Consider the following 47863-nt stretch of genomic DNA (forward strand, 5'->3'; position numbering starts at 1 on the left):
GGCGATGCGCCGGCAGTGGTCGGCGACGAGGTGGTGGTCGTCGTTGGCTTCGGCGCTGCCGCCCTGGCTGAGGTTGGCGAGGTAGCCGCCGGGGCGGGGACTGCGGGTCAGCGAGGTGACGATTGCTGGATGCCTGTGCTTGCGCTCCCCTAGACGCCGCACGTGATCATGCCCTACGGGCGGGCCGGTTGCCGACTCCTACGGACTCGGATCCTCACCCGCACGTAGCCTCCGGCCGCTCACGGAATCCAAGCGGCCGCCACCCGCTCGGCCACCGAGAAGTCGGTCCCGCAGTCCGGACACGTGGCTCGCCCGAACAGGTAACGGAGACCATGAGCCAGGCCCGCTTGGCCATCCGCCGAGGCCCTCGTGAACAGCCTCCGCGACAGCCCTTTCAGCTCCTGCACCCGCGCCGGCAGGAGGGGCGACTTCTCCACTTCTTGCAGCGCGTAGTCGTCGGTGCAGCAGAAGGAGTCGTCCTGCCCGATCACCACGAAAATGTTGACGTCGCAGTAGGGACAGTCGACCTCGTACTCGCCGCTCTGCAGGCCGTCCAGGGAACGGTCCCAGATCTCGACACCCTCAAAGGAGAGCAGGGCCTGCAGCAGGTTCACGTATTCCTCGACCTCGGCCGCCTGGCTCAGGCAACGATCGGTGAGGTGGTGCAGAACCGCAATGGGAGCGGAGAAGTCCGCCAGAGGGCTGTCGGGCTCGGACAGGCCGGGCGAACAGGAAGCGATCGCTCCCGCCGCCAGCAGCACCCAGCTTCGGGCCTCCGGGCTGCTCGCGGTTGCGATCTCAGCCAAGCGCGGAAGCGCCGCGAAGCTGGCAGCGAAGGCGGTGTCCAACTGCGGGCACAGGTGGTCCATCAGCTCGGCCCACACACCGCTCGGATCGGCCTCGAATCGGTCCAGGAGGCCAGGCACGTGTTCCGCGGAACCGCACGCGTCGGTGAGTGTCGACCAATCCGTCATGCGGTCATCCAACCAGGCGGCTCTGGACGGGCTGCACTGGGTCAAGCGACTCCAAGGTCATTCACGGACAGGACCGCTGATGGCTTCCTTGCGGAATGACATTCGCGTGATCCTCCGCCACCTCGTGGCGGTCAGCTTCGGTCATGGCCTTACCGGTCAACTTCCGTCCGTCGAGCGTCACTCGGCGTCGTCGAAGGGCGGAGGCTTCAGGGCCGGGCCTGATGGAGGAATCGCTGGAAGCGGCCTGGGAGTTCGGGCTGGGAGTTCGGGCTGGACAGTCGGCCTCCTCCGGGCCGCGCCACCTGGGCGCCCGGCGGGGAGCGCCAGGGGGCGGTGGCGGGGCCGGCCGGGTGCTTGCCGAGGCGGACCGGCGGCTTCTGCGACGGGGCCGGGCCCTGCTGGCCAGCCTGACGACGCGTGCCTGGACGCCCCGGCCCGGCGTGCGGGCAGGGGCGTTCAGGGGCCGTTCAGCACTGGGGGCGGCGGCCGTGGTTGGCTCCGCGGCGGGCGCGGGCCTTCTTCTTGCGGCGGCGCTTGGACGACATGGCCACTCCTTCCGCTTCCGGGGGACGCGCGAGGGATGCGAAACCCTTGCGACCTCCACCGTTCCACACCCGGGCCCCCGCCGCGCCCCGGGCCGGCGGGCGTCACTATTCGTCTGCGACCGGCCCACTCGCTGTGATCTACTGCGACGCGTTCACCGTTCACGCGCAAGTCCGTTCCGGGAGTGGGAAGTTCGTTGAGTGTCAGCTGCCCCCTGTGTGCCGCGCCGCTCGACGTCCGTACCCGCGCGCTGCTCGCCCCACCGCCCGACGAGGCCGTCGCGACCAGCGCGGCGGCGACCACGCTGTTCGTCCTCAGTGCGGCATTCTGCCCGCTCGGCGTCGTCAGTGCGCTGAACGACCACGCGGACGCCGGCGGCTCCACGGCCTACCAACTGGGCTACCGGATAGGCCACTTCGTCCTCCCGGCGATCCTGCTCGCGGCCGGCCTGACCGTCCGCGCCGCCGCGCGCCGCCGCCGGGAGCGGGCCATGGGCACGAACCGTGAGGAACGCCGGGCCCACCGGCAGTGGCAGCTGCACGTGTGGCAGGCGGCCTGGCTGTGCCGACGCTGCCGGGTCGCGTTCATCCCCGCCGGCGCCCTGCGCCCCGGCTGCCCAGCCTCGCCCGCGGTGGGCCTGGAGCACTTCCCCCAGTGGATCAAGGCCACCGCCGAGCACCCCTTCGCCTCGATCAGCGCTCCCGAGACCCCACCCCGCTGACCCCCCGCGGCCCGTCAAGGCGGGCCGCCCGGCCTCACCCGTTCGGGTGGCCGGTGTGCGCGAGAGGCCCGGTGGGCCGTAGCGTCGGGGCGACACACGGGGACGGCGCGCGAGGCGCGACGAGGGACGCGACGAGCGACGCGCAGAGTGACGGGCGGTGCACGAAGGTGGCAGGGGCGGGCAAGCGGCGGTGGGGACGGGCCGCGAGGGCCCTGGCGGTGGCAGCGGCGGTACTGGCGGCGTCCGCGTGCACCGCCGCCCCCACCCCGAACGGCGACGGCACCGGGGCCCGCCCCGCGGCGGTCTCCGCCGGCGCCGACGCGGCGGACGGCACACCGCCCGCCGCCGGCCGGCCGCTGGCGCTGGTCTACCGCGGGCCGGCCGCCTGCGACGGCTGCGCGGAGGCCGCCCGGCAGATGCTGGAGCGCGAGGGCTACGGCGTGCGCTACATCGGGGCGCGCGAACAGCTGCACTTCGGCGCCGACGCCTTCGCCGGGGCGGCCCTGTACGTGCAGCCGGGCGGCACCAACGGCCAGGAGGTGAGCACCGCCTGGCGCCTGCTGCAGCACGAGACCGGCTTCTCCCCCGACCTGGTCCGCGACTTCGTACGCGCCGGCGGCCACTACCTCGGCCTGTGCATGGGCGGCTACCTCGCGGGCGACCCCGGCTACGACCTGCTGCCCGGCGACTCCGGGCAGTACATCCACTCCCCCGGCGCGAGCATCACCGACGAACACGACCACCTCGTCGACGTCGCCTGGCGGGGACAGAACCGGCGCATGTACTTCCAGGACGGCCCCTACTTCGACGTCCACGGCCCCGGCGTGGACGTGCTCGCCCGCTACAGCAACAACCGGGCCGCCGCCGTCGTCGCCCCCTACGGCGCGGGCCGCGTCGCGGTCAGCGGACCGCACCCGGAAGCCCCGTCCGACTGGTACGACGACTACGACCTGACCGACGAGTCCACCACCGGCCGCGTCCTGGGCGCGGACCTGCTCCACACCCTCACCCCCACCGCACCGCCGTCCGCCCCCTGACGGCCGACGGGAGCGTCAGGCGGTGCCGCCGCAGGAGTCGCACACCCCGGTCGCCGGCAGCTCGATGAAGCACCTCGGACACACGGCCTGCACCCGCACCGCAGCCGCGGCCGCAGCCCCGGAGGCTCCGGACGCTCCGGAGCGTCCGGACCCCGCGGCCGGGGCCTTCGCGGAGGCCTTGCGCAGCAGCGCGGCCCGCAGCTTGGGCGCCAGCGCCGGGGTGCCCCCGTCCTCCGGCAGCTCGGCGCCGAAGTGCCGGTAGCAGGCCAGTCGGGCCGCCGCCGCGTGCTCCTCCCGGTCCATCTCCCCCGCCAGCGGCGCGAAGCCAGCCACCGCCAGCACCTCCTGGTAGCCGGCGCCGACCTTGCCGTCCGCCGCGTGCACCACCAGGGACGTCAGCGGCGGGTCCCCGCGCCGGTGGGCCTCCCGGATCACCAGCCCCAGCACCTTGCCGATCCAGTAGCGCTGCTCCACCCGGGTACGGACCCCGGAGGCCTCCTGCACCGCCTCCGCCAGCTCCGCGTACGTGATCACGGCGTGGTAGCGCCCCGCCACCTCCACCAGCGCGGGATACGCCGCCCTGGTCCACACCATCTGCGCCTGCACCGGACTCACCGGCGCACCGTCGGCCACCCGCCAGTACCCGTGCTGCTGTTCCGCCACCGCACCCACCCCACCGCATCCGGGCCCACGCGCCCATCCGTCCCTGCGCACACGAGGCTACCGCCCCACCGGGAGAGCACAGCAGGCGCCACCGCACCCCGCGCCGCCGACGCACCAACGGCGTGCCAACACCAGGCGAAGAGGAACGGAGGAACAAGGAAAAAGCGGTGCGGTCACGGCTGGAGGAGCCGTGACCGCACCGCGGGCGCGTCACGCGGCGGCAGTGCGCCGGCGACCGCGGCCGGCCCGGTGGCCGGCGGGTGGGGTGGGGTCGGCGTTCCAGGCGGCGACGGGGTTGCCGAGCCAGCGGGTGGCGCCGGGCACGTTCTCCCCGCGCATCACGAGGGAGGCCGGGCCGACCGTCGTGTTGTCGCCGAGGGAGGTGTTGAGCAGGACGATCGAGTGCGGGCCGGTGGTGGAGCCCGCGCCCAGGTGCACCGGGCCCAGCCGCATGACGCGGTCGTGGAACAGGTGGGTCTGCAGCACGGTGCCGCGGTTGACGCTCGCCCCCGCCTCCACCGTCACCAGGTCGCTCTCCGGCAGCCAGTGGGTCTCGCACCACACGCCGCGCCCGATCTTCGCGCCCAAGGAGCGCAGCCACACGTTCAGGTACGGGGTGCCGGTGATCGCGCCGCCGCCGAACGGCATGGCGAGCTCCTCCACGAAGGTGTCGTAGAGCTCGTTGCGCCAGACGAAGGACGACCAGAGCGGGTGCTCCGCGACCCGGAACCGGCCCACCAGGAGCCACTTGGCGGCGGTGGTGACGGCGCAGGCGACCACGGCCGCGGCGACCAGGACGAGCCCGGCGGCCCCGACCGCGATGCCGAGCCCGTAGTCGTCGCGCAGCGCCTGCAGGGCGGCGAACACCAGGTCGCCGAGCAGGGCCGCGACTATCACCGGCAGCAGCCGGCAGAGCTCGACGCCGGCGCGCGCCCACATCAGGCGCTTCGGCGGGTCGTAGGTGCGGCCCTCGCCGCCGGTGTCGGCCACGCGCGGCAGCGCGAAGGCGGGCCGGCCCAGCCAGGAGGAGCCCTCGGGGGCGTGGGCGGGGGTGTCGGACAGCACGCCGACCAGGGAGTTGTCCGGCAGGCTGCGGCCGGGGCCGACGATGCCGGAGTTCCCGACGAAGGAACGGCGGCCGACGTGCGAGCGGCCGACGTGCAGCCAGCCGCCGCGCAGCTCGTACGGCGCCACCAGCGTGTCGTCGGCGAGGAACGCGCCGTCGTCCACCCGCATCAGCGAGGGCAGCGACAGCACCGTCGAGGCCTCGACCCGCCGGCCGACCTTCGCGCCCAGCACGCGCAGCCACACCGGGGTGAGCAGCGAGGCGTAGAACGGGAACAGGGTGCGCCGCGCGGTGTCGCTCAGGCGCGAGACGGCCCACGCGCAGAACGCGACCCGGCCGACCGCCGGGTGGAAGCCCGGGCGCAGCGGCAGCGAGAAGGTCCGCACCAGCAGGGCTATCAGCGCGGCGTGGCAGAAGACGGTCAGCACCGCGAGCGGGACGGTCAGCGGCAGCAGCTGGAGCAGGGCGGCCACCAGGGTGCGGTCGGTGTCGATCGTCGGGTAGATGATCAGCAGCGCCGGCAGGGCGGCGATGATCGGCACCAGGCCGAAGAGGGCGAAGCCGACGCCGTAGGCGAGGTTCCAGATCCGCGAGCGGCGGGCCGGGTGGGCGGGCCAGGGGGTGCGGGCCTCGGTGGAGGGGCGGGCCGGCGAGCCGTGCCAGTGCTCGTCGGCCGGGACGGCTCCGGTGACGCAGGAGCCGGGCGCGATCTCGGCGCCGGCGCCGACGCGGGCGCCGGGCATCAGGGTGGCGCGGTGGCCGACGCTCGCCCCCTCGCCGACCTCGATGTGGCCGAGCTGCAGGACGTCGCCGTCGAGCCACCAGCCGGCGATGTCGACCTCGGGTTCGATGCTGGCGCCGGCGCCCAGGCGGGCCAGGCCGGTGACCGGGGGCAGGGTGTGCAGCTGGACGCCCTTGCCGACGCGGCAGCCGAGCCAGCGGGCGTAGCGGGCGGCCCAGGGGGTGCCGGCCAGCGCGCCGGTGCCGAACATCGCGGTGTAGCGTTCGGCGGCCCACAGCCGCAGGTGGACGTGGCCGCCGCGCGGGTGGCTGCCGGGGCGGACCCCGGCGGTGATCACGCGGGCGCCGGCGGCGGCGAGCAGGGTGCGGCCGGGGGCGCTGTAGAAGAGGATCAGGCCCCCTATCACCGGCCACCACGAGCTGTGCGGCGCCCAGGCCAGGTGGTTGCCCATGAGGTTGTCGAGGGCGATCAGGACGACCACCCAGCGCAGTCCGGCGAGGCCGAACATGCCGAGCAGGATGAGCGTCTGCCACAGGCCCGCGCTGCGCGGGGTGCGGCGCACCGGCCGTACGGGGGCGGCGGGGCCGGTTTCCCGGGCGGCGGCCGCACCGGGGGCCGGGGCGAGGCCGTCGAGGAAGCCGGCGAGGTCGCCGAGCACCGGGTGGGCGTACAGGTCGGCGACGGAGACGCCGCTGTGCCGGGTGCGGAGCTCGGAGACCAGGCGGGCGGCGGTGAGGCTGGAGCCGCCGAGGGCGAAGAAGTCGTCGTCGGCGCCGGGGGCCATGCCGAGCAGCTTCTCCCAGTGCCCGGCGAGCCAGCCGGCCGTCCCGTCCAGGGTGGCGGCGGGGGCGGCGGTGCCGGTGGTGGCGAGCGGCCAGGGCAGGGCGTTGCGGTCGACCTTGCCGGAGGTCTTGGTGGGCAGGGAGTCGACCAGGGCGAGCACGGGCACCAGCGGCGCGGGCAGGCGCTCAAGCAGCTGCTGGCGGGCGGCGGCCAGGTCGGGGGCGGCGCCGGGCCGGGCGACGAGGTAGCCGACCAGCAGGTCGGCGCCGGCCGGGGTCTTGCGCACGGCCGCGGCGGCGGCGCGGATGCCGGGCAGGGCCTGCAGGGCGGCGTCGATCTCGCCGAGCTCGATGCGGCGGCCGCCGAGTTTGATCTGGTCGTCGGCGCGGCCGACGAAGACCAGGCCCTCGGGTTCGTTGCGGACCAGGTCGCCGCTGCGGTAGACCCGCGGGGAGGCGAAGAGGGGGTGCGGGCTGTACTTCTCGGCGTCCTTGGCGGGGTCGAGGTAGCGGGCGGTGCCGACGCCGCTGATCAGCAGTTCGCCGGTCTCGTACCAGGGCACGGGGTGGCCGGCCTGGTCGACGACGGCGATCTCCCAGCCGTCCAGCGGCGCGCCGATGCGCACCGGCTCGCCGGGCAGCATCCGGGCCGCGGTGGCCACCACGGTGGTCTCGGTGGGGCCGTAGGTGTTCCAGAACTCGCGGCCGCCGACGGCCAGGCGTTCGACGAGTTCGGCGGGGCAGGACTCGCCGCCGACGATGATCAGGCGGACCTGGTCGAGGCACTCCTGCGGCCACAGGGCGAGCAGGGTGGGGACGGTGGAGATGGCGGTGATGCGCCGCTCGACCAGCCAGGGGCCGAGGTCGGTGCCGGCCTTGACCAGGGAGCGGGGGGCGGGCACCAGGCAGGCGCCGTGGCGCCAGGCCAGCCACATCTCCTCGCAGGAGGCGTCGAAGGCGACGGACAGCCCCGCGAGGACCCGGTCGCCGGGGCCGAGCGGGCGGTTCGGCAGGAAGATGCGGGCCTCGGCGTCGACGAAGGCGGCGGCGCTGCGGTGGCTGACGGCCACGCCCTTGGGGCGGCCGGTGGTGCCGGAGGTGAAGATGATCCACGCGTCGTCGGCGGGCGAGGGCCAGGCGGGGCGGCCGGAGGGCCGGGCGGCGGGCCCGGCGTACAGCTGGCGGCCGGCGCCGAGGACGGCGCAGACCTGGGCGTCCTGCCAGATCATCTCGGCGCGCTCGTCGGGGTCGTCGGCGTCCACCGGCACGTAGGCGGCGCCGCAGCGCAGCACGGCGAGGATCGCGACGTACAGGTCGGCGGTGCCGGACGGGATGCGCACGCCGACGCGGTCGCCGCAGCCGATGCCGTGGCCGGCGAGCACGCCGGCGAGGCCGTCGACCTCCTGCATCAGGGTGCGGTAGTCGAGGACGGCGTCGCCGGTGTCGAGCGCGGGCGCGTGGGGGTGGGCGGCGGCGGTCGCGGCGATGATGTCGAGCAGACTGCGCGGGTGGGCGGGTTGGGCCACCGGCCAGCCCGCCGCGGGCCCGTGGTGGGGGCGGTGCAGCGTGCCTGGGCCGGCCGTGTCGTGGCGTGGGTCCATGGGGTTGGGTTCCTCGGCTCCGGTTTCCTGAGGGCGCGCGGACGGGCTACAAGCGTCTGACGTGGGTGTCAGCGGGTGGGGCGCGCCCACTCACCATGACTCCGTGCGGAGTCGGCTGGATGCAGCGAAGGTGCGGTCAAAGGAAATTCTCATCATCGATGCCGTGCGGGGTGGTGCCGGATCGAATCGAATGTCGTTTTGGTGCTTTCAGGTCATATTCGCTGGTGGAGCGTAATCGGCGAAAACGGGAGACGCGTGACGGCAGGGGGAAGAGTGATGAACACCATGACGTCCGGCACGGTACAGGTAGTGAGGGGTCCACTACCGAATCGGGGGGTTCCGGTCGGATCATCGACTCATTCACGGCGTTCGCCCGTTCGTGTGGGATCCTGCGCGGCCCGTCCACCGTGGGGAGGTTTTCGGCAGCTTCGGTGAGCGGGAACGACGGCGGGAACGACCGCGGGAACGACGGCAGGGCCGGCGCACGAGGCGCCGGCCCTGCGGGGGTCCCGGGTGTTGGACGGACGTCACGTCCGGACGGTGGCGCTCCGGGTGCGGCGGGAGACGGAGTCGAGCACGACGGCGGCGAGCAGGACGGCGCCGGTGATCATGTACTGGATGGCCTGGGCGGCGTGGACCATGTCGAGCCCGGTGGTGATGCTCTGGATGACGAGGATGCCGAGCAGCGCGGACCAGGTCTTGCCGCGTCCGCCGAAGAGGCTGGTGCCGCCGATCACGGCGGCGGCGATGGCGCTCATGAGGACGTTGCCGCCGCCGAGCTCCTTGTCGGCCGAGCCCTGCTGGGAGGCGTAGAAGAGGCCGCCGAGGCCGGCCAGGAAGGCGGAGAGCACGAAGACGGAGATCCGGACGCGGGCGACGTCGATGCCCGCCCGGCGGGCCGCCTCCACGCCGCCGCCGACCGCGAAGACCTGCCGGCCGTAGCGGGTGCGGCGCAGCACGAAGTCGGTCGCGAGGACGACGGCGAGCAGCACGACGAGGGAGAGCGGCAGGCCGCGGTCCTGGTTGAGGACCCAGGCGGCGGCGAGGCACAGGACGGCCAGCACGGCGGCGCGCAGGGCGCTGTCGGCGGTGCCGCGGGCGGTGAGGCCGGCGGCGGTGCGGCGGCGGGCGGTGCGCAGTTGGGCGGCGAGGTAGAGGGCGGGGGCGAGGACGGCGAGGGCCCAGGCGTAGGCGATGTCGCCGTCGCCGAGGTAGGTGGAGTCGAGGCCCGCGACGATGCCGTCGTGGCGGTTGTTGACGGTGCCGGTGTCGAGGACGTACTGCTGCAGGCCGCTCCAGGCGAGCATGCCGGCGAGGGTGACGACGAAGGCGGGGACGCCGACCCGGGCGAACATCAGGCCGTGCAGCAGGCCCATGGCGCAGGCGGTGGCCAGGGCGGTGAGGATGGCGAGCCATTCGGGCAGGTCGTGCCGGGTGGCGAGGACGGCGGTGATCGCGGCGGTGGCGCCGGCGACGGAGCCGAGGGAGAGGTCGATCTCGCCGAGGATGAGGACGTGGACGACGCCGACCGCGATCAGGCCGGGGCCGGCGATGAAGCGGGTGATGTTGGTGAGGTTGTCGGCCTGGAGGAAGTGGTGCGTGACGCTCTGGAAGACGATCGCGATGATCACCAGCCCGACGACGACCGGGAGGGCGCCGAGTTCGCCGCCGGCCAGCCGCCTCCTGGTGGCGTCGAGCCGGCCGGTCCAGCCGGTGAGCGGGGCGGGGGTGTCGGGGCTGGTCATGCGGCCTCCTCCTCGCCGCTCCCGGCCCGGCGGGCGCGGCGGCGGGTGTGGGCGTTGTCCGTGGCGCCGGTGATGGCGGCGACGATCTGCTCCTGGGTGGTGCCCTCGACGGGGAAGACCCCGTTGTTGCGGCCCAGGCGCAGGACGGCGACGGTGTCGGCGACGGCGGTGACGTCGGCCATGTTGTGGCTGACGATGACGACCGCGAGTCCGCGCTCGCGCAGCCGCTCGACGAGGTCGAGCACCTGGGCGGTCTGTTCGACGCCGAGGGCGGCGGTGGGTTCGTCGAGGATGACGAGGGAGGGCTCGCCGAGCATCGCCCGGGCGATGGCGACGACCTGGCGCTGGCCGCCGGACAGCGCCCCGACCGGGGCCCGCAGGTCGGGGATGCGGATGGCGAGGGTGTCGAGCAGCCGCCGGGCGTGCTGTTCCATGGCGACGTCGTCGAGCAGGGCGTGGCGCAGCCGTTCGCGGCCGAGGTGGAGGTTGGCGACGACGTCGAGGTTGTCGCAGAGGGCGAGGTCCTGGTAGACGGTGGCGATGCCGAGGGCGGTGGCGTCCTGCGGGCGGGTGAGCCGCACGGGTCGGCCGTGCCAGTGGATGGTGCCGGTGTCGACGGGGTGGACGCCGGCGATGGTCTTGACGAGGGTGGACTTGCCGGCGCCGTTGTCGCCGACGAGGGCGAGGACCTCGCCGGCGTGGACGGTCAGGTCCACCTGGTCCAGGGCCTGGACGGCGCCGAAGCGCCGGCAGACCGATCGCAGTTCGAGAACGGGTGAGCCTGTCACGCGAACCCTCCTGGGATCGTGGCTACTTGAGGCCGGCGGCCGCGCAGGCGGCGGCGTAGTCGGCGGTGCAGATGTCGGAGGCCTTGTAGAGGCCGTCGGCGACGACGGTCTGGGCGATGTTCGCCTTGGTGACGACCTTGGCCTGGAGGAGCTTGGCGGGGATGTTCTTGTCGGTGGGGCTGTCCGCGGTGGCGTCGGCGACGGTCTTGACGTCCTTGCCCTGCAGCAGGTCGACGGCGAGTTCGGCGGCGGCGTCGGCGAGCGGCCGGTACGCCTTGTAGACGGTGTAGGTCTGGTCGCCCGCGACGATGCGCTGGATCGCGTCGAGGCCGGCGTCCTGACCGCCGACCGGGACGGTGATGCCGGCGCCCTTGAGCTGGGTGATGATGGCGGCGGCCATGCCGTCGTTGGCGGAGTAGACGGCCTGGAAGCCGTTCTTGCCGTACTGGGTGACGGCGGCGGAGACCTTCTGGCCGGCGATGGTGGGGTTCCACTGGCCGGACTGCTCGTAGACGACCTTGCGGATCTTCCCGTCGAGGACCTTGTGCGCGCCGGCCTTGAACTGGGCGGCGTTCGGGTCGGCCTCGTCGCCGTTGATCATCACGATGTCGGATTCGGCGGCCTTGCCGCCGAGCGCGTCCAGCAGGGCCTGGCCCTGGAGTTCGCCGACCTTCTCGTTGTCGAAGGAGACGTAGGCGGAGACCGGGCCGGTGGCCAGCCGGTCGTACGCGACGACCTTGACGCCCTTGTCGGCGGCCTCCTTCACCCAGCCCGCGGTGGCGGCGGCGTCGAAGGCGTCCAGGATGATCACCTTGACGCCCTGGGTGAGCAGGGTGTCGAACTGCTGCTTCTGCTTGGCGGCGCTGCCCTCGGCGTTGTTGTAGAGGACCTTGCAGTCCGCGCACAGGGCCTTGACCTTGGCCTCGATGAAGGGGCGGTCGAAGGACTCGTAGCGGGTGGAGGAGGCGTTCTCGGGCAGCAGCAGGCCGATCGAGGCGGGGCCCTTGTCGGCGGTGGCGCTGTCCTTCTTGGCCCCGCCGGCCTTGCCGCAGGCGGCGCCGGTCAGGGCCAGTGCGGCGGCGGTGACGGTGGAGACGACGGTGCGACGCAGTGCGGCGTTCATACAACAGGTGCCTCTCCCTGAGTTCGCCGCGGCGGCTTCGCGGCGAGGTGCAGGGAGTCAACCTGATCGTGCACATGACGTCAATAAGTAAAACCAGACACCGGCGAACACACCCCAACCCGTTACCTTCGTGAACATCGGAAGCACCGGCGCACACGGCCGGTGAAGGGAGTTGACGGCGCGTCAGGCCGTGGCGGCCGCCCGGTAGCGGCCCGGGGTGGTGCCGAACTGCCGGGCGAAGGCGTGCGAGAGCGCGTACGGGCTGCCGTAGCCGACCTCGCGGGCCACCGTCTCCAGCGGGTCGGCGCCCCGGCGCAGCAGGGTGGCGGCGCGGGTCATCCGCCACCAGGTCAGGTAGGCCATCGGCGGCCGGCCGGTGCGGGCGGTGAAGCGGCGCACCAGGGTCGCCCGGGACACCCCCGCCCGCTCGGCCAGCGAGCCGACCGTCCAGGGGTGGGCCGGGTCCTCGTGGACGGCGGCCAGCACGGCCGCCACCACCGGGTCCGCCAGCGCCGCGCCCCAGCCGACCGCGCCGCGCCGGGTCGTCCAGGCCCGGACCAGGTAGACCAGCAGCAGGTCGACCAGCGCGGGCACGGCGAGTTCGCCGCCGGGCCGCACCGAGGCCACCTCGGCGCCCAACAGCTCGACGGCCGCTCGCAGTTCGGGGTGCTCGCCGGAGAGCGTGGAGAGCCGGACGACCTCGGGCAGCTCGCGCATCAGCGGGTGGGTGAGGCCGTGGTCGAGCCGGTACTTCCCGCACAGCAGCTCGACGACCTTGCCGCCGTCGCCGGGCTCGGCGAGCGCGAGCCCGGCGGCGAGCGGGACGTCCAGTTCGGGCAGCCGGAGGGCCTGGCCGTGCGTCAGCTCCCGGTCGGACAGGGCGTGTCCGCCGCCGTGCGGGAGCAGCACCACGTCCCCGCGTTCCAGGCGCACGGGCTCGCCGCCCTCCGGCAGCAGCCAGCAGCCGCCGGCCAGCACCACGTGGAAACCGGCGCCGGCGAAGCGGGGCAGGCGCGCGGCCCAACGGCCGCCCACGCGCAGCCGGTTGGAGGAGGGCCGGCCGGTGCGCACGGCCGCGATCGCATCACTGACGACGTCCATCCGGCCATCGTAGCCCCGACCGATGAGCCGTTCGCGTATCGGAGGGAGCCGCTCGCGCATTGAGCGGCTCACCGGGGGTGCCTAGGCTCGACGGCGTAGGAACGAACGCGGCAGGACGAGAACGAGAGCGGGAGGCGACCGTGCAGCGGTTGGTGCTGGGGGATGTCGAGATCGTGCGACTGGTGGAGTACCAGGGCCCGTTCGGGCCGGCCGGGGCCATCGTGCCCGACCTGGCCGAGCGGGTCTGGCGGGCGGAGGGCGCCGGCCTGGCGCCGGACCACTACGAGGCGGCCTCCGGCTCCTTCGTGGGGGCGTTGCAGACCTTCGTGCTGCGCAGCGGCGGGCGGACCGTCCTGGTGGACACCGGCGTCGGCGACGGGCGTGAGCGGCCGGGCACGCCGCTGTTCCACCGCCGCGAGGGCGGCCGGTTCATGGCGCTGCTGGCGCGGGCGGGGGTGCGCCCGGAGGACGTGGACGTGGTGGTGAACACCCATCTGCACGCCGACCACGTGGGCTGGAACACCCGGGAGCGGGACGGCGCCTGGGTGCCGGCGTTCCCCAACGCCGACTACTACCTGCCCGCGGCCGACCTGGCGTTCTTCGACCCGGCGGCGGCGCACCCGGCCCGGGCGGCGGGCGGCCCGGGGCCCGAGCTGTGGGAGGACTGGGACCGGGTGTTCGCGGACAGCGTGGCGCCGGTCCTGGCGGCCGGTCAGGCGGTGCCGTGGTCCGGGCAGGTGCGGCTGGACGGGGCGCTGGTGCTGGCGGAGGCGCCGGGGCACACCCCCGGCTCCTCGGTCCTGCGGCTGGACTCCGGCGGCGAGCGGGCCGTCTTCGTCGGCGACCTGCTCCACTCGCCGGTGCAGCTCGCGCACCCCTCGTGCTCCAGCTGCTTCTGCCTGGACCCGGTCCTCGCGGCGCGCAGCCGGCAGCAGGTGCTGGCCCGTGCGGCGGACGAGAAGGCGCTGGTGGTGCCGGCCCACTTCGCGGGGGCGGGGGCGGCGCGGGTGCGCGGCGAGGGCGCGGGCTTCGCCGCGGACTGGGCCGACTGGACGCCGGTGGAGTAGCCGGCGGGCTCCCGGCCCCGCGAAACACCGCGGGGCCGGGGGCCGGTGAGGGGCTCAGAGCTTCGCGGCCGAGAAGGTGTCGCACTGGGTGAGGTCCCCGGTGCGGTAGCCGGTGGTGAACCAGGCCTTGCGCTGGTCGGAGGAGCCGTGCGTCCACGCCTCCGGGTTGATCCTGCCGGTGGCCTGCTTCTGGATGCGGTCGTCGCCCACCGCGGCGGCCGCGTCCAGGCCCTGGGCGATGTCCTGGTCGGTGAGGGACTTGATCAGCGGGCGGCCGGTGGAGGGCTGCGGCGTGGTGGTGGCGTGGTGCGCCCACACCCCGGCGTAGCAGTCGGCCTGCAGCTCCAGCCGTACCGAGGCGCTGGTGGCGCCCTGCCGGTCGTTGCCGACCTTCTGCATCTGGCCGGTGAGCGTCTGGATGTGGTGGCCGAACTCGTGGGCGACGACGTAGGACTCGGCGAACGGGCCGCCCTTGGCGCCGAAGCGGGTGGACAGCTCGTCGAAGAAGCCGAGGTCGAAGTAGGCCTTCTGGTCGCCGGGGCAGTAGAACGGGCCCACCGCGGAGGTGGCCGCGCCGCACGCCGTGGACACCCGGTTGGTGAACAGCACCGTCTCGGCGGGCTTGTAGGCCGTCTTGGCGCGCTTGGGCAGCTCGCCGCCCCAGAAGTCCTGCAGGCTGTTGGTGACCGCGACGATCCGGCAGTCCTGGCGGCTGTTGGCGTCCGCCCCGGTCTTGCAGGCCTGCTGCACCTCACCGGCGCTGCGCGAGCTGGACGAGCCGTTGCCGCCGCCGGAGGACAGGCCGAGCAGCTTGGGGTCGACGCCGAGCAGCACCGCGAACAGCACGGCGACCAGGCCCACCGCCCCGCCGCCGATGGCCACCTTGCCGCCGGGGATGCCCCGCCGGTCGTCCACCTGCGAGGTGTCGAGATCTCCCTGGTCGTCGAACTGCATACCCTTGCCCTCGATCAGCCGCTGCCCACGAAAAACCGGGGCCCACACCGGGCCTCGGTCGGACCCACCCTACGGCCACCCGGGGCCGGGGCCCGGCAACGCCCCCGCAGGTCGGGCCGGGAAGGGCGCGGCCGCGGACCGAGCCGCTGCGCCAACCCGCGGGGCCCGGGCGGCCGTTCAGTGCCGCCAGGGGGCGGCGACGGCGATCGCGGTGAGCTGCTCGGTGGTCAGCGCCGGGGTGCCGGGCCGCGCGTTCGGCTCGTCGGTGCCGTTCCACTCGGCGACCGTCACCTCGGTGTCGTCCGGGTGCAGCGCCGTCACGATCCAGCGCAGCACGGGCCCGTCGCCGGACTTCGACGCGTGCAGCTGACGGACCTGGACGAGCGTGCCGTCCGGGGTGCGGACGGCGGCCGGGTCGACGCCGTCGCCGTGCTCGTAGGCCTGGCGGACGCGGGCGGCCGAGGCGGCGTCGGCCCGGCGCGGGTCGGCGCGGACGGACAGCATGCTGGTGCGCCCGTCCAGGGTGACGGAGAGGTGGGCGCGGCCGGTGGTGTGCTGGGTGGCGCCCGGGTCGGCGAGGGTGCCGGGCGGCAGCAGGGCGCGGGCGGTGGCGATGATCCGGTCGGCGGACGGGCCGGACGGCTCGGGCGAGTTGCCCGGTGCCGGGGTGGTGGCGGCGCCGGGGGCGAACAGCGGGTCCCAGGCGTTGCTGGTGACGGCGGCGGTGAGCTGCCGGGGGGTCAGCGGCGGGTTGGGGCGGCTCAGCGGCGGGCCGTAGCTGGTCGCGTTGACCTCCCAGATCTGCAGCCGGCGGCCGTCCGGGCCGGTGTAGGTGGCCTGCCACTTGCGGACCTTCATCGGCTCGACCGGGGCGAGCCGGTCGACCACCACGATGCCGCCGTCCGGCAGGACGGTGCGCTCGCACCCCTCGGTGGGCGACTCGACCGGGTCGGCGCACTGGGTGCCGGCGGTGGTCTCGCTGATCGGCAGGGCGACGCGGTCGACGCTCAGGGTGACCATGCCGGCCCCCTGGCCGTCGTCGTACAGCAGGTGCGCGGACGGCGGCAGGCCGGGCACGGCGCCGTCGTTGGTGCCGTAGCCGCCGGCCGCGGTGATCTGCCCGGGGGGCAGCAGCGAGACGAGGGTGTCGGTCATGAACGTGCCGGTGATCCCCTCGGGCCACCCGCCGGAGGGGGCGAGCCTCGTGCTGCCCGGGCCGGGGTCGGCGCCGGGCAGCAGCCGCGTGCCGAGGGCGGTGAGGGCGACGACGGCGGTGGCGGCCGCGACCACCGCGGTGCGCCGGCGGCGGGCGCGCAGGTGGCGGCGGCGGGCCGACGCGGCGAGCTCGGCGGCGGGCGGGTCGGGGGCGAGCTCGGCGGCGTCGTGCAGCAGGGCGGCGAAACGGTCGTCCAGGGGCATGCCGGTCCTCCGTGGTCGAGTGGTCGAGCGTGGGGCGGGGCGGGCGGCGGGGGCGCGCACGCGGGGCGGGCGCGCGGGGCTCAGGAGCGGGCGAGGTCGTCGAGCTCGCTGCCCAGCAGGGCGCGCAGCCGGGTCAGCGCCCGGGAGCTGCGGGAGCGCACCGCGCTCTCGCCCAGGCGCAGGATGTGGGCGGTCTCCTCGACGCTGCGGTCCTCCCAGAACCGCAGCACCAGCACCGCGCGGTCCTGGGCGGGGAGTTCGGCGAGGGCGCGCAGCAGCGTCAGCCGCAGCGACGGGTCCGGGTCGGTGACCGGGGTCTCGGCGAAGACGTCCGTGACGTGCTCGCCGGCGGCGCGGCGGCGCCGGTGCGAGAGGAAGGTGTTGACCAGGACGGTCTGCGCGTAGCCGGCCGGGTTGTCCATCCGTGCGACCTTGTGCCACTTCCCGTAGAGCTTGCCGAGGGCCTCCTGGGCGAGGTCCTCCGCCAGGTGCGCGTCGCCGCCGGTCAGCAGGAAGGCGGTCCTCACCAGGTGGCGGCCGCGGGTCGCGGCGAACTCCCCGAAGTCCTGCGTGCTCGTTCGCTCCATGACCTTCTAACGCGGTGGGCACCGGTTCGCGTCGCACCCTGGCAGCACATCCGTTCGCGCAGCCGTTCGCGCGCGTCCCCGGGCGGCTCAGGCGGTCAGGGCGCGCGCCAGGCCGTCGAGCGAGTGCAGCACCCGGATGCCCTCCCCCACCGGGGCGCCGGAGGCCGTCCGGTCGAGCCAGAAGGCGTGCAGGCCGGCGTCCCGGGCGCCCTCGGCGTCGAGGGCGTAGTTGTCGCCGACGTAGGCGACTTCGTGCGGGGCCAGGCCCAGCCCGGCGCAGCCCGCGTGGAAGATGCTCGGGGCGGGCTTGGGCTCGCCGTGCTGGTCGGAGCAGACCAGGACGGCGCCGACCCGGTCCAGCAGGCCGATCGCGCGCAGCTTGTCGCGCTGGTGGTCGGCGGAGGAGTTGGAGACGACGCCGAGCCGCAGGTGCGGCGGGAGTCCGGCCAGGGCGGGGGCGGCGTCGGGGAAGGCGGCCCGGGCGGCGTCGCGGTGGGCCGCGTAGCCGGCGAACCAGGCGGCGGCCGCCTCGTCCGACAGCCGCTCGGCGCCGGGCTCGCCGAGGCGGGCGAGGAACTGCCGGGTGCGCTCGCCCTGCTGGCCGCGGAAGGTCAGCTCGCCGGCGAGGAAGCGGGCGTACTGGGCCTCCATGACGGTGCGCCACAGGTCGACCGCCGCCTGCGGGCCGGGGAGGCGGGCGAGCAGGCCGAGTTCGTCGAGGTGGGCGAGGATGCCCGCCTCCTCCGAGCCGGAGTAGTCGAAGAGCGTGTCGTCGACGTCGAAGAGCACGCCTCTGATCGGCAGGTGCGGCATGCGGCGGAGCTCCCCGTGGTGTCGTCCGGTGACGTGCGGGAGGCGGCCCCGGGCGGGGCCGCCTCCGGTTCGGCGTCAGGCGCCGAGGACCTCGCCGACGAGGGTCCGGGCCTCGGCCTGGACCTTCGCGAGGTGGTCGGTGCCGAGGAAGGACTCGGCGTAGATCTTGTACACGTCCTCGGTGCCGGAGGGGCGGGCCGCGAACCAGGCGTTGTCGGTGCAGACCTTGAGGCCGCCGATGGCCGCGCCGTTGCCGGGGGCGTGCGAGAGCACCGCGGTGATCTTCTCGCCCGCGAGTTCGCCGGCGGTGACCTGCTCCAGGGAGAGGCGGGCCAGGCGGGCCTTCTGCTCGCGGTCGGCGGGGGCGTCCACCCGGGCGTAGGCGGGGTCGCCGTGGCGCGCGGTCAGCTCGCGGTAGTACGCGCTGGGGGTGGAGCCGGTGACGGCGGTGATCTCGGCGGCGAGCAGGGCCAGCAGGATGCCGTCCTTGTCGGTGGTCCACACCCCGCCGTCGCGGCGCAGGAAGGACGCGCCGGCGGACTCCTCGCCGCCGAAGCCGATCGAGCCCTCCAGCAGGCCGTCGACGAACCACTTGAAGCCGACCGGGACCTCCACCAGCGGCCGGCCGAGGTCGGCCGCGACCCGGTCGAGCATGGAGGAGGAGACCAGCGTCTTGCCCACGCCCGCGTCGGCCGGCCAGTGCGCCCGGTGGCGGTACAGGTAGTCGACGGCCACCGCGAGGTAGTGGTTGGGGTTCATCAGCCCGCCGTCCGGCGTGACGATGCCGTGCCGGTCGGCGTCGGCGTCGTTCCCGGTGGCGACGGCGTACTCGTCCTTGCGGCGGATCAGCGAGGCCATCGCGGACGGCGAGGAGCAGTCCATCCGGATCTTGCCGTCCCAGTCCAGGGTCATGAACCGCCAGGTCGGGTCGACGTCCGGGTTGACGACGGTCAGGTCGAGCCGGTGGGTCTCGGCGATCCGCGCCCAGTACGCCACGGAGGCCCCGCCCAGCGGGTCGGCGCCGATCCGCAGGCCGGAGGCGCGCACCGCGTCCAGGTCCAGGACGGACGGCAGGTCGTCGACGTACGCGTTCAGGAAGTCGTACCGGCCCGTGGTCGCGGCGGCCAGCGCCCGCGCGTACGGGACGCGCTTGACGCCGCGCAGGCCTTCGCGGATGAGCTCGTTGGCGCGGTCCTGGATCCACCCGGTGGCCTCGGAGCCGGCCGGCCCGCCGCTCGGCGGGTTGTACTTGAACCCGCCGTCGCGCGGCGGGTTGTGCGAGGGCGTCACCACGATGCCGTCCGCCAGCGCCTGCGGGCTGCGCCGGTTGTGGGCGAGGATCGCGTGCGAGACGGCCGGGGTCGGGGTGTAGCCGTCGGCGGAGTCGAGCAGCACCCGCACGCCGTTGCCCGCGAGCACTTCGAGTGCCGTCACCCGGGCCGGCTCGGACAGCGCGTGCGTGTCCGCGCCGAGGAACAGCGGCCCGCCGACGCCCTGGGCCGCGCGGTACTCGCAGATCGCCTGCGTGGTCGCCGCGATGTGGTCCTCGTTGAACGCCACGTCGAGCGAGGACCCGCGGTGCCCGGAGGTCCCGAACACCACCCGCTGCGCGGGCTCCCGCACGTCGGGCTTGAGCGCGTAGTACGCCGTCACCAGCCGCGCCACGTCCACCAGGTCACCGGAACCGGCCGGCTGCCCGGCCCGTACATCCACCATTCGCCAACTCCCACCAGACAAAAAAGCCGAAACCCACCGAAGGCCCCCGCCCACCGATCGTAGCCACCGCGCGGCGTCCCGGAGGACACGGGACACCGGGGCGGGGCCGGTGGGGCGGACGGGTTCAGCTGGGCAGCTGCTCCCGGTGGCCGTCCAGCGCGGGGGCGGTGGTGGTCGCGACGAACTCGGTGATCCGGTACTCGGTCAGGCCCTCGCGCACGAACGGGTCGGTGGCGACCAGGGCTTCGATCCCGGCCCGGTCGGGGCCCGCCGCCAGGATCACGCCGCCCTCGCGCGGCACCTTGCGGCCGGAGGCGAGGAAGGTGCCGGCCTCGTAGTGGGCGGTCAGCCACGCCACGTGCTGCGGCAGCACCGCGTCGATGCGCTCCAGCGGGGCGGTGTACGTCAGCTCAAGTACGAACATACGACCAAGGCTAGCCGGGCCCCGCACCCGCTCGGCCGCCGGGGTGGGGCCGCCGCCGAAGGAGTCCCCCCGCAGCGTGTCGACCCCAATCCTGCCAGCTCGGAGGGGGTTTCGGTAGGACTCAGCACACCCTCGCCGAACCTTGCCGCGGACCCCGGGCACGCCGCAGACTCGTCCGCAATCCCACCCCTCCCCCGCGGCCGACGCGCCGCCGTGCCCGTACGCCCTCCGGCGGCGGGCCCGAACGGGGGCGGCGGGCGGGCGGAAGGCGACGAAGGGGGACGTGAAGATGCGGGTGCACGAGGACCTGGTGCTGCGGGCGCGGGTGCGGCTGCTGAGCCACAACGACCGGATCCTGTACGGGGAGGAGGGACTTCAGGTGTACCGGGTGCTGTTCGCGGCCAACCCTCGGGTGTACGCCTACAAGCTGGCGGTCGTCCTGCGGATGGCGAGCGAGTCCCACCGCGTGGCGGGCCTGCCGGAGGCCCGGCAGGCGCTGGTGGCGGAGGCGCGGGCGGTCTCCGCGCACATCCCGGCCGACGCCCCGGCGTACCAGCGGCGGCTCTGGGACAGCACGGTGGCCGAGTTGGTGCTGCGGGACGGCCGGCCCGATTCCGGGACGCGGTGACGGCTTGCCCGGTGCGGCCAGGCCCGGCGCGGCGGTGCCGGGCCCGGCCTCGCCGGGTGTGACCGCTACGGCTCGCCCAGGGTGGCGTCCAGGAAGTCGCGCCAAGCGGCGTGCACGCGCCGGATGTTGTCCTCGTCCTCGGCGGCGAGCAGGTCCAGCAGGAGCCCGCGGAGGACGGCGAGCACCACGGTGGCGTTCGCCCGGGTGCCGTCGAGCACCCGGGTCAGCGGCGGCAGCCACTCGTCCAGGGAGGCGGTGCCGAAGTCCCGCCAGGGCTCGCAGCGGCCGAAGGCGCGGACGTAACCCTCGAAGAACAGCCGCAGCGCGCCCCGGCGTTCGGGGGCCGTCAGCCACTCCCAGAGCAGCTCGAGGGTTTCCCGGGGGCTGCCGCCCTCGGCCTCGGAGCGCTCCAGCAGGGCCAGTTGCTCGCTCCGGCCGACCGCGAGCACCTCGCGGACCAGGTCCTCCTTCGACCCGAAGAGGTAGAGCAGCACGCGCGGGCTGGTGCCGATCCCGGCCGCCAGCGGGCGCAGCGAGAGGTCGGAGACGTTGTGTTCGGCGACGTAGCGGACTGTCGCGGCGAGGAGGTCCTCGCGGCGCACGGACGGGCGGCGCGGCGCGGGGCGGGAAGGTGCGTCGGCTGGGGTGGGCACGTGGTCTATCGTTCCACTGAAACGAGTGTTTCAGTGGAAGGGGATGCCGCCATGGCCACCACCGCACCCGGATACGCGACCGTCCGCGAGGCCGACCGGCCCGGCGACCTGGGCGCCGTCGCCGCCCTGCACGGCGTCCTCTACACCCGCGAGTACGGCATGGACGCCACCATGGAGGCCTATGTCGCGGCCGGCATGGCCGAGTTGGTCCTGGCCCGGGCCGCCGAGGGCGGCGCGGCACCCGGCCGGTTGTGGGTCGCCGAGCTCGACGGCCGGGTGGTCGGCGCCACCGGCCTGGTCCGGGCCGAGGAGCGCCCGGGCTGGGGGCAGCTGCGCTGGGTGCTGCTCGACCCGGCCGCCCGGGGCCGCGGCCTGGGCCGGCGGATGCTGGAGACCGCCCTGGACGAGGCCCGCGCCCGCTCGTACGACGGCGTGCTGCTCTGGACGATCACCGGCCTCGACGCCGCCCACCACCTGTACGCCGAGGCCGGGTTCGAGCTGACCGTCTCCCGCCCGGTCCGCAAGTTCGGGCTCGACACCGTCGAGCAGCGGATGGACCTGCGGTTCTGAGCGTGCCCTTCCAGTCCTTCCCGGCGGGTCGGCCGTTCCCGGCGGGTCAGCCGTTGCCGGTGGCCGCCGTCTCGAGGTCCGCCGACTTCCGGTAGGTGTCCGGGGTGTGGCCGGTCCAGCGCTGGAAGGCCCGGCGCAGCGCCCGCGAGTCGGCGTAGCCGAGGCGGGCGGCGATCGACTGGACCGGGAGCCGGGTGTCCCGGAGCAGGTGGGCGGCCTGTTCGTGGCGGACGGCGTCGATCTCCTCGCGCCAGGTCGTGCCGTGGTCGCTGAGCCGGCGCTGCAGGGTCCGCGGGCTGACGGCGAGCCGGCAGGCGACGCGTTCCAGCGAGAGCAGGTCGTCGGCCAGCGCCTCGGCCAGGGCGGCGCGGAAGGTGTCGCGCCAGCCCGGGGCCGGCCGGGCCGCGGCCAGGCCCATCTCCACGTAGCGCCGCATGATGCGGGCCAGTTCCGGGTCCGCGGAGGGCGCTTGCCGCCCGGCGTCGAGCAGGACGATCGAGTTGGTGGGCTGGTCGAAATCGATGCGGGCGGTGCCGAAGCCGTCGATCAGGTGGCGGTGTCGTGGCGGGGCCGGGTGGGCGAACGCGACCCTGACCGGGCCGGCCGAGCCGGCTCCGGCGACCCGCATCCGCTGCAGGAGCGTGGCCAGGGCGAACACGCTGATCTCCCGGTCGACACCGTCCCGGAACGGCAGCCCGTTGTAGTTCAGGGTGAGCCGCCGGCCCTCCTCCACCACGTCGAGCGAGACGGCCGGGTCGGTCAGCGCGGTGATCAGGCGCGCCCCCTCGCGCAGGCCCTCGGCGACCGTGGGGGCGCTGGTGACCAGGTAGTCCCAGGCGTGCAGGCTGCCCAGCGGGACGTTCCCGGCGACCAGGAGGCCGATCCCCTCCCCGCCGTGAACGACGATCAGCTCCCAGATCCGGTTGATCGCGGCGGTGGGGACGCGTGCCAGGTCGTCGGCGAGTGCGGCCGGTTCCAGCCCCGTGGCCAGCGCGATCTCCTGCGGGGCTATCCCCAGCCGGAGCGCGCTGTCGCGGACGAGCCGCACCAGGTAGGCGGGAACCGTGTCTCTGTGCACAGCGCGCGATTCTAATCGCACGCCAGAAATCAAGGCCGGGGCACCCATCGGTCGGGAACCGTCCCCCTCCTGGCGCGAACGGTCCCCCCTGGCGCCGATCGTCCCCCCGGTGGCGTGTACGGCCTCCCGCGCCCCCGCCGCGGCGCGCCTACGGTCGAGGCCGGGGCCGGTAGGCGGCCCTCCGCTTCTGAGAAAGGGACCGGTCATGACCGACCTGAAGATCCTCGCCATCTCCGGCAGCCTGCGCGCGAACTCGCACAACACCGCGCTGCTGCACGCCGCCCGGAAGTTCAACCCCGGCGGCCTGGACATCGAGGTCTACGACCGCCTGCGGGAGATCCCGCCCTACGACTTCGACCTGGACACCGCCGAGGCCCGGCCCGCCGTCGTGCAGGAGCTGCGCGACCGCATCACCGCGGCCGACGGACTGCTGATCGCCACGCCGGAGTTCAACTACTCCGTCCCCGGCGTGCTGAAGAACGCGATCGACTGGGTCAGCACCGACTGGAGCAAGTCGGAGGGCCTGCCGCTGCAGCGGAAGCCGACCGCGATCCTGGGCGCCGCCCCGACCAACTTCGGCTCGGTCCGGGCGCAGCTCGCGCTGCGGCAGGTGTTCGTCTGGACGCACACCGATGTCGTGGTCAAGCCGGAGGTCATGGTCTTCCGCTCGCACGAGCGGTTCGACGACGAGGGCAACCTGGTCGACGAGGGCACCATCGCGCTCCTGCAGAGCCTCCTCGGGGCGCTCAAGGAGAAGATCACCGGCGCCCTCGCGCAGGCCTGACCCGCCCGTCCCGGTCGGTCCGGGTCACCTCGCGCGTGACCCGGACCGGCCTCGCGGCAGGCCCGGCACGGACGGGCGAGCCCCCGGTGACCAGGGGCGGGCGCCGTCGTTGACCGGGCATGACCGCCACCACACGCCTCACCGCCCTGGCCGTGCTCGCCGCCGCCGCGCTCTCCCTGGGCGCCGCCGCGGCCTCCGCCAGCGCGCACACCCGCCACCTCGAGCCGCCCATCACCGTCCAGCAGTGCAAGGACGACGACGGCTGGGTGGCCACCGACATCGTCGAGCAGCGGGAGATCTGCGCCAGCGAGGGGGAGCTCGACGACCACTACATCGTCCGGTAACGCCCGCCCCGGCACCCGCGCCCGCATACCGCAGGGCCGCCCGCCGAGTGGCGGGCGGCCCTCCCCCGTCCGGGGCGGTCAGACCAGACGGTGCATGCCGATCGAGTGCGGGGCGGTGGGCACGAAGCCGAAGCGGGAGTAGAGGCGGTGCGCCGGGCCGTCCGCGATCAGGGAGACGTACGCCCCGGGCACGGCGCGCTGCTCCAGGGCGCCGGTCAGCTCGGCCATGATCCGGGCGCCGAGGCCGCGGCCCTGGTGCTCGGGGAGCACGCAGACGTCCGCGATCTGGTAGACCGTCCCGCCGTCGCCGACCACCCGGCCCATGCCCACGATGCCGGCCTCCGGGTGGTGGACGGTGACGCCGTGCCAGGTGTTGGCCAGGCCGGCCGCCACCGCCTCGGCGGGGCGGTCCGTCATCCCGGCACCGGTGCGCAGGCCGCGGAAGGTCGCCACGTCCGGAACGCCCGCGCGCAGCTCGTAAGGGTCTATCGTATCATCCATGCCTTACACGATAGAGGATCGAACGACCGCGGTCAGCGCGGCCCCCGGATGCTGTCGATGATGCGCGTCCAGTTCTCGGTGCCGTGTCCGTTCTCGATCGCCCGCCGGTAGTGGGACTGGACGGCCAGCGGGAGCGCGAGGTCGAGGCCGATCGAGGTGCTGGTCTCGACGATGTGGTCGGTGGTCGCGCCCATCATGGTGACCGTGCTGAGGTCGCCGGGGTGCTCTCCGGCGTCGATCGCGGTGCCGGGGTTCCCGTCCGCCCCGGCGCCGGCCCGCAGGATGGCGCCGATCGAGTCGGCGGAGGCGAGCAGTTCCGGCAGCGCCTCCCCGGCCTTCATCCCCGCGGTGCCCAGCATCGCGGTGGCGTGCATCAGGGCCGACAAGGTGGTGAGGAACACCGCGAGTTGGGCCTGGTACATCATCTGGGCGAGGCCCGGGTCCGTCCCGAGGTACTTCGGCGCCCCCAGCAGCGCCAGCGCCGACCGGTGCTCCTCCATCACCTGCTCCCGGCCGCTGTAGTAAACGTAGGACGCCTGGGTGCCCACCATCGGCGCGGGGACCATGACCCCTCCGGTGAGGAAGTCGGCGCCGTGGCCCGCCGCCCAGGCGGCCGCCTCGCGCGAGCGCTCGGGGGTGTCGGAGCTCAGGTTGACCAGCGTGCGGCCGGCGAGCGACGCGGTGGCGTCGTCGAGGATGTCGTGCATCGCCCGGTAGTCGGTGAGGCTGAGGAGGACGAGGCCGCTCGCCTCGACCGCCTCACGGGGGGTCGCCGCGAGCGTCGCGCCGGCGGCGACGACGCCCTCGGCCCGGGCGGCGGTGCGGTTCCAGACGGTCACCGGGTGGCCGGCGTTCAGGAGGGATCGGGTCATGGCCTGTCCCATCGGGCCGAGCCCGATCACGGTGACGGCGCTGTTCTGCTGGTTCGTGTGGTTCTGTCGTTCGTTCACCCCTCCATCCTCGGAGAGCGTCGCCGCTCCCGGAAGTACCTACTATTTACTGGGATACTCACCTTTTGGTAAGGGGGAATTGAGCGATGGCCAAGGCACCGAGGAGCGGGCCCTACATCTGCGGCATCGATGCCGCGCTCGACGTGGTGAGCGGCAAGTGGAAGGGGCTGATCCTCTGGGAGCTGCACGCCCACGGCGTGCGCCGCTTCGCCGAACTCCGCCGCGGCATGCCGGGCGTGAGCGAGAAGATGCTGACGCAGCACCTGCGCGAGATGGAGGAGGACGGCCTCGTGCGCCGCGAGGTCTACGCCGAGGTGCCGCCGCGGGTCGAGTACTCGCTGACCGAGCACGGGATCACCCTCAACCGGGCCCTCGGCCCGCTCGGCGACTGGGGCGCCGAACGGGTGCGCCGCGAGGGCTTCGACTCGGTCGCCGTGGCCGAGGCCGCGCACCGGTAGACGGCCCCCGGCGACCCCCGCCGGCCGTGTAGCGTCGGGCATGAACGCGCGCGCTCGGCGCGGTTCCTACGATGCGGACGGGACGGGGGTCGACAGGTGGGAAGGGGTGGCAGGTGTGGGACGAGCACGCGTCGTGGCGCGGATGATCGAACACCCTGGTGTGGAGGACGTCAGCGTCCAGCAGGTACTTGAGGCCCTCGCCGATCCGGCGCGGCGCAAGGTGGTGCACACGCTCGCGCACGCGGCCAGCCCGCTCAGCTGCGGCTCCTTCGACCTGCCGGTCGGCCGCTCGACCTCCAGCCACCACTTCACCGTGCTGCGGCAGGCCGGGCTGGTGCGCCAGTACTACATCGGCACCACCAAGATGAACGCGCTGCGTTCGGAGGAGCTCGAGCGCCGCTTCCCCGGCCTGCTGAGCGCCGTCGTCGCCGCGGCCGACGCCGAGGCCCACCAGGGCGGCGGCGCCGCGCGCGGCACCTGACGCGAGGGCTTCGAGGGGTGGCCGGCGCGCGCCGGTCACCCCGGCCAGCGCTGCTCCACGCCCTCCGGGGAGCGGCGGCGCAGCGGCGCCAGTTCGCGTTCGAGCGTCCGGACGTCCCGGGCGATCCGGGCCGCGATCTCGCCGGGGCCGGTGCCCACCGGCAGCAGGCGCGACCAGGAGCGCGGCTTGGCCGCGCCCGCGTGCACCATGTGGAAGTTGAGCCGCACCACGCCGGCGACGTCGACCAGGCCCACCAGCACCCGGGTGTCCGGGAGGTCGATCGTCACCTCGTTCCCGATGCACGAGCAGGCGACCAGTCCGGCGATCTCCTCCTCGGCCAGGTACCTCGCCAGCGGGACGGCCCTGCCCCGAACCAGAATCGGACGCTCCACGGGATCCACCGGCCCCGCCTCCTCCGCCACCGACCACTGCCCGCCCGGCCGCGGCGCGGGGCGCACCACGACAGACCGGGCACGCCCATGCTCCACCACAGCCCGGCCGGGCGCCAAGTCCGTGTCTCACCAAGTGACTTGGGCGAACGCACCGACCCGGCGCACCGGCGCACGCCGGGGCGCACCGAGCGCTCCCCCACCGGTCGGCCGTACGGACACGATCTGAGTACGGATGCTCAGGCGCCGAGGCCCGGGCGCTGCCAGGCTGTCCCCCGTGAACGGATCGAAGCCGAACGGATCGAAGCGCACCGCCCCTGCCTCCGCCCCTGCCTCCACCCCTGCCTCCGCCTTCCGCCGACTGCGGCGGCCCAGGCCCTCGCGCGCCGCGGACATCACCGCCGGGGTGCTGTTCCTGGTCGTCCTGGCGCTGGTGTACGTCGGCCGGATGTTCGGCTACGGCATGGACCTGTGGGCGGCCTCGGGCGAGCAGGGCGCCGCCGACCGGGTCGCCCGCGGCCAACTCTCGTTCACCTGGGGCCTGCTGGGCGCGGCCCTCGGCGCCGCCGGGCTCGCCGCCCTGCTGCGCGCCCGCTGGACGGCGGGGCTCCAGCTGTTCGGCGCGGCCGTGCTGTTCGTCTTCGCCGTCCAGCTCGGCCACGCGTACAACCGCAGCCACCCCGCGCCGCCGCCACCGCCCAAGCCCGGGTACACGCCGTGCTACAGCGGCAGCGGGCGCTGCGACTGACGGCCCCCGGACTTGCCTCCGGAGGGCCGTCCGGCCTAGTTTTGAACGGATTCAAAACGATGCCGAGGGGGCGCGTGATGACGCGACGCGCGTGGACCTATTTCCGGGCCGGGCGACGGGCCCGGCTGGTCGCCGCACTGGCCGGGGCCAGCTGGCTGCCTTTCGCGGCGGCCGTGCTGCCCGCGGCGACGTCCGGATTCTGGCACGGGGTGGGCCTGTTCGCCCTGGTCATCGCGCTCACCCTGTTGCCCCTGATCGCGCCGAGCCGCGCCCTGTTCCGCCGCTGGTGCCTGATCATCGGCTGGGTGCTGCTGGTCCTCCAGGCGGCGCTCTCCTTCCCGTTCGCCTTCATCCCGCTGCCGCTCGTGGTTCTCTACCTGCCCGCCGGCGTCCTGCTGCTGCTCGCGGCCCGGCGCACCGCGGGCGTCGCGGTGACGGTGGTGGCCTCCGTGCTCACTGGCGTCCCGTACCTCGCCGACCTCGCGTGGGCGATGGACTGGCCGACCAACCTCTGGGCCTGACGGCGGTGCGCCGGCCCCCCGCACGGGGGCCGGCGCACTGATCGATGCTCGGTCTCTGCGGAAGCTCAGCGCAGGACGCCGTGGACGGCCTCCGGGTCGCCGGGCGCGAGCCGCGCCGCGTCGGCGTCGGCGGTGAGCGCCTTGGCGGTGGCCGGCGGCGGAGTCACGAACACCGGGGCCGGGTCCGCCTCGGGCGCACAGGTCTTGGCGATCCGCCCCTTGCCCTCGGGCAGGCTGCCGTCGCGCAGGTAGGCGGTGAAGGTGTCGTCGAGGCAGGGGTTGTCGTGGAACAGGATCTCGTGGAAGCTGCCGCCGTTCTGGACGACCAGCTTGGAGCCGGGCAGCGCGTCGTGCATGGCGAGGCCGCCCTCGTACGGCGTGGCGGCGTCCTCGGTGGCCTGGAAGAGCAGCACCGGGGGCAGCCCCTTGCCGGTGATCTTCAGCCGGCCGGCCTGGTTGCCCTGGTAGGGCCAGAACATGCAGGCGGCGTTGTACCACATGTTGTTGTACGTGTAGAAGGGCGCGGTCGCGTTGACCTTGGCCTGGTCCTTCTTCCAGACCTCCCAGTCGCGCGGCCAGGCGTTCTCGGTGCACTGGGCCGCGTTGTACGCGGGGAAGGTGCCGTCGTCGCTGCCCGGGGCGGCGTACTTGTTGTACGCGATGTTCAGCGGCCGGGTGTCGTGCTGGGTGAGGTAGGCGGAGAGCACGGTGGCCATCCGGGGCCAGCGCAGGAAGTTGTAGCCGCCGCCGTAGAAGGTGTCCTCGAACTCGGCGGGGCCGATCTTCCCGGGGGCGGGGGCGGCGTCGACGGGCTCCTTGCGCAGCGCGTCCTCGACCTGGGCGTAGGCCTTCTGGACGGCGGCGGCGTCGGTGCCGAGGTGGTAGACGCCGTCGGCCTTGGCGGCCCAGGCCGCGAAGGCATCGAAGCGGCGCTGGTGTTCCTTGTCCTGCAGGATGTTGTGGTCGTACCAGCTGATGGTCGGGCCGACGATGCTGTCGAGCACCATCCGTCGAACGTGCGAGGGGAACAGCTGGCCGTAGGTGGAGCCCAGGGAGGTGCCCCAGGAGCCGCCGTAGAAGTTGATCTTCGGCACGCCGAGCGCGCGGCGGATGCTGTCCATGTCGCGGGCGTTGTCGACGGTGGTCATGTGCGGCATCAGCCAGGACCAGTCGGCCGCGCAGTCGGCGGCGTAGCCGGCCGCCTTCTTCAGCCAGGCCTTCGAAGTCCCCTGGCTCACCTGGTAGTCGGGGCGCTCGGCATCGAAGTAGTGGGCGTCGCAGACGACATGGGGGTCGCTGCCGTTGGTGCCGCGCGGGTCGAAGCCGATCCAGTCGTAGGTCGAGGCGACGTCCGCGGGCACCTTCCCGGAGATGTACGCCGGCATCCAGAGCCCGGAGTCGCCTGGGCCGCCGGGGTTGAGCAGGATCGGGCCCTGCTGCTTGTCCTTGGGGGCGGTGGCCGGCAGCCGGTTCAGCTTGATCTTGATCTTCCGGCCGTGCGGCGCGGCGTAGTCGACGGGCACCTCCAGCATCGCGCACTGCAGCGCGGGGGTGTTGGCGTCCTGACAGGAGGTCCAGGCGAGACTGCCCTGGCCGCTGTCCTCCAGGGTGAGGGTGTCGGGGTCGGCGGCGGAGGCCGATCCGACGCCGAGGGCGGCGACGGCGGCCGCGGACGCGAGGAGGGCGATGGCTTTTCTCATGGGGAGCATGATGTGACATGTGCAATGGCACATCCAGAGGGCCGACCGGACTTTACCAAGGCTTGACCGCCCGCGGCGTCGTGCGCCCGGTGGCATGACGTCCCGGACGCGGACACATCGTCAGACGTACCGGGTGGAACCGAGGTGGGACACGACCTCCCCGTTCGGTGAGGCGATCGGTTCCCAGGGAGAACGCATGTCGACGGAGCAGAGCACACCCACGATGGCCCAAGTGGCCATGACGCTGGCCGCGATCGCGGCGACCGGCGCCACCCCGCGGCCGTCCGGAGAGACGACGGCGGAGCAGCAGGCCCGGATCTCCCGGGGCGTCCTCCAGCAGTTGGCCGAGCCCTCGCTCGCCACCCGGAACGACTGGCGGCTGCAGTGGCTGGCGCTGAGCCCGGACAACGCGAACATGGCGTACCTGGCCGTGAACACCACCGCCAACGCCTACGCCGTGGTGCTCCGCGGCACCGTCGGCAACGTCACCGACCTCCTGGAGGACCTCGACGTGGGCACGATGGTGCCGTTCACCGCGATCGGCTCGTCCTCCGCTCCGGTGGCCGTCTCCAAGGGCGCGATGGAGGCGTTCACCCAGGTCGTCACGATGACCTCCTCGGGCATCACCCTGCTGAAGGCCCTCGACGGCGCCCTCACCTGGGCCCGGCCGAACCCGACCGTCCACGTGATCGGTCACAGCCTGGGTGGCTGCCTCGCCACCATGGTCGCGCCCTACCTCCAGGCGCAGACCTGGTCGGCCCCCGTCCCGCGGTTCAGCCTCTACACCTTCGCCGCCCCCACCGCCGGGGGCCGGGACTTCGCGGCCTACGTGGACTCCCTCCACTGGGTCGCCAACGAACGCCACTTCAACGAATGGGACGTGGTACCGCGCGCCTGGACCAGTCTCGACGACGTGAAGAAGTGGTACCCCCACCCCGGCCCGGCGGCGACCGAGGACGTCGACGCCGTCATCACGGCGCTCGCCGGCCTGCCCGGCCCCCACCAGTACGCCCAGCCGGGCGTGGCCAAGCCGCTGCACCGGGACTACCGGACCGACTACGACCCGGTCATGATCAGGAAGTCGCTCCCGGACTTCCTGGGCCAAGTCGCCTACCAGCACGCCAACTCCACCTACCTGGGGCTGCTCCGCACCCCGGACGTGCTGCCCGGCCCGGTGGTGCGGGCCATCAGCAGCAACGCCGGCAAGGACGGCAGCGCGATCCTCGTCGCCGGCAGCGGCTTCGGCGCGGGCACGGCGGTCGACTTCGGGACGGTCCCGTGCGAGGACCCGGACGTCAGCGGTGACGGTCAGGGGATCGGCGTCTACGCGCCGCCCGGCGTCGGCGTCGTCGCCGTCCGGGTCACCACCGACCTGGGCACCTCGCCCGCCGTCCCCTTCGGTCAGTTCGCCTACGGCGGACCCGAACCCGTGATGGTCACCGGCATCACCCCGGACAAGGGCAGGAAGGGCGAATCCGTCACCATCACCGGCGTCAACTTCTGCTCCGACGCCCAGGTCTACTTCGGCGACAACCCCTCGCCCTCGGTCCAGGTCAAGCGCACCGGCGCCCCCGGCGAGATCGTCGCCACCGCGCCCGACCCGAGCACCGGCCCCGGCAAGCCCGACACCATCGACGTCACCGTGCAGTCGAACGGCTACTCCTCACCGGGCGGCCCGCAGGCCGAGTTCGAGTACCAGAAGCTGTGACGCGGACCCGCCGGAGGAGCGCCGGGCGGGGTGGTGGTCGTCCGGCCCGGGCGGCGCCGCGGTCGGCACTGCCCGGGCCGGGGCCGGGGCGGTGTCCTCAGAGCAGGCAGCCGACGTGGGCCAGCGCCCGCTTCAGCAGCGCGCCCTGCCCGCCGGGCATGTCCTGCTGCACCAGCGCCGAGGCGGCCTCCTCGGGGCTGAACCAGACCAGGTCCAGCGCGTCCTGCCGGGGCCGGCAGTCCCCCGCCACCGGGACGACGTAGGCCAGCGACACCGCGTGCTGGCGCGGGTCGTGGAACTCCGTCACCCCGAGCGTCGGGAAGTACTCGGCGACCGTGAACGGCTGCAGCGAGGCCGGGATCCGCGGCAACGCGACCGGCCCCAGGTCCTTCTCCAGGTGCCGCAGCAGCGCGTCCCGGATCCGCTCGTGGTGCAGCACCCGGCCCGACACCAGGGTGCGGCTGACCGTGCCGTCCGGGCCGATCCGCAGCAGCAGGCCGATCTGCGTGACCTCCCCGGACTCGTCGACGCGGACCGGCACGGCCTCGACGTAAAGGATCGGCATCTTGGCCCGCGTGGTCTCCAGCTCCTCGGGGGCCAGCCAACCGGGCGTGGTTTCCGTCAAGTCAGACATTCGCCGATCGTACGGGCCCGAGCCCCTGTCGCGCGCCGCCTGTCCGTCGAGTCGCCCCCCGCCGTGCCGGAACACCGTCTTGTTCGCCGGGCCGTTACGCTCCGGGCATGGCCCGTTTCCTTCTGACCCGGCGTTCGCCGCTGCCGCCGGCCGAGTGCTGGCGGCGCCTCACCGACTGGCCCCGGCACGGGGAACGGGTGCCGTTCACCCGGGTCCGCGTCGTCCCGGGCGGCGGTGACGTCCGCGACGCCCGTGACGTCCACGGCCTGCCGGGCGATCTGGTCGTGGCCCGGACCCGCCTCGGGCCGCTGCGCTTCGACGACCCGATGGAGATCGTCGAACTGACCGCCCCCGCCCCCGGCCAGGACGGGCACTGCCGGCTCGCGAAGCGCGGGCGCGCGGTCCGCGGCGGCGCCGAGCTGCGGGTACGGGCGGTGGACGGCGGCGGCAGCGAGGCGAGTTGGGCGGAGGAGCTGCGGATCGCCGGCCTGCCGGCGCTGTTCGACCCGGTGGTGGCGGGCGTCGGCCGCGTCGTCTTCGGCCGGCTGCTCGACCACCTGCTGGATGCGCCGGCTCAGGGCGCCAGCGCGGAGTGACGTCGGGACTCACCCGGCGGGCTCGACGCCCTCGCCGTCCAGGAGTTCGCTGATGCGCGCCGTGAAGCGGCTCAGGATGTCGAACGGGAGAGACCGGTCCGCGGCGAAGGTGACGAACGGGAGCTTCTCCTCGTCCTCGTCCTCCTCCTTGCGCATGGCGACGACCGTGACGGCGGCGGGCCCCGGCATGAAGTCGCCGCCGCCGGATCCGGTCGTCCAGCCGGCCGGCGCGGCGCGGGCCTCACTCAGTTCGAAGTACCGTGAGCCGTCCACCAGTTCGGTCGACTGCAGGCAGTAGTGTTCGCCGGCGAACTCCCAGACCTCCAAAGCCATGCCGGGATCTTGTCACACGGACGCCCCGCCGTGGGCCGACTTTCGCCTCCGGGGGGGGCCGCCGCCTGCTCGACGTGCGACAACCAGCAGCCGGCAACCTACGCCTCTTCACCCTGGTCGAGGTCGTGGAACGTCTCGCCGAACCGTTCCAGCGCCTCGGCCGGCCCGCAGCCGAAGGCGCGGCCGATGTACTCCCAGGTCATCATGCTGCTCCGGGCCCTGCGGCCCGCCAGCAGCGCCGTCGAACCGGCGGCGCGCTCGAAGCGGGCGGCCGCACGGGCCGCGGCGTACGGCCGACCGTCCGTCAGGTCGCAGATCCGGTCCACCAGCGCCGCGATCAGCTCCTCGACCTCGTGCGGCACCACGCCCTCGGCCAGGTCGACGTGCTCCTCCCAGTCCGCGAACGGCCCGGTGGCCTCGCCCACCGCCTCGGTCGCCACGTCGTCACCGAAGTCCAGCACGTGCACCCGCTCACCCCGCCAGCCGCAGTCGCAACCGGCGCGCACCGCAGTGGCCCGAGGGCCGTCCGCACCGTTGTAGAGCCACCAGGTGGTGCGCCCGTCCGGCAACGGCGCCGGCTCGGTGCCGTCCGCCAACACCGCCGCCGGGAAACCCCGGTGGCGCCCGCTCTCGTCAACCCATGGCATGCCGTGTCCCTCACGTCCCTGGAGTACGGCACCAGGGTTCTCGCCTCGTGACGCAGTGTCAAGGCTTCGCGACAATCGGTGCGACCCGCGGGCCGTCCGGCACACCCGCCGGTTCAGTCCGGGAGGGCGGCGAGCCAGGCGGTCAGCAGGCGGTTGACCTCCTCGGGACGCTCCTGCTGGATCCAGTGCCCGCAGCCGTCCAGGATGTGGGAGGAGACCAGGCCGGGGAGGGTGGCCGGGAAGGCGTCGATCGCCTCGGCCATCCAGGTCGTGGAGGCGTCCAGGGCGCCGCCGAGGAAGAGGGACGGCTGCTCGATCGGGGCTCCTGCGTACCGGGCGAGGTCCTCCCAGTCGCGTTCCATGGCGCGGTAGCGGTTGAGGGCCCCGGTCATGCCGGTGCGCTCGAACTCCCCGGCGTAGACGTCGAGGTCGTGCTCGGTCAGCCAGCCGGGCAGCCTGCCGCCGGGGAAGCGGTCGCGCAGCCGGCCGCCGGCGCGGGCCACGAAGTGCGGGTCGGGCTCGCCCGGGGCGGGCATGGTGTCGGCGGACATGGCCGCGTAGAAGCCCGCGAGCCAGCCCCGGAGGTCTGGCTCCATCTCCGCTTCGGCCCGTCCGGGCTCCTGGAAGTACGAGACGTAGAACTCCTCGTCGCCGCCCATCCGCGCGAAGACCTCGGAGGGGCGGGCGCCGCCGGGCGGCGAGTAGGGGACGCTCAGCAGTCCGACGGCGCGGAAGACCTCGGGGTGGAGCAGGGCGGAGGCCGCCGCGATGCCGGAACCCCAGTCGTGCCCGACGACCACCGCCCTCTCCTCCCCCAGGGCGCGCACCAGGGCGACGTTGTCCGCCACCAGGTCGAGCATCCGGTAGGCGTCCGTCCTGGCCGGCTTGGAGGAGCGGCCGTAGCCGCGCACATCGAGCGCCACGGCCCGGTACCCCGCCGCCGCGAGGGCCGGGAGCTGGCGGCGCCAGGAGTACCAGGACTCGGGGAAGCCGTGGACGAGCAGGACGAGCGGTCCGCTGCCCTGCTCGACCAGGTGCAGGCGCCCGGCGGGTGCCTCGATGGTGCGGTGGCGCAGATCGGCGGACGGCGCGGGCTGGTGCATCGCTTCTCCTCGGTTCACGGGCGGTCGCGGTTACCCACCGATCATGCGGCGCGGCGGCCGCGCAACGCGAACACCCTTGCCATTCTGGCAAACTGGCAGGACAGGGCCGTGGAGGCGGCACGATGGGAGGGAGCGGAGCGACGGTGACCGACGACACACTGGGGGCCATGGGCCCCCGGCTGCGTGCGGCACGCGAGCAGCACGGCGCCACCCTCACCGGCGTCAGCCGCGCGACCGGCATCTCGCCGAGCACGCTCTCGCGGATCGAGACCGGCCGGCGCAAGCCCACCCTGGAGGTGCTGCTGCAACTCGCGAAGGCGTACGGCGCCTCCCTGGACGAACTGGCCGGCACCGCACCCACGGTGGCGCCGCGGCGTTCCGGCAACGACAAGACGGTGCTACCACTGACCCGGTACGTCGGGGGCCTGCACGCCCACAAGCACGTCCTCCCCGCCGTCGACGCACCGCCGGCCCGGCCGCGGCAGGCCTCCCACGACGGCTACGAATGGCTGTGCGTCCTCTACGGCCGACTGTGGCTGGCCCTCGGCACGCAGGACCTCGTGCTGAACGCCGGGGACGTGGCCGAATTCGAGACCCGCACCCCCCACGGACTCGCCAACGCCGGCCCGGGCGGCCCGGTCGAGTACCTGATCATGTTCGGCCCCCAGGGCGAGCGTCTACGACCACGCACCCCGGCCGCCGGCTGGTGGGCCCGGTAGCGCGCCGCACCGCGTTCCGCGCCGGCGCGACGGTATCTACGGTTCACGCCTCTCCGAGGCTGAGCACAGACGGCGGACGGCATCACCGGCCGCGACTCGCTGAGTTGCAAACCCTCCAGGGCTGATCACGACGCGCAGACCCCGCCCCCCGTGCTCGGTACCCGGGTGCCCGTTGCAAGCCCTCCAGGGCTAATCACGACTGGCCTGCCGCTGGTCGACGTCGTCGACCTCGAACGGTTGCAAGCCCTCCAGGACTGAGCACCCCTTCGCCTTCCGGCGCCGCATGCGACTGATCCCCTTGTTGCAAGCCCTCCAGGGCTGATCACGACGTCGTTCATGATCTTGAGGACGGGCACGATCCAGATGTTGCAAGCCCTCCAGGGCTGAGCACGACCGGCATGGGTGCGGTCGCTGACGTAGGCCGTCACCGGTTGCAAGCCCTCCAGGGCTGAACACGACGGGGCATGCCGTTGTGGGCCCAGATGGTGAGGCCGTGTTGCAAGCCCTCCAGGGCTGATCACGACAGGCCGCCGGGGTCCCTACTCGCTAACCGTCCCAACGTTGCAAGCCCTCCAGGGCTGATCACGACCCGAGGGTAAAGCCCCAGGTCAGAGCACCTGGGAGCGCCGCTGTGGGTCGTGGTGGTGCAGCGACCTGCTGGTACTGCAGCGGTGCTGGTCACAGGATGTCGCCCGGCCCGCCGAGGGTGGCGCCGATGGTTGTGGCGGCGATCATGTCCGGGGAGCGGGCCGTGTAGGTGACGATGCTGTCGTGGGTGGGGTCGATCACGGCGTTGAGGGCGTAGGTAAGAGCCCGGTACTGGGCTGCGGTGAGTTCGCCCTGGAAGACGCTGCGTTGGGTCCAGTGGAGGTACTTGCGGCAGGTCTTCAGAACCTTGGGGTTGCGTTCGGCGGCGGTGTCGTAGACCAGGATGACGAACATCTGCGGCTACCACCAGGGCCGGAAAGGCTTGTACGGGGTGCCCTCCAGGCACAGCCGGACGAGCTTGAGCGCTTCGAGGTGAATGAGCTCCTCGTAGCTGACGTTCCGTTTGAGCCCTCGGTGGAACACCGTCGTCGCGAGTTCGTCCCGCACGAGGGCGGCGATCTTCTTCCGACCGTCCGTGCTGAGCGCCGCTCGGCCGACCTCCGTCTCGAAGTCGCTCGGCTTGAGCTGTTTCTGGCTCGCGGCCCGCCGCAGCAGCCGTTCGGCGAAGAGCGGTTTGAAGGGTTCGGCGAGGTCGAGGGCGAGGGTGTTGCGGCGGCGGTCGGTGTCACTGTGCAGGAAGCCGATCGCGGGGTGGAGCGGGGTGCTGCGCAGGGCGGTGAGGACGCGGGCGTAGACGAGGGCGTTGAGGTAGCTGATGAAGGCGTTGCCGGCGTTGGTGGGTGGCCGGCGGGTGCGGCCGTTGAGGCGCAGCCAGGCGGGGAGGCGGGTGTCGAGGACGGCCCAGGCGGTGCGGCGGAAGTTGCCTTCCTGGCCCATGAGTTCATCGGTGTCACGGCAGTCCGGCAGTGCGGCACGCAGGGTGGCGAGTGCCGGGTCGAGGAGGTCGGATTCCAGGACCCGGCTCAGGTTCTCGGCGGTGGCGAGGAGCAGTGCGCGGGCGATGGGGAGGCGTTGTTCGGGGTCGCCCGTGATCTCGACCTGTCGGCGGATGACGGTGGCGGAGGACATGGTTTCGGCGGGTGCGAAGTGTCCGGCGTGGTTGCCGTAGTGGTCGAGGACGTGGACGGTGACGCCGTACCGGCTGAGGAGGGACATGACGGAGGTGTTGAGGTCGACGTGGTCGAAGGCGACGAGGTCGCGGATGTCGGTGATGGGGATGTGGACGGGGCTGGTGTCAGCGCGTTCGATGCGGATGCTGTCGTCCTGGCGGCGGATGCGGCAGGGTTCGGTGAGCCAGTAGGTGCGGCCGGCGGCGGGCATCAGGTTCCCCAGCAGTAGTCGAGGTAGGAGCAGCCGCGGCAGGCGGCGCGGGGTTGGCGGTCGGGGGGTGCGGTGGCGGCGATGACGGCCCGGGCTTCGTCCTCGGCGCTCTCGGCCTGTTCGCGCGCCTCGTCGTTCCAGGGGACGTCGGTGGTGCGGCGGATGAGCGGGTAGTGGACGGTGCCGCCGCGCACGTTGACGCCTCGGCGTTCGAGGAGCAGGCAGTAGTGGCGGACCTGGGCGTCGTGGGCGGGCGAGGGGGTGCGGGAGGACTTGGTCTCGTGGACGACGGCCCCGGTGGTGACCCAGTCGATGCGGGCTTCGCCGAGGTCGACGTCCCGGCGGCGGGCGAAGGTGGTGTCGCTGACGACTTCACCGAAGGCGACGAGGTCACTGCCGGCCTCGGGCCGGTAGCCGCGGGTGTAGAGCCAGAGTTGGCGCGGGCAGTGGCGGAGGTACTTGATGTGGACGCCGCCGAGGCCCTGGGCGTCGTGGACGGGGTCGGAGGGGGTGGGTTTCACAGGATGGTCTCCGGCTCGGCGGGTGGGCGTAGCCCGAGGACGGGGTCGTACTGGCCGTCGATCAGGTGGATGCCGAGCGCGCGGTCGAAGGTGGCGTTGTACTGCTTCAACTGGCCGTGGCGCAGGGGGATGAGGAGCCCTGCGGCGAGCAGGGGGTCTGCCTTCTTGCCGAGGGCGAGCAGTCGGTACTCCTCGGCGTCGTCGCGCAGGAGGACTTCGACGGTGTCGAAGCGTTCACCGAGGGACCTCGCGTGTTCGCTGCGGTCGTGAAACGGGTCGGTGAAGGTCAGGAACTCTGCGGTGAACCCGTCGCGGGCCTCTCGTGCCCTGGTCGCCCACGTGTGGCCCCAGTCCGTGTCGTAGGCGAGGGCGAGGAGGCGGTCGATGTCCTCCTCGCTCAGCGTGGCGCCTCCCTCCTCCACCACCGTGGTCAGCGCCGACCAGGCGGCGTCCACGGCGCCCTGGTCGTACGGGCGGTGGCTCTCGGTGCGGTGGACGCGGAACTCGACCGGCCCGTCCGGGTGCAGGCCTCGGCGGTTGACCCGCCCGGCCCGCTGGGCGACGGCCTCGATGGGGGCGTTCTCCACCGCGCCCCGGTCGAAGTCGAGTTGCAGTGACACTTCGACCGTCTGAGTGGCGACGACGATGCCTCCGCTCCTCCTGGGCATCTCTGACCGCTCCGGGTGACGCGCCAGCAGTCGCCGTTCGATCGCGTCGCGGTCCTCGTTCTTGAAGCGCGAGTGGAGCAGGAGCGCGACGTCCGGGTCGTCGGGGTGCTGCTGCCGGGCGTGGTCGGCGAGGGCGGTGAAGAGTGCCTGCGCGGTGGCGACGGTGTTGACGACGACGAGGACGTTGTGGCCTTGGTCGAGCCAGTCCTCCAGGCGGGCGATGCTGTCGGGGTGCATCAGCGGGAGGTCGTCGATGACCAGGCGGTGCCGCACCGGTGCCGTGCCGGGCTCGGCCCGATGGCAGGTGACGGGCTGGTGGAGGCTCTCGTCGACGATGGCCAGCAGGGGCGGGGCGAGGGTGGCGGACAGGACGGCGATCCTGCTGCCGAGTTGCTCCCACAGCCGCATCGCCGCGCACAGGCGGCCGAAGGTCTCCGGGTCGTAGGCGTGGAGTTCGTCCAGGACGAAGAGGGAGTTGGCCTGTTCGAGGAGGACGGAGGAGTGGGTGGGCCCGGCGATGGCGGCGGCCAGGAGTTGGTGGGGTGTGGCGACGCGCAGGCGTTGGGTGAACAGGCGCATGGCGTTGGCGCGGGCGCGGGCTTTGCGGGCGTCGTCCTTGGTGGGGGAACAGCAGTCGTCCTCCAGCGCCTCCGTGAGGAGGGTGCGGGCGAGGGCGCCGTGGAGGAGGCCGATGTCGGGCCGGCTCTCGCCGGCGGCCGGGTGGAGGGTGTCCTGGAAGCGACGCCTGGCGGCGTTCAGCGAGGCCCGGTAGGGCAGGGTCCACACGAGTCGCGGCAGTCCCGGCATCGTCGCCAACTGCCGCGCTGCCCAGGCGAGTCCGGCCTCCGTCTTGCCGCTTCCGGTGGGTGAGACGAGGACGAGGTGCCCCACGGTCCCACCGGCGTCCCGCTGGTGCGGGTGCGGGGTGTACGGGAGCCGGGCGAGGTAGTCGGGTGGCAGCGGCATGTGGGTCTGGAGGTCCACGTGGGCGGAGCCGGCGTGGTCGGCCAGGGTGAGCGCGCCCTGCCCCAGGGCGGCGAGCAGGCCCCGGTGTGCCTTCACCGGCAGTTGCCAGGCGGCGAGGACTTCCTGGAGGAGCAGGCGGGCCCGGTCGGCGAGCACGGGGTCGTTCGGGCCGGGCGGTGTCGGTTCGGTGCCGAGGTAGCCGGCCAGCCAGGCCAGGAACTCCTGATGCAGGCCGCGCGGGACCTGCGGCTGCCTTCCGCCCGGCCCGGGCAGGTGGCCGAAGGCTTCCTCCCAGCGGGTCCGTTCGTTGTACTGCCGGGCCAGCGCGGGTTTGCCGCCCCCGAGGGAGGAGGCTGAGTGGAGCGGCCGGTGGTGGCCGGCGACGAGCGTGGCGATCAGCAGGCGCTCCTCGCCGCTCCAGCCGGCCGCCGTGGCCAGGAGGTCGACGTAGGCGAGGGAGAGCACTTCGTGCCGCTCGCCCCAGGGCAGTCCCTGGGGTTCGAGCTGCCGCTGGAACAGCTCGGCGATCTTGCCCGCGTCGTGCAGCAGGGCGGCGGCGCGGACGCGGGTCCAGAACTGCGGTTCGGTGGCGACGATGCCAGCGGCTCCGATGCGCGCTTCCAGCTGGGCGACCGTGTCGTGCACGGTGCGCAGGTGGGCGGTGAGCCGTTCGGGGTCGTCACGGGGGAGGGATTTGGCCCGCAGGTCGGTGAGGGCGCGCCGTCGCGGCGGGGTGGTCAGGGGGTCAGGAGCCATACGGCTTGGGTGTCCTCGTTGTTCGTGGGTGCTTCGCGGTGGGCACCGCGGACCGGGGCCGGTCCTGCGGGGTCGTCGCACCACAGGTACTGCGACCAGCTGGTGGTGAGGCGGTCGGTGGAGACGGTGTCGGCGAGGCGGTGGGTGTGGGCGTAGGGCACGTCGTGGCCGCCCGCGGGGGCGAGCGCGTGGCCCACGACAGCCCGCTCGGCGGGTTCGAGGACGACGTGCGCGAGTTCGGTGAGGTGGAGGAGGTCCTGCGACCGGCCCAGGCGCAGGCCGTGGCGCGGCCGGCGCAGCGCCCGGGCGAACCGGTCGGCGTCCGGTCCGGGGAGCCAGACGGTGAGGTGGACGCCCGCGAGGAAGGGCCGGTCCTTGGCCGTCGTGCCGCCCTTGACGGCCCTGACCCTGCCGCCGGCGGCGGGGTTGCCGCCGTCCGCGGCGATCGGGTGGTACGTCTCGGTGTCGATGCCGTGGCCTTCCGACCAGGCCGCCATGCCGAAGACGAAGGGTTCGGTGTACGCGCCGGTGGCGGCGGCGAGCAGCCCGCGGACGGTGGAGGGCGGCGGCACCGGGAGGATGCGGGTGATGCCGGGGAACAGCGGGTCCCTGAACGAGGCGACCGGGGCGTAGAACCTTGCCCGGAGAGCCCGCAGGGCCCGGAGATCCCGCACGGCCCGGAGGGCTCGGGCAGCCCCACCGGGCGGCACTCGACTCATCGCGGGTCCGGGTCGTCGAACCAGTCGTCGAGCTTGCCCTCGCGCAGGTCGGCCGCCAGCCGGAGCAGGACGGTGCGCGGGTGCTCGATGACGATGAGGCCCTCGGCCAGCTCGCGCGCGCACTGCTTCTCGAAGTCCTCGCGCGCCTGGTCGCGGAAGCCGGGCCGCCAGCCGATGCGTACGGGCGCCTCCCACTCCCCCGCCCACGCCTCGAGCTCCTTGACGAGGACGTCGCCGCGCACCCGCACCCCCGTGTCGGGGTCGCTGTCGATCACGTTGCCCAGCGGGTTGACGCCTCCCTTGAAGGGGACCAGGACCATCAGGGCGGGCACCCGGTCGCCGTAGTGCAGGGCCTGCTTCGCGCCGCCGCTGAGGTGGGCGATCGCCTCGGGCAGCAGTGCGGCGCGGCGGCGGCGTTCCTCCAGCGGCAGCCGTACGGCGGGCTGGTCGCGGAAGACCTCGGTGGTGGCGCCGAGCGCGGCGGCCTCCGCCACCTGCAGGGCCTGCTCCTGGGTGAGGTAGTTGGGCCGGCCGACCCCGTCCGCCCCCGGCAGGGTGAACGTGCCGATCCTCGGCAGGTCGATCAGGAAGGGCGCGGCGAGGTCGGCGGTGTAGAACTCGTGGCCGTGCAGGACGGGTTCGGTCACGCCCCGGGACATGACGCCGAAGTCCTCGGTCGGGTGGACGGGTTCGACGGACATCAGGGTGCCGAGCATGAACGGGCTGTCGCGCAGGGTGGTGGCAGCGTCGTCCTTCTTCGCGCCGGCCCGCATGTAGCCGAACAGGTCGTCGTCCGCGTACCGGACGGGATCGGCCTGCGTGTTGGCCTTCTGCGCCTTGCCCTGAGCCTTGCCGACCCGGGTACGGGCGAGGGCACCGAGCCGCGCTCGACCATGGTCTCCCGGATCCAGCGGCGCGCCGCCTGCGCGGACACGTACGGGTGCTTGCGGCCCCTGATCCGCGCGTACTTGACGCGGGACATGGTCTCCTCGCCGCGCCCGTTGTTGGGTGCTCCCGCCTGCACGGAGAGCACCATCGTTCCAGCCAGGTACGCCATTTACGCCTGCTCCGTCTCGTAGTGGTGGTGGCCGTCGTACTCGTCGTCCTCACGGCCGGGTGCGAACGCCGGCCGGTCGGCCAGCTCCTCGATCTCGCGTTCCCGTCGCGGATCCGCCTCCTTGCCGCTGACCACGACGCCCCGCTGCTGGAGCATCACCGACACCTGCGCGAACAGGAGCATCCGCTGCTCCCAGGCGCGCGGCTGGCGCTGGATCAGCGGCTTCCACAGTTCGGGCCCGGCCAGCGGGGTCGTGCTGCCGTCCAGTTGCAGGCGGGTGTACGCCTTCACCAGGAGCGAGCCGAGCTCGTAGTCGCTCAGCGCGGCCTTGCGGTACTCGGCCAGCAGCCCACGCGGACTGCTGCCCCGGGCGATCCAGTCGACGATCAGCGTCGCGACCGGTTCCAGATCCGTTTCCATTCCGAAGACCTCCTCGGCGTAGGTGAAGGCGAGCCGGACCAGGGCCTCGCGGTCGGCGGCGCTCCAGGAGTCGTCGACCTCCGCGAGGAGGCGGTGCAGCTGCCCGAGCAGCGGGCGGCTGCGCCCGTCCTCGGCCTCGAACAGCAGCCGCGCCGCCTCCCCTTCCGCGCTCTTCCCGGCGTCCGGACGGGCCAGGGCGCGGCACAGCAGGTGCCAGCCGCGGCGCAGCGGCGCGTTGCCGTCGACGGTGGCGAGGAAGACCGGGACGGCGCGCCGGGTGCGGGTGACGCGCAGCCAGGGTTCCTGGTTGTCGTTCTTGAAGCTCCACAGGGTGGTCGCGCACAGGCCGTCGCTCGCGTCCCGCAGCGCGGCGAGGACGACGCGTTCGGGCCTGGTCCCGGCGGGCAGCCCGGTGAATCCGGCCTGCATGACGCGGCGGGCGCGCCGGACGTTGCGGCGGGCGAACTCCCGCTCGGCGGAAGGCTCTTCGCAGGACAGCACGGTGGCCGAGCCGGCGGTCACCCAGGCACCGTAGGGCAGCGCCCACATCGCGATCCGGCACCCCCGGCAGACCGGCCAGCCCGGAACGCCGGGCGGCAGGGTGTTCAGGGCCTTGTTGGTGTCGAATAGCGGCAGGTTGGTCTTCGCCCAGACGGCGGCCGTGCCCGTGTGGCAGAAGGTGCACGGCCTCACCGGGGCGGCCTGCGGGGAATCCGGGGCGAAGAGCTGTTCGATGTCGGGCCTGAGGACGTCTCGGTCGGACGGCCGCTTGCTGTGCGTGGCCTTCGAGTTGGGGTACAGCGCGAACAGCACCTTCCACCAGTCGTACCGGCCACTGCCCTTGGGCGCCGCCGCGGCCGTGAGCACGTCCGCCACGAGGACGGAGGACACGGTGTCCAGATCGGCCGGGCTCACCCGGTCCGGGTCGTCGCGCTCCGCGATGACCGCCACGGCCCACGCGCCCGCCCTCTGCAACGGGTGACCGGTGGCCACGAGAGCGGTCACCGCACCCACCCGAACCCCTGGATCGTGTCCAGGCCCAGCCCCCACGAGCGGATCGCGTTCACGAACCGGCCATCGGCCTCCATCACGACCCGCACCCGCGCCCCGATCCGCGGCGCCCCACGAACGGCGAACCGCCGCCGTGGGCCGGCTTCCAGCACCCGCAGGCCGCGCGGGGCGGGCAGGCCCAGCACGTCCGCCTTGTGCGCCAGGTTGTGCTGCAGGCGGTCGAGGTAGTGCTCGTCGCCCGGCAGCAGGTTCCGGTCTTCGTGCTTGAGGACGACGGGCGTCAGCGTCTCCAACTCCACCGGCCCGTCCCCAGCCGGCAGCACGCCGTCCATGTCCACGGCCATCCCGCGCACTCGCAACCGAGTCGAGCCCCAGACCAGTTCCTCGACCCCGGCCAGCGCGCGCACCAGCACCGACGCGATCTCCGGAACCGGCGACCCGAACCACACCGAGCCGTCCTGCGACGTGGAGTACACACCCTTCGTGCGCGGCGCCCCCAAGAACAGCGGCCCCCCCACCCCCACGGGCTTCAGCGGCTTCCCCCGCCACCCCTCGTTGTGCAACGCGTCCGCCAACGCCTCGTCCTGGCTGCTCAGCAACCGGTACACCACACCCCGCGCCGCCCCGTGCACCTCCTCCCACGGCACACGAGGCGCATCCGGCACCACATCAACCCTCACCCGCACCGCACTCTCCCGACCGATCTCAGGCAACCTGGCCACGCCGCAAGCTAGTTGGATGCGAACGATCAGCGTTCCATTCCTCATAATTCGCACCGATAGCCAGCTGTTTGTGCTACGGGCTGCGGCAGCACGGCCGCTCCGGCACCACAACAGCGTCGCCCCGGGAACACCTCAAGCCCAAAACGCTCTGACCTGCGGTGATGCACTACCGCCGAGTCGCCGCATCGCGGCCGGCACAGGCAAACCGTCATCGCTCGCGGACCTGGTGCTTTACCCTCGGGTCGTAATCAGCCCTGGAGGGCTTGCAACCCGCCCGCACTGCCAAGGCGGGTATCCGCACCCTCCTGTCGTAATCAGCCCTGGAGGGCTTGCAACAGGATGCTGACGCGCAGGGGCGCCGGCCGCTCGCCGGGTCGTAATCAGCCCTGGAGGGCTTGCAACGTCCCGGCGCTGCCGAACCCCCGCCGTCCGCGACCGAGTCGTAATCAGCCCTGGAGGGCTTGCAACGCGAACCACGCCCTGCCCGCAGCGCGAACCGGCGAGTCGTAACCAGCCCTGGAGGGCTTGCAACCCGTCGCCGGTGCCGGGCGTCGGCTCGGTCGCGCAGGTCGTAACCAGCCCTGGAGGGCTCGCAACGCGCAGCCGCCGATGAGGGCGAGGCGGAGGTGCTGCTCCCGGCGGCCCCTACCACACGTCCGCGCAGCTCACGCGCGGGCCGGGTGGCTGCCGGGACCCCTGGGGGCCACCACAATGGTGCGGACAGATCTTCGGAAGTACAGAGAAAGCGATGCACCATGGATCTCGGCGTGCGCTGGAAGCTGCACGGTGACGGGCGCACGCCCGCGCCGGGGGCGGTGGTCCGTCCCGACGAACGGCTCTCCTGGCCCCGCACGGTAGGGCTCGGCGCCCAGCACGTGGTGGCGATGTTCGGGGCGAGCTTCGTGGCGCCGGTGTTGATGGGCCTCGACCCGAACCTCGCGATCATGATGTCCGGCGTGGCGACCGTGATCTTCCTGCTGGCCACCAAGGGGCGGGTGCCCAGTTACCTGGGCTGCTCGTTGTCCTTCGTGGGCGTGGCCGCGGTGATCCGGGCGCAGGGCGGCACCAGCGCGACGGTGACCGGCGCGGTGTTCGTGGTGGGCGTGGTGCTGTTCTTCGTGGGCCTGGCGGTCCAGCGGTTCGGGGCGCGGATCATTCACGCCGCGATGCCGCCGATCGTCACAGGCGCGGTGGTCATGCTGATCGGCTTCAACCTGGCCCCGGTGACCGCCTCGGTGTACTGGCCGCAGGACCAGTGGACGGCGCTGCTGGTGATGCTGTTCACCGGTCTGGCCGTGGTGTGCCTGCGCGGTTTCTGGTCGCGGGTGGCGATCTTCCTGGGGCTGCTGTTCGGCTACGGGATCTCCTGGCTGTTCGACCGGGTCTTCGGGAAGATCCACTCGGTGGACGGCGGCGGGCACATGTCCGACCACTGGCGCCTGGACCTGTCGGGCGTCGGCAAGGCGGACTGGATCGGCCTGCCGACCTTCCACGGCCCGTCCTTCCAGTGGTCGGCGATCCTGGTCGCCCTGCCCGTGGTGATCGCGCTGGTCGCCGAGAACGCCGGGCACGTCAAGGCGGTCGGCGAGATGACCGGCACCAACCTGGACGACAAGCTGGGCACCGCGATCTCCGCGGACGGCATCGGCTCGATGCTCTCCACCGCGGTCGGCGGCCCGCCGAACACCACGTACTCGGAGAACATCGGCGTGATGGCCGCGACCCGGGTCTACTCGACGGCCGCGTACTGGGCCGCGGCCTGCTTCGCGCTGCTGTTCGGCGTCTGCCCGAAGTTCGGCGCGATCGTGGCCGCGATCCCCGGCGGGGTGCTCGGCGGCATCACGGTGATCCTGTACGGCATGATCGGCCTGCTGGGCGCGCAGATCTGGGTCAGGTCCAAGGTGGACCTGAGCAACCCGCTGAACCTGGTGCCGGCCGCGGCGGGCATCATCATCGGCATCGGCAACGTGACGCTCAAGTTCACCGACACCTTCAGCCTCAGCGGCATCGCGCTCGGCACACTGGTGGTCATCACCGGCTACCACACGCTGCGGGCGCTGGCGCCGGCGCACCTCAGGACCCAGGAACCGCTGCTGGACGAGGGCACGTCCTCGTACGACGAGGACGCCACCTCGGACGGGAACCCGCGCGCCTCGTAACGGACGGGCCCGGGTCGGGGGTTCAGGTCGACGGGGCGGCCGGCGAAGGTGTCCGGAAAGGACCTTCCGCCGGCCGTTCCGTCTTTCCCCGGCGGGCCGGTCGGTGGTCGAATCGCCGCGCACCGCCCATGTCGGTCACTCACCCCCCGGGAGAGGCATGTCCCTTCTGTCCCACCACCGCAAGGCCGCCGCCGTGGCCGCCGTCCTCGGCACCCTCGGCACCCTCGCGATCACCTGCGGCCCGGCGGCCTCGGCCGCCGGCCCGGGCAAGGTCCTGTGGACCCCGAGCACCAGCAAGGGCGCGTCGTCGTTCGCGGCCGTGCAGTGCGCCTCCGGCAACTTCGGCGTCGTCAAGGACGCGGTCAAGGGCAACGTGTGGCGGGCCTTCCAGGCCGCCGGGGAGGAGCGCTGCGAGACGCTCGGCCCGGACCTGAAGGAGGGCGACACCTTCTACCTGGGCTGGTCGTCCAAGGCGAACATCGAGGACACCGACAGCCGGTACGTCTTCCAGCTGAAGTGCTCGCCCAGCGCCGACACGGCCAACCACCCGATCGAGATCGACATCCTCAACGGGCGCGTCCGCCTCCAGGAGTGGGACCTCGACCACGTCGCGCACTCCCTCTGGACGGCCCAGACCACGAACAACACGTGGCACTCCTACGCCCTGAAGATCCGCCTGGGCCGGACGGACGGCACCATCGACTTCTGGTTCGACGGCGTGAAGCAGACGTTCACCACCGGCTCGGGCACCTTCAAGGGCACGACCTGGGACGGCGACCGCGACTACCTCAAGTGGGGCTCCTACCACCCCGCCAAGGGCAACGCCACGAACACCTTCACCAGCCCGGTGATGGCCACCACCCTGCAGGCGGCCACCGCCGGCTCGTGAGCCGGCAGGCGAACCGCAGGCCCGGACCGCGCCGTCCGCGGTCCGGGCCCCGCCCACCCCACCCGGCCCGGCGCGCTCGGCCAACGGTGCGGCCACCGAAGATCATCCTGGTTGGTGAGGACACCGAGGATCAAGCTGCGCGGCCCGCTCAGAGGGAATCGGTCGGTCCACACCCAGGTTCCGCGAGCAGGTCCGGAGCGTGTGCCGCCTGCGGTCCGTCCGGGGTGGTCCGCCGGTCGGGGAGCCGATCGGCGGACCTGCGGCGTCACCGGTTCTCGAAGGTCGGCGGGCGCTTCTCGGCGAAGGCCGTCATGCCCTCCTTCTGGTCCGCGGTGGCGAAGGTGGCGTGGAAGAGCCGGCGCTCGAAGCGCACGCCCTCGGCCAGGGTCGTCTCGAAGGCGCGGTTGACGCTCTCCTTCATCATCACGGCCGCCGGCGTCGACATCGCCGCGATGGCCCCGGCCAGATTCAGTGCCTCGTCGAGGAGTTGGTCGGCCGGGACGATCCGGGAGACCAGGCCGGCGCGCTCGGCCTCGTCGGCGCCCATCATCCGGCCGGTCAGGCACAGTTCCATCGACTTGGCCTTGCCGATCGCCCGGGTCAGCCGCTGCGAGCCGCCGATGCCCGGGATCACG

At 73.3% G+C, this 47863-nt stretch carries 49 protein-coding genes and 2 CRISPR repeat arrays; of the genes, 16 read left to right on the top strand and 33 right to left on the bottom strand.

Annotation, left to right across the window (positions count from 1 at the left end; translation table 11 throughout):
* Positions 1-239: 239 nt before the first annotated feature.
* Both VM95_RS25765 and VM95_RS45780 read right to left on the bottom strand, forming a co-directional pair.
* The gene (locus VM95_RS25765) at positions 240-986 is read right to left on the bottom strand and encodes a hypothetical protein (RefSeq protein ID WP_157882208.1); all 747 of its coding nucleotides are present in this window, start codon (positions 984-986) and stop codon (positions 240-242) included.
* A gap of 455 nt (positions 987-1441) precedes the next feature.
* Entirely contained in the window at positions 1442-1519 is a 78-nt protein-coding gene (locus VM95_RS45780) for a hypothetical protein (protein ID WP_464336931.1), read from the bottom strand.
* Positions 1520-1713: 194 nt separating this feature from the next.
* Here VM95_RS45780 and VM95_RS25770 point away from each other — a divergent pair, with 194 nt between their 5' ends.
* Positions 1714-2238: a hypothetical protein gene (locus VM95_RS25770; protein WP_045700787.1), complete on the top strand. Its 525-nt coding sequence runs from the start codon at positions 1714-1716 to the stop codon at positions 2236-2238.
* Positions 2239-2456: 218 nt separating this feature from the next.
* Positions 2457-3275 carry a BPL-N domain-containing protein gene (locus VM95_RS42775; RefSeq protein ID WP_052707573.1) on the top strand — a complete coding sequence of 273 codons (819 nt, stop codon included), beginning with the start codon at positions 2457-2459 and terminating at the stop codon, positions 3273-3275.
* 15 nt (positions 3276-3290) lie between these two features.
* Here the strand turns inward: VM95_RS42775 and VM95_RS25780 are convergent, their stop codons facing one another.
* The 6 genes from VM95_RS25780 to VM95_RS25805 all read right to left on the bottom strand — a co-directional run bounded on the left by VM95_RS25780 (position 3291) and on the right by VM95_RS25805 (position 12886).
* A complete protein-coding gene (locus tag VM95_RS25780; RefSeq protein ID WP_063773567.1) occupies positions 3291-3938 on the bottom strand; it encodes a hypothetical protein in 648 nt (215 codons plus the stop codon).
* 210 nt (positions 3939-4148) lie between these two features.
* Positions 4149-8129, bottom strand: coding sequence for a Pls/PosA family non-ribosomal peptide synthetase (locus tag VM95_RS25785; RefSeq protein ID WP_078860523.1), 3981 nt, complete (start codon positions 8127-8129; stop codon positions 4149-4151).
* Between the two features lie 527 nt (positions 8130-8656).
* On the bottom strand, positions 8657-9874 hold the full coding sequence (locus tag VM95_RS25790; protein WP_045700790.1) for a sugar ABC transporter permease: 1218 nt from the start codon (positions 9872-9874) through the stop codon (positions 8657-8659).
* Positions 9871-10662: an ATP-binding cassette domain-containing protein gene (locus tag VM95_RS25795; RefSeq protein WP_045700793.1), complete on the bottom strand. Its 792-nt coding sequence runs from the start codon at positions 10660-10662 to the stop codon at positions 9871-9873. The genes VM95_RS25790 and VM95_RS25795 overlap by 4 nt, the downstream gene beginning before the upstream one ends.
* 22 nt (positions 10663-10684) lie before the next feature.
* Complete coding sequence (locus VM95_RS25800; protein WP_107073087.1) at positions 10685-11785, bottom strand: sugar ABC transporter substrate-binding protein; 1101 nt, start codon at positions 11783-11785, stop codon at positions 10685-10687.
* A gap of 183 nt (positions 11786-11968) precedes the next feature.
* Positions 11969-12886, bottom strand: a complete 918-nt coding sequence (locus tag VM95_RS25805; RefSeq protein WP_045700795.1) for an AraC family transcriptional regulator — start codon at positions 12884-12886, stop codon at positions 11969-11971.
* Between the two features lie 140 nt (positions 12887-13026).
* Here VM95_RS25805 and VM95_RS25810 point away from each other — a divergent pair, with 140 nt between their 5' ends.
* Positions 13027-13953 carry an MBL fold metallo-hydrolase gene (locus VM95_RS25810; protein WP_045700797.1) on the top strand — a complete coding sequence of 309 codons (927 nt, stop codon included), beginning with the start codon at positions 13027-13029 and terminating at the stop codon, positions 13951-13953.
* Between the two features lie 54 nt (positions 13954-14007).
* On the opposite strand, the gene ypfJ is transcribed toward VM95_RS25810, so the two are convergent.
* From ypfJ to VM95_RS25840, 6 genes are all read right to left on the bottom strand, one after another.
* Positions 14008-14907: a KPN_02809 family neutral zinc metallopeptidase gene (gene ypfJ / locus VM95_RS25815; RefSeq protein ID WP_045700799.1), complete on the bottom strand. Its 900-nt coding sequence runs from the start codon at positions 14905-14907 to the stop codon at positions 14008-14010.
* A 177-nt stretch (positions 14908-15084) separates the two neighbouring features.
* Positions 15085-16326: a hypothetical protein gene (locus tag VM95_RS25820; protein WP_045700801.1), complete on the bottom strand. Its 1242-nt coding sequence runs from the start codon at positions 16324-16326 to the stop codon at positions 15085-15087.
* 80 nt (positions 16327-16406) lie between these two features.
* On the bottom strand, positions 16407-16913 hold the full coding sequence (locus tag VM95_RS25825; protein ID WP_045700803.1) for a SigE family RNA polymerase sigma factor: 507 nt from the start codon (positions 16911-16913) through the stop codon (positions 16407-16409).
* Positions 16914-17000: 87 nt separating this feature from the next.
* Positions 17001-17726: an HAD family hydrolase gene (locus VM95_RS25830; protein ID WP_107073088.1), complete on the bottom strand. Its 726-nt coding sequence runs from the start codon at positions 17724-17726 to the stop codon at positions 17001-17003.
* Positions 17727-17801: 75 nt separating this feature from the next.
* Positions 17802-19442: a phosphoglucomutase (alpha-D-glucose-1,6-bisphosphate-dependent) gene (pgm, locus tag VM95_RS25835; protein ID WP_045700806.1), complete on the bottom strand. Its 1641-nt coding sequence runs from the start codon at positions 19440-19442 to the stop codon at positions 17802-17804.
* 124 nt (positions 19443-19566) lie between these two features.
* A complete protein-coding gene (locus tag VM95_RS25840) occupies positions 19567-19866 on the bottom strand; it encodes a YciI family protein (RefSeq protein ID WP_045700808.1) in 300 nt (99 codons plus the stop codon).
* 289 nt (positions 19867-20155) lie between these two features.
* Here VM95_RS25840 and VM95_RS25845 point away from each other — a divergent pair, with 289 nt between their 5' ends.
* Entirely contained in the window at positions 20156-20494 is a 339-nt protein-coding gene (locus VM95_RS25845; RefSeq protein WP_157882209.1) for a hypothetical protein, read from the top strand.
* 65 nt (positions 20495-20559) lie between these two features.
* Here VM95_RS25845 and VM95_RS25850 read toward each other — a convergent pair whose 3' ends face one another.
* Positions 20560-21147 carry a TetR/AcrR family transcriptional regulator gene (locus VM95_RS25850; protein WP_045700810.1) on the bottom strand — a complete coding sequence of 196 codons (588 nt, stop codon included), beginning with the start codon at positions 21145-21147 and terminating at the stop codon, positions 20560-20562.
* Positions 21148-21198: 51 nt separating this feature from the next.
* Here VM95_RS25850 and VM95_RS25855 point away from each other — a divergent pair, with 51 nt between their 5' ends.
* Positions 21199-21717 carry a GNAT family N-acetyltransferase gene (locus tag VM95_RS25855; protein WP_045700812.1) on the top strand — a complete coding sequence of 173 codons (519 nt, stop codon included), beginning with the start codon at positions 21199-21201 and terminating at the stop codon, positions 21715-21717.
* A gap of 46 nt (positions 21718-21763) precedes the next feature.
* Here VM95_RS25855 and VM95_RS25860 read toward each other — a convergent pair whose 3' ends face one another.
* Positions 21764-22795, bottom strand: a complete 1032-nt coding sequence (locus VM95_RS25860) for an AraC family transcriptional regulator (RefSeq protein ID WP_167352960.1) — start codon at positions 22793-22795, stop codon at positions 21764-21766.
* A 205-nt stretch (positions 22796-23000) separates the two neighbouring features.
* Here VM95_RS25860 and VM95_RS25865 point away from each other — a divergent pair, with 205 nt between their 5' ends.
* Complete coding sequence (locus VM95_RS25865; protein WP_045700816.1) at positions 23001-23579, top strand: NADPH-dependent FMN reductase; 579 nt, start codon at positions 23001-23003, stop codon at positions 23577-23579.
* A 119-nt stretch (positions 23580-23698) separates the two neighbouring features.
* The gene (locus VM95_RS25870) at positions 23699-23923 is read left to right on the top strand and encodes a hypothetical protein (protein WP_045700818.1); all 225 of its coding nucleotides are present in this window, start codon (positions 23699-23701) and stop codon (positions 23921-23923) included.
* A 78-nt stretch (positions 23924-24001) separates the two neighbouring features.
* On the opposite strand, the gene VM95_RS25875 is transcribed toward VM95_RS25870, so the two are convergent.
* Positions 24002-24424, bottom strand: a complete 423-nt coding sequence (locus VM95_RS25875; RefSeq protein WP_045700821.1) for a GNAT family N-acetyltransferase — start codon at positions 24422-24424, stop codon at positions 24002-24004.
* 32 nt (positions 24425-24456) lie between these two features.
* The gene (locus tag VM95_RS25880; RefSeq protein WP_045700824.1) at positions 24457-25374 is read right to left on the bottom strand and encodes an NAD(P)-dependent oxidoreductase; all 918 of its coding nucleotides are present in this window, start codon (positions 25372-25374) and stop codon (positions 24457-24459) included.
* 86 nt (positions 25375-25460) lie between these two features.
* Between VM95_RS25880 and VM95_RS25885 the strand changes: the two genes are divergently transcribed.
* Complete coding sequence (locus tag VM95_RS25885; protein WP_045700826.1) at positions 25461-25832, top strand: winged helix-turn-helix transcriptional regulator; 372 nt, start codon at positions 25461-25463, stop codon at positions 25830-25832.
* A gap of 115 nt (positions 25833-25947) precedes the next feature.
* Positions 25948-26313 carry an ArsR/SmtB family transcription factor gene (locus tag VM95_RS25890; RefSeq protein WP_341846031.1) on the top strand — a complete coding sequence of 122 codons (366 nt, stop codon included), beginning with the start codon at positions 25948-25950 and terminating at the stop codon, positions 26311-26313.
* A 35-nt stretch (positions 26314-26348) separates the two neighbouring features.
* On the opposite strand, the gene VM95_RS25895 is transcribed toward VM95_RS25890, so the two are convergent.
* Positions 26349-26705, bottom strand: coding sequence for a hypothetical protein (locus VM95_RS25895; protein WP_157882210.1), 357 nt, complete (start codon positions 26703-26705; stop codon positions 26349-26351).
* A 274-nt stretch (positions 26706-26979) separates the two neighbouring features.
* On the opposite strand from VM95_RS25895, the gene VM95_RS25900 reads away from it, so the two are divergent.
* Complete coding sequence (locus tag VM95_RS25900) at positions 26980-27450, top strand: DUF6234 family protein (protein WP_157882211.1); 471 nt, start codon at positions 26980-26982, stop codon at positions 27448-27450.
* Between the two features lie 77 nt (positions 27451-27527).
* Positions 27528-27971, top strand: a complete 444-nt coding sequence (locus tag VM95_RS25905) for a hypothetical protein (RefSeq protein WP_045700832.1) — start codon at positions 27528-27530, stop codon at positions 27969-27971.
* 65 nt (positions 27972-28036) lie between these two features.
* On the opposite strand, the gene VM95_RS25910 is transcribed toward VM95_RS25905, so the two are convergent.
* Positions 28037-29671, bottom strand: coding sequence for an alpha/beta hydrolase (locus VM95_RS25910; RefSeq protein WP_045700834.1), 1635 nt, complete (start codon positions 29669-29671; stop codon positions 28037-28039).
* A gap of 196 nt (positions 29672-29867) precedes the next feature.
* Between VM95_RS25910 and VM95_RS25915 the strand changes: the two genes are divergently transcribed.
* On the top strand, positions 29868-31379 hold the full coding sequence (locus VM95_RS25915) for a lipase family protein (RefSeq protein WP_045700837.1): 1512 nt from the start codon (positions 29868-29870) through the stop codon (positions 31377-31379).
* 97 nt (positions 31380-31476) lie between these two features.
* On the opposite strand, the gene VM95_RS25920 is transcribed toward VM95_RS25915, so the two are convergent.
* Complete coding sequence (locus VM95_RS25920; RefSeq protein WP_208615531.1) at positions 31477-32013, bottom strand: NUDIX hydrolase family protein; 537 nt, start codon at positions 32011-32013, stop codon at positions 31477-31479.
* Between the two features lie 107 nt (positions 32014-32120).
* Here VM95_RS25920 and VM95_RS25925 point away from each other — a divergent pair, with 107 nt between their 5' ends.
* The gene (locus VM95_RS25925) at positions 32121-32609 is read left to right on the top strand and encodes an SRPBCC family protein (RefSeq protein ID WP_045700841.1); all 489 of its coding nucleotides are present in this window, start codon (positions 32121-32123) and stop codon (positions 32607-32609) included.
* A 9-nt stretch (positions 32610-32618) separates the two neighbouring features.
* Here VM95_RS25925 and VM95_RS25930 read toward each other — a convergent pair whose 3' ends face one another.
* The 3 genes from VM95_RS25930 to VM95_RS25940 all read right to left on the bottom strand — a co-directional run bounded on the left by VM95_RS25930 (position 32619) and on the right by VM95_RS25940 (position 34692).
* Positions 32619-32942, bottom strand: a complete 324-nt coding sequence (locus VM95_RS25930) for a hypothetical protein (protein WP_157882212.1) — start codon at positions 32940-32942, stop codon at positions 32619-32621.
* 98 nt (positions 32943-33040) lie between these two features.
* Positions 33041-33589: a hypothetical protein gene (locus tag VM95_RS39105; RefSeq protein WP_157882213.1), complete on the bottom strand. Its 549-nt coding sequence runs from the start codon at positions 33587-33589 to the stop codon at positions 33041-33043.
* A 113-nt stretch (positions 33590-33702) separates the two neighbouring features.
* On the bottom strand, positions 33703-34692 hold the full coding sequence (locus VM95_RS25940; protein WP_045700846.1) for an alpha/beta fold hydrolase: 990 nt from the start codon (positions 34690-34692) through the stop codon (positions 33703-33705).
* A gap of 122 nt (positions 34693-34814) precedes the next feature.
* Here VM95_RS25940 and VM95_RS25945 point away from each other — a divergent pair, with 122 nt between their 5' ends.
* Positions 34815-35411, top strand: a complete 597-nt coding sequence (locus VM95_RS25945) for a helix-turn-helix transcriptional regulator (RefSeq protein WP_045700848.1) — start codon at positions 34815-34817, stop codon at positions 35409-35411.
* A 103-nt stretch (positions 35412-35514) separates the two neighbouring features.
* Positions 35515-36000: a CRISPR direct-repeat array (repeat unit 29 nt; unit sequence GTTGCAAGCCCTCCAGGGCTGATCACGAC).
* A gap of 89 nt (positions 36001-36089) precedes the next feature.
* Here the strand turns inward: VM95_RS25945 and cas2 are convergent.
* The 8 genes from cas2 to VM95_RS25985 form a co-directional block, all read right to left on the bottom strand.
* A complete protein-coding gene (gene cas2, locus VM95_RS25950; RefSeq protein ID WP_045700850.1) occupies positions 36090-36353 on the bottom strand; it encodes a CRISPR-associated endonuclease Cas2 in 264 nt (87 codons plus the stop codon).
* Positions 36354-36359: 6 nt separating this feature from the next.
* Positions 36360-37340, bottom strand: coding sequence for a type I-B CRISPR-associated endonuclease Cas1b (gene cas1b, locus VM95_RS25955; protein ID WP_045700853.1), 981 nt, complete (start codon positions 37338-37340; stop codon positions 36360-36362).
* Complete coding sequence (locus tag VM95_RS25960; protein WP_045700856.1) at positions 37340-37861, bottom strand: CRISPR-associated protein Cas4; 522 nt, start codon at positions 37859-37861, stop codon at positions 37340-37342. The genes cas1b and VM95_RS25960 overlap by 1 nt, the downstream gene beginning before the upstream one ends.
* The gene (locus tag VM95_RS25965; protein ID WP_045700858.1) at positions 37858-40251 is read right to left on the bottom strand and encodes a CRISPR-associated helicase/endonuclease Cas3; all 2394 of its coding nucleotides are present in this window, start codon (positions 40249-40251) and stop codon (positions 37858-37860) included. Before VM95_RS25965 ends, VM95_RS25960 begins: the two co-directional genes overlap by 4 nt.
* A complete protein-coding gene (gene cas5 / locus VM95_RS25970; RefSeq protein WP_244178944.1) occupies positions 40233-40925 on the bottom strand; it encodes a CRISPR-associated protein Cas5 in 693 nt (230 codons plus the stop codon). Before cas5 ends, VM95_RS25965 begins: the two co-directional genes overlap by 19 nt.
* A 41-nt stretch (positions 40926-40966) precedes the next feature.
* Positions 40967-41881, bottom strand: a complete 915-nt coding sequence (cas7i, locus tag VM95_RS25975) for a type I-B CRISPR-associated protein Cas7/Cst2/DevR (protein WP_244178947.1) — start codon at positions 41879-41881, stop codon at positions 40967-40969.
* Positions 41882-42027: 146 nt separating this feature from the next.
* Positions 42028-43452, bottom strand: coding sequence for a hypothetical protein (locus VM95_RS25980; protein WP_208615532.1), 1425 nt, complete (start codon positions 43450-43452; stop codon positions 42028-42030).
* Complete coding sequence (locus tag VM95_RS25985; RefSeq protein WP_244178945.1) at positions 43449-44180, bottom strand: CRISPR-associated endoribonuclease Cas6; 732 nt, start codon at positions 44178-44180, stop codon at positions 43449-43451. The genes VM95_RS25980 and VM95_RS25985 overlap by 4 nt, the downstream gene beginning before the upstream one ends.
* Before the next feature lie 241 nt (positions 44181-44421).
* A CRISPR array of direct repeats spans positions 44422-44777; the repeat unit is 29 nt; unit sequence GTCGTAATCAGCCCTGGAGGGCTTGCAAC.
* Positions 44778-44935: 158 nt separating this feature from the next.
* Here VM95_RS25985 and VM95_RS25990 point away from each other — a divergent pair.
* Together VM95_RS25990 and VM95_RS25995 are read left to right on the top strand one after the other, a co-directional pair.
* On the top strand, positions 44936-46339 hold the full coding sequence (locus VM95_RS25990; protein ID WP_045700866.1) for a uracil-xanthine permease family protein: 1404 nt from the start codon (positions 44936-44938) through the stop codon (positions 46337-46339).
* 157 nt (positions 46340-46496) lie between these two features.
* Positions 46497-47228 carry a polysaccharide lyase family protein gene (locus VM95_RS25995; RefSeq protein ID WP_045700869.1) on the top strand — a complete coding sequence of 244 codons (732 nt, stop codon included), beginning with the start codon at positions 46497-46499 and terminating at the stop codon, positions 47226-47228.
* 265 nt (positions 47229-47493) lie between these two features.
* On the opposite strand, the gene VM95_RS26000 is transcribed toward VM95_RS25995, so the two are convergent.
* On the bottom strand, positions 47494-47863 hold a 370-nt coding region (locus tag VM95_RS26000), incomplete at its 5' end, for an enoyl-CoA hydratase-related protein (RefSeq protein ID WP_045700871.1).

The organism is Streptomyces rubellomurinus, assembly GCF_000961885.1.
In the GTDB taxonomy this organism is placed as follows: Bacteria; Actinomycetota; Actinomycetes; order Streptomycetales; family Streptomycetaceae; genus Kitasatospora; species Kitasatospora rubellomurina.

Excerpts from the sequence above, each read along its gene's own strand:
- VM95_RS45780 (WP_464336931.1), bottom strand. The coding sequence starts at position 1,519 with ATGTCGTCCAAGCGCCGCCGCAAGAAGAAGGCCCGCGCCCGCCGCGGA.
- VM95_RS25785 (WP_078860523.1), bottom strand. The coding sequence starts at position 8,129 with ATGGACCCACGCCACGACACGGCCGGCCCAGGCACGCTGCACCGCCCC.
- VM95_RS25790 (WP_045700790.1), bottom strand. The coding sequence starts at position 9,874 with ATGACCAGCCCCGACACCCCCGCCCCGCTCACCGGCTGGACCGGCCGG.
- VM95_RS25800 (WP_107073087.1), bottom strand. The coding sequence starts at position 11,785 with ATGAACGCCGCACTGCGTCGCACCGTCGTCTCCACCGTCACCGCCGCC.
- VM95_RS25805 (WP_045700795.1), bottom strand. The coding sequence starts at position 12,886 with ATGGACGTCGTCAGTGATGCGATCGCGGCCGTGCGCACCGGCCGGCCC.
- ypfJ (WP_045700799.1), bottom strand. The coding sequence starts at position 14,907 with ATGCAGTTCGACGACCAGGGAGATCTCGACACCTCGCAGGTGGACGAC.
- VM95_RS25820 (WP_045700801.1), bottom strand. The coding sequence starts at position 16,326 with ATGCCCCTGGACGACCGTTTCGCCGCCCTGCTGCACGACGCCGCCGAG.
- VM95_RS25825 (WP_045700803.1), bottom strand. The coding sequence starts at position 16,913 with ATGGAGCGAACGAGCACGCAGGACTTCGGGGAGTTCGCCGCGACCCGC.
- VM95_RS25830 (WP_107073088.1), bottom strand. The coding sequence starts at position 17,726 with ATGCCGCACCTGCCGATCAGAGGCGTGCTCTTCGACGTCGACGACACG.
- pgm (WP_045700806.1), bottom strand. The coding sequence starts at position 19,442 with ATGGTGGATGTACGGGCCGGGCAGCCGGCCGGTTCCGGTGACCTGGTG.
- VM95_RS25840 (WP_045700808.1), bottom strand. The coding sequence starts at position 19,866 with ATGTTCGTACTTGAGCTGACGTACACCGCCCCGCTGGAGCGCATCGAC.
- VM95_RS25845 (WP_157882209.1), top strand. The coding sequence starts at position 20,156 with ATGCGGGTGCACGAGGACCTGGTGCTGCGGGCGCGGGTGCGGCTGCTG.
- VM95_RS25855 (WP_045700812.1), top strand. The coding sequence starts at position 21,199 with ATGGCCACCACCGCACCCGGATACGCGACCGTCCGCGAGGCCGACCGG.
- VM95_RS25865 (WP_045700816.1), top strand. The coding sequence starts at position 23,001 with ATGACCGACCTGAAGATCCTCGCCATCTCCGGCAGCCTGCGCGCGAAC.
- VM95_RS25870 (WP_045700818.1), top strand. The coding sequence starts at position 23,699 with ATGACCGCCACCACACGCCTCACCGCCCTGGCCGTGCTCGCCGCCGCC.
- VM95_RS25875 (WP_045700821.1), bottom strand. The coding sequence starts at position 24,424 with ATGGATGATACGATAGACCCTTACGAGCTGCGCGCGGGCGTTCCGGAC.
- VM95_RS25885 (WP_045700826.1), top strand. The coding sequence starts at position 25,461 with ATGGCCAAGGCACCGAGGAGCGGGCCCTACATCTGCGGCATCGATGCC.
- VM95_RS25905 (WP_045700832.1), top strand. The coding sequence starts at position 27,528 with ATGACGCGACGCGCGTGGACCTATTTCCGGGCCGGGCGACGGGCCCGG.
- VM95_RS25910 (WP_045700834.1), bottom strand. The coding sequence starts at position 29,671 with ATGAGAAAAGCCATCGCCCTCCTCGCGTCCGCGGCCGCCGTCGCCGCC.
- VM95_RS25915 (WP_045700837.1), top strand. The coding sequence starts at position 29,868 with ATGTCGACGGAGCAGAGCACACCCACGATGGCCCAAGTGGCCATGACG.
- VM95_RS25920 (WP_208615531.1), bottom strand. The coding sequence starts at position 32,013 with ATGTCTGACTTGACGGAAACCACGCCCGGTTGGCTGGCCCCCGAGGAG.
- VM95_RS25925 (WP_045700841.1), top strand. The coding sequence starts at position 32,121 with ATGGCCCGTTTCCTTCTGACCCGGCGTTCGCCGCTGCCGCCGGCCGAG.
- VM95_RS25930 (WP_157882212.1), bottom strand. The coding sequence starts at position 32,942 with ATGGCTTTGGAGGTCTGGGAGTTCGCCGGCGAACACTACTGCCTGCAG.
- VM95_RS39105 (WP_157882213.1), bottom strand. The coding sequence starts at position 33,589 with ATGCCATGGGTTGACGAGAGCGGGCGCCACCGGGGTTTCCCGGCGGCG.
- VM95_RS25940 (WP_045700846.1), bottom strand. The coding sequence starts at position 34,692 with ATGCACCAGCCCGCGCCGTCCGCCGATCTGCGCCACCGCACCATCGAG.
- VM95_RS25945 (WP_045700848.1), top strand. The coding sequence starts at position 34,815 with ATGGGAGGGAGCGGAGCGACGGTGACCGACGACACACTGGGGGCCATG.
- cas2 (WP_045700850.1), bottom strand. The coding sequence starts at position 36,353 with ATGTTCGTCATCCTGGTCTACGACACCGCCGCCGAACGCAACCCCAAG.
- cas1b (WP_045700853.1), bottom strand. The coding sequence starts at position 37,340 with ATGCCCGCCGCCGGCCGCACCTACTGGCTCACCGAACCCTGCCGCATC.
- VM95_RS25965 (WP_045700858.1), bottom strand. The coding sequence starts at position 40,251 with ATGGCTCCTGACCCCCTGACCACCCCGCCGCGACGGCGCGCCCTCACC.
- VM95_RS25990 (WP_045700866.1), top strand. The coding sequence starts at position 44,936 with ATGGATCTCGGCGTGCGCTGGAAGCTGCACGGTGACGGGCGCACGCCC.
- VM95_RS25995 (WP_045700869.1), top strand. The coding sequence starts at position 46,497 with ATGTCCCTTCTGTCCCACCACCGCAAGGCCGCCGCCGTGGCCGCCGTC.